This is a genomic window from Rathayibacter sp. AY1C1 (genome assembly GCF_002932105.1).
In the GTDB taxonomy this organism is placed as follows: domain Bacteria; phylum Actinomycetota; class Actinomycetes; order Actinomycetales; family Microbacteriaceae; genus Rathayibacter.
The window spans coordinates 1-40,696 of sequence record NZ_PSWH01000033.1 but is presented as its reverse complement, the minus strand read 5'-3'; the positions used below and the strand labels follow the sequence as shown (position 1 = coordinate 40,696).

Below are 40,696 nucleotides of genomic sequence, written 5' to 3'. Positions count from 1 at the left end.
GCTCGTCTTCGGATAGTCTCAGGTGGTGCGGTCGTCGTCCGTCATCGGGTCTCCTCGTCCTGCGGGCGGGCCGCGCGGGTGTCCTGCGGCCCGCCCGCAGGACGAGGAGACCCGATGACGGACGACGACCGCACCCCCGGCGATTCGGGGACGCCGAGCTCCGGGAACGACTGGGGCAGCCGCGAGCCCGCGGCGGGCTCCGGCACGCCGAGCGGCGGCTCGAGCGGCGGCACCGGCCGCGGCGACGGCTCCACCCGCACCGCTCCCCACCGCTCCCGGAGCGTCGGCATCAGCGGCATCGCGAAGAACCGCCGCGGCCTGCTCATCGGCGGCGCGGTCGCGGTCGGCGCGGTCGGCCTCGCTGTGGCCCTCGCGAACGGCGGCCCCTCGACCGACGGCGTCGTCGCCACGGGAGCCGACGGCCAGGACTACGTCATCCCCGAGAACGCCGAGCGCCCCGTCTACGCGAGCCGTGAGGACTGCCTCGCCGACGTGCGGGAGCAGATCGCCCAGCTCCAGGCGCAGGGCGAGGAGGTCGGCGACGACCCCGAGCAGCTGTGCGAGGCCACCGACGAGTACCGCGGGCACTACGCCGGCGGCTTCTGGCTCGGCCCGCTGATCTTCGCGTCCTCGCGCTGGAACTCGACGCGGGCGACCAGCTGGGCGCCCGTCGCGTCCGGTGGCTTCGCGGCCCGCGGAGCGACCCAGCCCGACGTCGTGCAGCGCGCGCCGGCGGGCTCGACCGTCGGCTCGAAGGCGACCCTCTCGGGCGGCTTCGGCTCCTCCGGCAAGTCCGGCTTCGGCTCCACCGTCGGCGGCTGACCGCAGCGCACCTCCGCCCTCGCGCCCGGGACGCGGGGCGAGACATCCGCCGAGACACCGCTCGCACGCCGGCCGTCTCGACGATCACGGGGACGGCTCGCCGCCGCTCCCTCTCTCAGGAGGAGGGCGTCGCGCTCGGGAAGAAGTGCCGCTCGACGGGATCGCCGTCGGCGTGGGTCAGCGCCGCCGCGCGGATCTCGCGGTCGCGGCCGGTGAGCCGCTGGGTCTCCTGCCGCCGGAACTCGCCCCACGAGGGCACCATGAACGTCTCCAGCTGCACGTCGGCCTCCTCCCCGCTCCGGTAGAGCGCCCAGCGCGAGGCGCCGGTCCGGCGGCGGGAGCTCTCCAGCAGCCGCATGGCCGATCGGAAGTCCGCGAGGGAGTCGGGGCGGACCGTCCACGAGATCTGCACCATCACCGGCCCGTCCGTCGGCTCCGGCTCGAACACCAGCGTGGGCGTGGGCCACGACATCGAGATGCTGCGGTCGACGGTGCCCGTCCCCGGCAGCAGGGGCAGCACCCGCACGCTGGCCGCCACGAGGAGGAGCAGAGCGGCCGCCGCGGCGTACGCGGGCGCGGTGCCGAGCACCTGCGCGGCCAGGCCCCAGCCGATCGAGCCGACCGCCATGGTCCCCATGAAGACCAGGATGTAGATCGAGGCTCCGCGGGACCGCACCCACTGCGGCAGCGTGAGCTGCAGCGCCGCGTTCAGCACGGTGAGGGTGCCGATCCACGCCAGCCCCGCGAGGACCAGCAGCAGCAGGGCCGGAACGAGGGGCAGGAAGGCCGCCGCGAGAGTCCCCGCCGCGAACAGCACGGCGCTCGCCCCGATGACGACGTCGTCCGAGAGCTTCCGGCGGGCGAGCGGCAGGGCGAAGACGCCGAGCACGGCACCGGCACCGAGGGCCCCGAGGAGGAAGCCGTAGCCGCTGGAGTCGAGCTGGAGGCGCTTCGCGGTGAGCGGCAGCAGCGCCCAGAGCGCACTGGCCGGCAGGGCGAAGAGCGCGGAGCGGAGGAGGATCCGGCGGACGAGGTGCGCGGAGGCGACGTACCGGATCCCTCCCTTCAGCGCGGCGCCGAACTGCTCGCGGTCGTCGAGGCCGGTCTGCGTCGGCCGCTTCCACCAGAGCAGAGCGAGCACGGCGCCGATGAAGCTCAGGGCGTTGATGCCGAAGACCACCGGAGCGCCGAACGCCGAGAGGACGACTCCCGCCAGGGCCGGGCCGACCGCGCGGGCGCCGTTCACCGTCACGCCGCCGAGGGCCGACGACGCCGCGATCAGGTTCCGGGGCACGAGCTCCGGCTGGATCGCCTGCCAGGCGGGCGAGGTCAGGGTGGAGGTGATGCCGAGGAGGAAGGTGAAGGCCAGGATCGTCCACGGCGTCAGCGCGCCGACCGCCGCCACGACCGTCAGAGCGGCCGCCAGCAGCGCGCTGGCCGACGACCCCCAGATGAGCAGCCGCCGCCGGTCGAGCGAGTCGGCCAGCACGCCCGCGGGGAGGGCGACGAGGATCGAGGGCGCCAGGCTCGCCGTCTGCACCAGCGCGACGACCGCCGCGCCCGCGGCCGCCTCGACCAGGTACCACTGGGCTCCGACGGTCTGCATCCAGGTGCCGATGTTGCTGCCCAGCTGGGCGAACCACAGCACCCGGAAGGCGGTGATCGCCATGGGCGCCCAGGCCGACGGCTGCGCCGGCGCGGACGTCTGCGCCGGGGCGGCGGGAGCCGGAGCGACGTCCTCAGTCACGGGGCACGGCCTGCCGCACCGAGAAGAGGTTGCCGAACGGGTCCAGCAGCTGGCACAGCCGCTCCCCCGTGAACACCGTCTTCGGACCGCGGTGGGCGACGGCGCCGTTCGCCGTCCAGTCGGCGACGACGGCGTCGACGTCGGGGACCGTCCAGTACGGGCTCGTGCCGTCGGGTCCGGGCCGGTTCAGCTCGTCCCGCTCGTGCAGCGTCAGACGGGTGCCGTCCAGGTCGTAGGCCACGAGCGCCCCACCGCGGACGACGGGCTCGCGCCCGAGCCGCGCCGAGTACCAGGCGACAGCGGCGTCGAGGTCGTCGACGAAGTAGAAGACGTTTCCGACTCCGGCGAACTCCGTCGTCGTCATGCTCGGGCCGGCGGGAGGGCGTCGCGGAGGAAGGCGAGCGAGGGGCCGATGGCCGCCTCCGTGTACCCCTCGGCGTGACGGGTGCCCGGGATCAGCTGCAGCGTGCTGGCGACTCCGACCGCGGAGAGCGCCGCCTGCATGGCCTGCGCGTCGCTCACGGGGACGAACTCGCCGAGCGAGTTGGCCAGGAACACCGGCCCGCCGTCCGGGGAGGCGTGGCGCGTCGTGGAGGCGGCGGTGAGCAGCCCGCGGTCGCCCCCGACCTCGTTGAGGATCGTCCAGCGCAGGAAGGCGTCGTTCCGGCCGGTCTGGTTGATGTCGGCGCTCTTCATGGCGTCGAGGTCCTGCGTCGTCGGCGTGGCCGGGAGGTCGTCGGTCGCCTCGACGATGCCGAGGAGGTCGAACATCCCCGACCAGCTGACGGCGGGCCGGCCGGTCGCGATCGCGGCCTCCACGACCAGGTTCCCGCCCGCCGATCCGCCGAAGAACGCCAGCCTGCTCCGGTCGAACGCCCACTCGGACGCGACCGCCCACCGCTCCGCGGCGAGCACGTCGTCCCTGCTGGCCGGGAAGACCGAGTCCGGAGCCTCGCGGTAGTCCGCCGCGAACACGAGGTAGCCGGCGTCGACCAGCATCGTCGCGAGCGCCCGCTCCTTGCTCTTGTCCCCCCGGAACCACCCGCCGCCGTGGATCAGCACGACGGCCGGCCGAGCGGCGTCCTCGGCCGGGGACACCGACCTGCTGTACACGTCCAGCACCTGTGGCGACGACCCCCCTTCGACGTACGGAACCCCGATGCTCACTGACGGCTCGTCCGACACGGTGACCCCCTCCGGTCCAGATTCTCGACTGCAGTCAGACCGTAGGAGCCGGGGGCGGCGCGAGCCAGGCCCTGCCGGGGTCACCCAGGAGGGCGCCCGCAGGCCCGCCTCCCGCGGCTGGGCGGATCGCGACTAGCCTCGGAGGGTGTTCCTGACCGAGCCGTACGGCTTCCGCGACCGCTCCGCCCTCGACGAGCGCCGGGCCCTGCTCGAGGACGAGCCCTCGGTGCAGCCCCTCCGGGTGTTCCGCGAGGAGCTCCTCGCCCGGCGCACGCGCAGGCATCCCGGTGCCGTGGTGCCCGACTTCGACCCGGCCGAGGCCGGCGTCGAGGCGCGTGCGCTCATCGTGCTGGAGGCCCCGGGACCGATGTCGACCGGCCCCGACGGCTCCGGCTTCGTCTCGGTCGACAACGACGACGCGACGGCCGCTTCGACCTGGACCCTCCGCGACGAGGTCGGACTGCACGCCCGCACCCTGATCTGGAACATCGTGCCGTGGCAGCTCGACGGCGCCCCCGACGCGGACGAGGTGCGGCAGGGCGCGATGGAGCTGCGCCGGCTCCTGCCGCTGCTCCCCGACCTGCGGGTCGTCGTCAACGCCGGGACCGCGCCGACCAGCGGCTGGAAGAAGAACATCGAGCCCTACCTGGTCGACGGCCCGACGGTCATCGACTCGTGGAGCCCCGGCCAGCGGGCGATGAGCCAGCCCCGCAAGCGCGACGAGCTGAAGCGCGCCTTCGAGCGCGCGACGCACCTGGTCGGCTGAGCCCCCGGGGCTCCGAGGCGTCACGAACGGTCGTCATCGGAGCCGGGAGGCGGCCCTTCGCGACGCCTCGACCGCCGGCGGGCGGTCCGCTCAGGCCGAGCGGGCGTCCCGCAGCGCGTCGGCCGACTGCTGCGCGGCGCGGCGGACGTCGCGGTCCGGGTCGCGGAGCATGCCCGTCAGGACGGCCTCGACGCTCGCCGCGAACTCGCCCTTCGCGTCGCGACCGGAGGAGATCCCCGCCAGAGCGGCCGCCACGAGAGCGCGCGCTCCTGCCGCGCGGACCCGGGGGTGCTCGTCGGTGGTCAGGCGGGACAGCTTCTTCTGCCCGCCCAGCACGCGCTCGGCGCAGACGCGGGCGCACATCTCGCGGACGCGCCAGGAGGGGTTCGCGAGTCCGGCGGTCACCGCGTCGGCGGCGTCGTCGTCCCAGACGTAGAGGAGCGCGCGGGCACCCCAGAGCTCGGGCCAGTAGAGGGAGGGCGCTCCCTTGAGGATCCCGTCGGCGTGCTCGCCGCCCACGGTGAGGAGGAAGGACTCGCCCTCGTACCCGCCGGTGAGCAGGGCCGCGGATCGCAGAGCGACGTTGCGCTCCCCCTCGCGGGCGACCTGCGCGCGCAGGCGCTCCTCGAGCGGATCGGTGAGGGTGACGGTCGGTTCGTTGTCGCGTGCCATGAGGCTCCCGAGAGTACTCGCCCGCCCCGCGCCTTCGAAGACCCGCAGCGTTCGGCGCCGCAGCGGTCGGCCCTCTCCGTCCTGCGGCGATGGTCCGATCAGCACTCGTGCCACCTGCTGGTCGAGTGGCGCCGCAGGGACCACGGCTGAGGGACGCCTGGTAGATTCGATCCGATCGACCCCCTCCCAAGCCTCTCCGCGATGCTCACATGGGAGGGGCCTTTTTCTTCGGCACCGAGGTACTGCGATGGCACGGAAACCGAGCCTGTCGTGGAAGCAGCAGGTCCAGCTCCTCCGTGACCGCGGGCTCGGCATCGCCGACGGGGAGGCCTGCACGAGCTACCTGGCCGCGCAGAACCACTACCGCTTCTCCGGGTACGCCCGCTACTTCCAGCGGGCTCCGCACGACGGGGACGACTCGTTCGCGGACGGAGTCTCGTTCGAGGACGTCCGAGCGGTCTGCGACGCAGATGAAGCGCTGCGGCAGAGCCTGCGTGCTCGACTGGCTCATGCCGAGATCCTTCTCCGCAGCCGTACGGCTCATGTCATCGCTCGTGAGCACGGCCCGTACGAGTGCTATCTCGAGAAGAGCTTCTACTCCGAGTCTCCGAACGCGGAGTCGACAGTCGATTCGTGCCTCCGCGACATCGAGCGCAGCAGGGAACGGCATGTCCTCCGCTTCACGGAGCTCCCCGGCGGCAGGGGCGCGGCCGCCTTCGGCGAGCTACCGGTGTGGTCGGCCGTCGAGGCCTGGTCCTTCGGAACTCTGTCGAGATGCATCGAGCGAGGGGCACGAGGATCGCTTGCGGGGGACGTCGCGTCCGGTCTGGGAGTCGCCCGAGCCGGTTTCGCCTACCGGGTCCGCGCACTCGTATACCTGCGCAACCGGTGCGCTCACCACAGCCGGCTCTGGAACCACTCCGTGATCGATGCGGGCCCCACGCCCAACAACGTCCGTGCGAAGGCGAAACGTCTCGCCGGGCAGTTCACTCCGCGCTCGGTCGTGGACGTCATCGCTTCGTTGGACGACATCCTCCTACGAGGAGCGGACGCGGCCCCGATCCTTCCGGAGCTCGTCGCCGAGCATTCCCTGCACGACGTGTTCTGGCGAGGGCTCACGACGCCCCGGAGCCCCCTCGATCATCGAGGACCGCAGTGAGAGCGACGCGACCGGGACGGTCCCGCCCGCCCCGCGCCACGGCGGATGCCGCAGCGGATCGGACGATGCCCGCCGCTCAGGAGGCGCCCACCGGGAGGTCGGCCCCGCCTGACTATGCTGGTGCCACCCCCGGCAGCCGAGCCCTCTGAGCCTCGTCCGCGCCGGGGTGGCGCGGCTCACCCGCCCGGGGAGCGGAGGAGGTCCTCTCATGGCCGATCGGCCGAACCTCCGCCATGTCGCGGCGGTCGCGGGCGTCTCGCACATGACCGTGTCGCGCGTGCTCAGCGGGCACCCCAACATCAAGGAATCGACCCGCCAGAAGGTCCTCGAGGCGGTCGACGAGCTCAACTACCGGCCGAACATCGCCGCCCGCTCCCTCGTCACGCAGCGCACCGACCGCATCGGCGTGATGATCGAGAGCGGCGCCGAGTACGGGCCGTCGAGCACCCTCCGCGCGATCGAGCGCGCCGCCCGCGAGAAGGGGTACTCGATCACCTCCGTCGCGCTGCGGCCGGACCTCGAGATGACCCCCACCGACGCGATCGCCCACCTGATGGGCCTCGGGATCGACGCGCTCTGCGTGATCGCGCCGCGCTCCTCCTCCGTGGCGACCCTCCGCACCGTCGAGATCGGCGTGCCGACGCTCGTGGTGAAGAGCGACAAGGATCCGAGCTTCCTCACCGTCTCGGTCGACCAGCAGGCCGGCATGTTCCAGGCCGTCGACCACCTGGGCAACCTCGGCCACCGCGACGTGCTGCACCTCTCCGGCCCCCTCGACTGGCTCGACGCGCGCGCCCGCGAGCGCGCCTTCCACAGCCGCGCGAAGTCGTGGGGGATGCACGAGCGCCCCATCGTCATCGGCGACTGGACCCCGGACTCCGGGTACGACTTCGCCGCGAGCCTGCAGTCGGTGCCCGACTTCACCGCGATGGTCGTCGCGAACGACGAGATGGCGCTCGGAGTGATCCACGGCCTCGTCGAGCGCGGGATCCGCGTGCCCGAGGACATGAGCATCGTCGGCTTCGACGACCTGCCCACCGCCCGCCACTTCCTCCCGCCGCTGACGACGGTCCGCCAGGACTTCGACAAGCTCGGGACGACGGTCGCCGAGGTGATCCACGCGAGGATCCGCGGCCAGGAGATCCCGCAGCGCACCCGGATCCCCACGGAGCTGGTGATCCGCTCCTCCACGGCCGCTCCCCGATCGTGACCCTCCTGTTCCCGTCCCGCCGCATGCGCTCGCGTATCATCGGCGGCAGCCCCTGGCACGCCGGACCCTGACGGCGCGCCGCACACGAACCGAGGACGGCACGTGGCGATCTCATCGAGGACGACCCGGAGCTCCGCGGCACCCGTCGTCGAGATGACCGGCATCCGCGTCTCCTTCGCCTCCGGACCCGCTCTGAAGGACGGGAACCTGCGGCTGGTGCCGGGCGAGATCCACGGACTGATGGGCGAGAACGGCGCGGGCAAGTCCACGCTGATCAAGACGCTCACCGGCATCCACCAGCCCGACGCGGGCGAGATCCTCGTCGACGGCGTCGCCCGGCGCTTCAGCGGCCCGGCGGAGGCGAAGGCAGCGGGCATCACGGCCGTGTTCCAGGACGAGCGCCTCACCGACAACCTCAGCATCGGCGAGAACGTGATGCTCGGACACGAGGTCCGCGGCCGCTTCGGCATCTCCTGGTCGCGCACCCACCACCGCGCGGCCGAGATGCTCGCCGAGCTGGGCCTGGAGGACCTCGACCCGCACCTGCCGCTGCGCTCGCTCTCGCCGGCGATCCGCCAGCTGGTCGCGATCAGCCGCGCGATGGTCGACCGTCCGCGCGTGCTCGTGCTCGACGAGCCCACCTCCAGCCTCGACCTCAGCGACGTGGCCCGCCTCTTCACGGTGCTGCGGAGGCTGCGCGACCAGGGCGTCGCGATCCTGTTCGTCTCGCACTTCCTCGAGCAGGTCCTCACCCTCAGCGACCGGCTGACGGTGCTCCGCGACGGCGGCACCGTCGGCGAGTACCCGGCGCACACCATGGACCGCGCCGAGCTGATCGCGAAGATGATCGGCAAGGACATCGACGCGCTGCGGCAGATCGGCTCCGACCGCCGCGAGCACCGCCGCCAGCCGGTCGGCCCGGCGATCTACCGCGCGCACGGGATCGGCCGCCGCGGCGCCGTGGGCCCGACCGATCTGGAGCTGCACCGCGGCGAGATCGTGGGCTTCGCGGGCCTGCGCGGCTCGGGGCGCACCGAGCTGGCGTCGCTGGTGAGCGGGGTCGAGAAGCCGGACACCGGCGAGGTGCTGATCGACGGCGAGCCCGCCCGCATCTCCGACCCGGTGTCGGGCCTGCGCCACCGCATCGCCCACTCGAGCGAGAACCGCCGCGAGGACGGGATCATCGGCGACCTCTCCCTCCGCGAGAACCTCGTGCTGGGCCTGCAGGCTCTGCGCGGCTGGGCGCACCCGCTGTCGGCCGCCGAGACCGACACCCTGGTGCGCACCTACGTCGAGGCGCTGAACATCTCGCCGGCCGACCCGGACATCCCGGTGAAGTACCTCTCCGGAGGCAACCAGCAGAAGGTGGTCCTCGCGCGGTGGCTCGCGACCCGTCCGCGGCTGCTCGTGCTCGACGAGCCGGCGCGCGGGATCGACGTGGCGTCGAAGGTCGAGATCCAGGCGCACATCGCGCAGCTCGCGAAGGAGGGGGTGACCGTCGTCTACATCTCGTCCGAGCTGGAGGAGGTGGTGCGCCTCAGCGACCGCATCGTCGTCTTCAAGGACCGCGAGAAGATCGGCGAGGTCAGCAACGGCCCCTGGCTCACCGTCGACACGATCGTCGAGATGATCGCCGCCGACCGCGACGACGACCTCGACGACGACGACGACTGACCTCCCCCGCCGGCCGAGCGGCCGCACCGTCCACCGGGTCTCGATGAGCCGTCCGGGCTGCTCGACCGCCAGGACCTCGACGCGCCGGCGGGTCCCGCTCGGGCGCCGGGCCTGCGAGGATCCGGGGGTGGACGATCAGCGACCGGACGAGCTCGCGGAGCTGCAGCGGCGCGCCTACGGCCGAGGCTCCGACATCGAGCGGGACCCCGGCGCGCTCGCCCGGCTCTCCGCGCTCGAGGCCCGCGTCCGCCCCGCCCTCGGCACCGCACTGCCGGACGCGGTGGTTCCCGCGGTCTCCGGGGACGCGGCGCCGGAGGACGCGGCACCTTCCGCGGACGCCTCCGCCGACGAGGAGTCCGACCCCCTCGGCCACGTCCCGCCCCGCCGCTCCCGTCGGCGCGGCCTCCTCCTCCTCGCCGCGCTGGCCGCGACGGCCGCCGTCGCCGCGGGGGCCACCCTCCTCGCCACCGCCGAGGACGGACAGCCCGGCCGCGAGGTCGCCGTGCTGCCGCTGTCGAACGGCACCGACCTCCCCGGCTGGGAGGGACTGGGGTTCGACGGATCGGTCACCACCGAGGACTTCGGCGGGCTCACCGTCGTGCGGCAGAGCCTGCCCGCCGACACGGGGCTCACCGTCGTCCGGCAGCGCCGCTCCTCGAGCGCCGGCTCGTGCCTCTCCATCGTGCGGACCGCCGAGCCGCAGGACGGCCTGTTCTTCCAGGGCTGCACGGCCGGAGCGTTCCCCGCGGTCGCGCAGTTCACCGTGACGTCGGCGGCGCCGGAGGCCCTGCGCGAGCGGTTCCCGATCGGCACGTCCCTGCGGTTCGCCCTCGAGGGCGACGAGATCCGCGTCCGATCCGACGCCCCCTGACCGCTCAGATCCCCGTCCGCCCGTGCGGGTCGCCCACCTTCTTCGACTCGCTCGACCCGCGCTCGCGCAGGAACACGGCGAGCGCCGCCATGCTGCCCACCGCGAGGAACTCCGACTGCCAGTTCTGGAGCGTCCGGTTCCAGAAGTCGGCAAAGGAGACGTAGCCGAGCCAGTCGACGGGCGCTTCCAGGCTCGTCAGCTGCTCCTCGTTGTAGGCCACGACGCCCGTCACCGACTGCGCCGCCCAGGACAGCAGGAACACCGCCCCCATCACCAGCAGCAGCGAGTGCGAGAACAGCGCCTGCCGCAGGCGGCCGGCGGAGGCCGAGGGCGGCGAGTCGTCCTCCGCGGATGCCCCCGCCTTCTGCTGCTCGTCGGTCTCGAGGCCCTCCTCGCCCACCCGCTTCGACTCGGGCGAGCCGCGCTGCACGAGCCAGACGGTCGCGCCGATGTAGAGGAAGAACTGGAGGTACTCCGACTGCCAGTTCTCGGCGACGTCGATCGCGAAGTCGGAGGAGGTGACGAAGCGCCAGTAGCCGACCTCCCGCAGCCCCTCCGCGACCTGGGTGTCGTTGTAGGCGGCGAGCCCGGCGAACGACTGCCCGGCGAGAGCGAGCAGGAAGATCGCGAGGAAGAACAGCGAGAGTCCGTTCTCGCGCAGGAAGCGGCGCATCCGGCTCACCTCCCGAGGATCCCGACGGCGAAGAACCCGATCAGGCCGAGCACGATCACGGCGTAGTACAGGGCGGAAGCGGTGCGCACGTCAGCTCCCGTCCAGGACGCAGTCGAAGGGCGCATCCGCCACCGGCGTGCACCCCGCCGCGCGCACCAGCCAGCCGTCGTCGCCCGGAGTGAGGAACACCGCGGTGCCGCCGGAGCGCACGATCGCCGCCCGGCCGTAGACCTCGGCGTCCCCTGCTCCGTCTTCCGCGATCCCGAGCTCCAGCACGCCGCCGGGGCAGTCGCCCTCCCGGTCCTCCACGGCCTCGCGGGCGGAGCCGGTGAGCAGCGCGCACGCCGCGGCGCCGTCGCCGTCGGCGAGCGCGGAGAGGAAGGCGTCGGCCGCGCGGCGGGCCGCCGTGCCGTCCGCGGAGCATCCGCAGAGCGCGAGCACGAGGGCCGCCGCAGCGGCCGACGCGGGGACGGAGCGCGATCGAGGGAGCTTCATGGCCAGGGAAGCTACTCCCGGCCCTGAGCCCCGGGGAGAGGGTTGCCATCGGGCCCTGCGGGCCCCGCGACCGGATCGTTACCGAAGCGCACCGCCGTGCTGTTGCGTCACAAGAATTGTTCACGGTAACATTTCGACGCGGCGCTGCTTCGGCCGGCGCCCACTGCACATCCTGCACTCACCGCACCTCGGGCCGCTAGGCCCGCATTCGAGGCCCTTCGGGGTCCACCATCTCGGGCACTCTCTTCGTGCCCGCGATCTCAAGGAGGAGATCTATGTCCAAGACGAGGCGTATCGGCCAGTTCCTGGGTTTCGCAGCAGTCGGCGCACTCGCGTTCGGACTCGCGGGCTGCTCGGGCGGTTCCGGCACCGATTCGGGCTCCGGCTCGAGCGGTGACCTCACCACCGTCGGCTTCGTGGCCGTCGGCCCCGAGGGCGCGTGGCGCCAGGCGAACGAGACCAACATCGAGGACACGTTCACCAAGGACGCCGGCTTCGACCTGAAGTACGCACCCGCCACCAACGGAGACCAGAAGTCGCAGATCGACTCCTTCACCTCCTTCGTGGACGAGGGCGTCGACATCATCCTGCTCTCCGCCACGGAGGGCTCCGGCTGGGAGGACTCGCTCGAGCGCGCCCAGGAGGCCGAGATCCCGGTCATCCTGATCGACCGCGGCATCGAGCCGGACAACACCGACCTCTACGTGACCCGCATCGCGCCGGACAACATCGCGGTCAGCACCTCGGTCGCCGACTGGGCCAAGACCACCTTCCCGAGCGGCGCGAAGTACTTCACGCTCGAGGGCCCCGCGGGCGTCTCGGTCGTCAACGAGCGCAACGAGGGCTGGGACGAGGTCATCGGCGCCGACTCGAAGTTCACCAAGATCGGCGCGCAGACCGCGAACTGGTCCACCGAAGAGGCCAAGAGCGTCTTCGAGACCGTCCTGAAGTCGAACAACAACGACGTCCAGCTGGTCTTCGCACAGAACGACGAGATGGGCCTCGGCGCCGTCCAGGCCGTCCAGGAGGCCGGCCTCACCCCCGGCACCGACGTCAAGATCGCCACGATCGACGGCACCAAGAACGCCCTGCAGGCGCTGGCCGACGGCGAGCTGAGCTTCGTCGCCGAGTACAACCCGCTGTTCGGCGAGACCGCCCTCGACGCGGTCGAGAAGACCCTGGCCGGCGAGACGGTCGAGTCCTCGATCGTCGTCCCGAGCGAGACCTTCGACTCGCCCGAGGCCGCCACCACCGCGCTGCCCGACCGCAAGTTCTAGTCGCTCAGCACCACCGGTCGCCCGGCGTCGTCCTCGACGCGGCACCACTCCCCCGGAGCGACCGGGGCCGGCTCTCCGCCGGCCCCGGTCGCTCCGACCCTTCGGCGCACCTGTTCGGCTGCGCCCCGCTCGAGAACGGAACGACGCGACATGACAGGTTCGCCTCCGATCGTCGAGATGAAGAACATCTCGATCAGCTTCCCCGGCGTGAAAGCCCTCGACGGCGTCGACTTCCGCCTGTTCCCGGGCGAGGTCCACACCCTCATGGGTGAGAACGGCGCCGGCAAGTCCACGCTCATCAAGGCCCTCACCGGCGTCTACCGCATCGACAGCGGAGACATCGTGATCGACGGGGAGACCCGTCGCCTGACCGGCACCGCCGACTCGCAGGCCGCGGGCATCTCCACCGTGTACCAGGAGGTCAACCTGGTCACGAACCTCTCCATCGGAGAGAACGTGATGCTCGGCTACGAGGTCCGCGGACCCTTCGGCATCAACTGGAAGGCCACGCACCAGGCCGCGAAGGTCGCGCTCGAGAAGCTCGGCCTCGGCCACCTCAACACTCGCCAGTCGCTCGCCTCGCTCTCGATCGCGATGCAGCAGCTGGTCGCGATCAGCCGCTCGACGGTGAGCGACTCCAAGGTGCTCATCCTCGACGAGCCGACCTCGAGCCTGGACGCGAACGAGGTCGAGAACCTCTTCGTCGTCATCCGCCGCCTCCGTGCGGAGGGCGTCGCGATCCTCTTCGTCTCGCACTTCCTCGACCAGGTCTACGCGATCAGCGACCGCCTGACGGTGCTGCGCAACGGCACCTTCGTCGGCGAGTACCTGACCCACGAGCTCGACCGCACCTCGCTGATCTCGAAGATGATCGGCAAGGACATCGCGGCGCTGCGCTCCCTCGACTCCGAGCGCGAGAGCCAGGACCACCTCTACCGCGACGCCCCGCTCTACACCGCGAAGGGCATCGGCAAGAAGGGCTCCATCGAGAGCACCGACCTGACGCTGCACCGCGGCGAGGTCGTCGGCTTCGCCGGGCTCCTCGGCTCCGGCCGCACCGAGCTCGCGCGCCTGATCTACGGCGTCGACAAGCCCGACACCGGCGAGATCACGATGCACGGCAAGAAGATCGACGTCCCGACGCCGACCGCCGGTCTCGCCCACAAGATCGCGTTCTCGAGCGAGAACCGCCGCGACGAGGGCATCATCCGCGACCTCTCGGTCCGCGAGAACCTCATCCTCGGCGTGCAGGCCAAGCGCGGCTGGGCCCGCCCCCTCTCCAAGAAGGAGAAGGACGAGATCGTCGGCAAGTACCTCGTCGAGCTCAACGTGCGCCCGGCCGACCCCGACCGCCCGATCAGCAAGCTCTCCGGCGGCAACCAGCAGAAGGTCCTCCTCGGCCGCTGGCTCGCCACCGCCCCCGAGATCCTCATCCTCGACGAGCCGACCCGCGGCATCGACGTCGGGGCGAAGGCCGAGATCCAGGAGAAGGTCGTCGCCCTCGCAGGCGAGGGCGTCGCCGTGGTCTTCATCTCGTCCGAGCTCGACGAGGTCGTCCGCCTCAGCGACCGCATCATCGTCCTGAAGGACCACCGCGTGATCGCGGAGATCCTCAACGGTCCCGCTGTCACTGCGGAGTCGATCGTCACTACCATCGCCGCAGAGGGAGTCGTCGACGAGGACGTCGTCGTCCTCGAGAGCGCCACGCAGGAGGCCGCATCATGAGCAGCGACACCCGACCCGCCCGGGGATCCGTCCTCGGCGGGATCATCCGCCGCCAGTACTTCTGGGGAGTCGTGGCGATCGCCCTGCTCCTCCTCGTCAACGTCGTCAAGGACCCGGGCTACCTGGCCGTCTCGGTCAGCCCCACCACCGGCTACCTCGTCGGCAACGTCATCGACATCGCCCGCGCCGCCGCTCCGATCCTGATGATCGCCGTCGGCATGTGCCTGGTCGTCGCGACCGGGGGCATCGACCTCTCGGTCGGCTCGATCATGGTCGTCGCCGGCGCCGTCTCGATGGAGTTCCTCAACTCCGCGGGAGCGCCCGACTCGCTCGGCGCGGCAGCGGGAGCCTTCGCGGTCGCCCTCCTCGTGGCCGCCGTGCTCGGAGCCGTGAACGGCGTCCTGGTCTCGGTGGTGGGCCTCCAGCCCTTCATCAGCACGCTGGTCGTGATGCTCGCGGGCCGCGGCCTGGCGAAGGTCATCACCGGCGGCCAGAACACCGCCGCCACCAACGAGCCCTTCCGCTGGCTCGCGAACGGGTACGTCTTCGGGCTCCCGGTCGTGTTCCTCCTCGCCATCGCCATCGTCGTGGTCGTCGGAGTCCTGGTGCGCCGCAGCGCCCTCGGCCTGATGATCGAGGCCATCGGCATGGACCCGAAGGCGGCCCGCCTCGCGGGCATCAACCGCCGGGGCCTGCTGATGACCGCCTACATCGGCAGCGGCATCCTCGCCGGAGTCGCGGGCGTGTTCGCCACGGCGAGCGTGATGACGGTCGACGTCTCGCGCACCGGCTACCAGCTCGAGCTCGACGCGATCCTCGCGGTCGTCATCGGCGGCACCTCGCTCGCCGGCGGCAAGTTCAACATCACCGGTGCCGCCGTGGGCGCGATCCTGATCGCCACCCTCGACAAGACCGTCGTGTTCCTCGGAGTCTCGTCCTCCGCGACGCCCGCCTTCAAGGCGATCGTCATCGTCGCGCTCTGCCTCCTGCAGTCCGAGCGCGTCCGCTCCGCCTTCAAGTCCCGTCGCGAGGCGCGCCGCAGCGTCCCGCAGAAAGAGGCGATCCCCGCATGAGTGCCGTGATGACCCGCTCCGCCCCTCCGGCGAGCACCAAGCGCACCTCCGGGGCGCGCGGCTGGCTGAGCCAGCACCTGGACAAGCTGCCCACCCTGGCCGCGCTGATCATCTTCTTCGGGATGATCGTCTACGGCGAGGCCGCCTACGGCCGGATCCTGCAGGCGAGCACGATCTCGAACCTGCTGGTCAACAACGCGCACCTGATCATCCTCGCCGTGGGCCTCACCTTCGTGATCCTCACCGGCGGCATCGACCTCTCGGTCGGCGCGGTGATCGCGTTCAGCAGCGTGAGCGGCGTGCTCCTGATCAACGCCGGCTGGAACCCCTGGCTCGTGATGGTCCTGATGGTCGTGATCGGCGCCCTGTTCGGCGTGATCTCCGGCATCCTGATCCAGTACTTCAACGTGCAGCCGTTCATCGCGACGCTCGCGATGATGTTCCTGGCCCGCGGTCTCGCCTCCATGCTGAGCACCGTCCCGGAGCGCCTCCCCGAGGACTCGGCCGTGCTGAGCCTGGCCACGCCGATCAAGCTGATCGACGGCCCCAAGGTCAACGACTTCGTCATCAGCCCCGGCGTGATCATCGCGATCCTCGTCGTGGCCGGCGCGTTCTTCGTGCTCCACCGCACCCGCCTCGGCCGCACGGTCTACGCGATGGGCGGCTCCGAGCAGTCGGCGGCCCTGATGGGCCTCCCGGTCGTGCGGACCAAGCTGTTCATCTACATCATCAGCGGCACGCTCGCCGGTCTCGCCGGTGTGGTCTACACCGCCCGCCTCGGCAGCGCGCAGAACATCACGGGCACCGGCTGGGAGCTCGACGCCATCGCGGCGACCGTCATCGGCGGCACGCTGCTCACCGGCGGCGTCGGCTTCGTGCTCGGCTCGGTGGTCGGCGCCTTGGTGCTCGGACTGATGAACGTCCTGATCACCCGCGACGGCGGCATCCCGCCGGAGGCGACCACGATCATCACCGGAGGCATCCTCCTGGTCTTCGTCCTCCTCCAGCGCGCCGTCATGGCCCGCAGCAAGACCTGACCGGGCTCCCGCCCGATCTCCCCCGGCGCCCCCTCGTCCCTCCGCGGACGAGGGGGCGCCGTCGTGTCCGGGGCGCTCCGCCGGCCTCAGGAGGCGGAGCGGCTGAGCGTCAGCGCGGCCTGCTCGCGGGTGGCGTAGCCGCACTCCTCGGCGAGGCGGGCGAAGTCGGCAGGGCCCCGCCGCCGCAGGCCGATCCGGCGCCGGAGGGTGCCCGCCCGGCGCGTCTCGATCTCCTCCGCCGGCGTGCGGCCGAGGAACGCGAAAGCCTGCGCGAGCATGCGGGGGCAGACGAGCAGCTCCCGGGCGAGCACCGCAGCGGAGAACGCCGGGTCGCGGTGGCGCGCCTCGATCACCGGGATCGCCTCCGCGTAGACCTGGTCGGCGCTCCGGGTCCGGACCCGCGGAGCGCTGTGCTCGACGATCCCCTCCAGCAGCAGTTCGCTCGCCCGCCTCACGCCGGCGGCCCCGAGCACGGCCGGATCGCCCTCGATCAGACTGTTGGCGAGGGCACGGGCAGGCGTCCAGACCGACTCGCGCACCGGCACGACCTCGTTGATCCGCTCGCGGACCCACCGGTGCTCGAGCACGGCGGCGTCGAAGCTCCAGGTGTACGAGAGGGTGGGCCGCCGGTAGTCGATGCGCACCGGGACCCTGGCGTCGAGGAGCAGGACGCTGTTCGGCGTCGCCTCGAGCACGCCCTCGTCGAGGACGACCTCGCCCCCGCCCTCGACGATCAGGGAGATGTGAACGCCCACCGGCCTGTCCGCCCTGTCGACCGACGGCGAGAGGGCGACCCTGAGCCCGTTCGGCCCCCACACCCGCGTCAGCGCGAGTCCCGGTCCATCCGCTGCGTCCATCCGCAGACCGGGAGCGCCCGTCCCGCGCTCGTCCCCTGCGCGAGCGAACGCCTGCATCCGCTCCTCTGCGGCCCCCATCTCCCGCCCCCTCCGCGTCGAACGAACAGAATCCCTCATCTGTCGATCACCGCCGGACGTTCGCACGGATCTCCCAGGCCTCCGCGCCTCGCGCTCGGAATCCGGCCGCACGCCGTCGCCGGACCGGGAGGACGGCCACGGGGACCGTCGCGGTCAGCGGCGCTGGGAGAGCCGCCACAGCGCGCGGCGAGCGCTCCCCTCGGAGGCGAAGCCCGCCTCCTCGGCCGAGCGCGCGAAGTCGGCCGTCGCCAGGGACCGCCCGCCGATCAGGAGCAGGAGGGTGCCCGCCCGGCGCCGCTCGAGCTCGTCGTCGGCCGTCCGCCCGAGGAAGGAGAACGCGCGAGCCAGCGTCAGCTCCGACACCAGGAGCTCGCGGGCGAGCCGGGCGGCGGTGAAGGCGGGATCGCGGTGGCGCTCCTCGATCAGGGCCATGGCCTCCCCGTAGACGTCCTCGGCGCGGGGACGCCTGCGCGGTGCGGAGCCCTCGACCAGCTCCTTCAGGAAGGCCTCGCCCGCCCGGGCGACGGCGGGCTGCTCCGCCAGAGCGGGGTCGCCGTCGAGGAGACCGTTCATCAGCGCCCGCGCCGGGGCCAGGAAGCAGCCGGCGACGGGCAGGACCTCGCCGAAGCGCTCCGTGATCCAGCGCTGCTCCAGCGCCCGCTCGCCGAGCACCCAGGCGTAGATCACGGTCGAGCGGGGGAAGCGCGCCCCGGTCCACGGCTCCGCGTCGATGACCACCAGATCACCACTGCCGCACTCGAGCATCCGTCCGTCCTGTCGGATGCGTCCTCCGCCCTCGACGACCAGCAGCAGATGCGCGCCCGGCGGGCAGCGCGACTGCGGCTTCTGCTCGAGAACGCAGCCACCGGGAATCCACAGTCTGGCGATCTCGAAGCCGAGCGAGCCCGTCGCCTCGACCCGCAGTCCAGAACGGGCCTCCACGCCGTTCCAGTGCTCGGCCATCCGCCGGTACATCTCGGCCGATCTCGACCTCATCGGGCGCCCCCTCCTCGCGGGCACGCTGACGCCTCACCACAGGAGTGATTCGCAGCCCGCGCTTGCTCCGTTTGTCACCGGACCGGTCACAGCGGACGGCGACGCTCCCGCTCACCGCGCCGGCGGCGCCCCGGCGGCAGCGTGCGACCGACGGGATCACCGGGTCAGGAGGGCGATCGCGACTCGGGACGGCGCCGGAGCCCACCACTCCCTCCTCACGGCGGCGCCACTTCCTCCTCACCTGCCCCCGAGCGCTTGGGCCGACCGCCCGCCCGCGGGAAGACTCCCCAGCGGTACGGCGCCCGTCGTACCCGCCGAAGCGCCCGAGCGGACGACGACCGTCCTCCGAGCAGGCCGCCGGCGAGAAGACAGACCGAGGAGCTTCACTGTGACTTCAGACAACTCTCCCGCTGAGCAGGGTCCGCTGAGGCGACGCACCGTCGTCGCCGGCGCCACCTGGTCCCTGCCCGTGATCGCCGCAGCGACGGCCACCCCGGCCGCCGCCGCCTCTGCCACGCAGACCCTCGTGTTCAGCTCCATCCCGACCATGATCGCGTGCATGCCCAACACGGCGCCGATCACGCTGACCCTCACCGGCGGCACCGTCGCGAACGTCCCTGTGCGGGTGAACACCCCGCCCGGCTTCCGCTTCGGAGGGAGCGGGACCGACACCTTCGTGACCGACGCGAACGGAGTCGCCACCATCCCCGCCGGCAGCGTCATCGCCGGCCCCTCGACCGGCTCGGCCCTCGCCTTCGGCGGCTCGGCGAAGACGAACGCCCCGTTCCCGGTCCGCCAGACCGGCGACCTGCAGTACAGCACGGGCCTCGCCACTGTTCCCGAGAACTCCGGATTCATCCACACCTCCTCGCAGGGTGTGAACGGCAACGTCTCCGTCAAGGCGAACGGCGACATCTGGCAGTACCGGCGGTCGGACGGCTGGCAGAAGCTCGGCACGGGCGCCTCCACGGAGCCCAGCACGTCCGGGCTCACGCAGCAGCCGGACGGAACCTACAACGCGCACTGGATCAAGGACGGAGTCCTCCAGTACGGCAAGGCGCTCGCGACCGTTCCGAACAACTCCGGATTCGTCCGCACCTACGGTCAGGGCGCGGACGGGAACGTCTCCATCAAGGCGAACGGCGACGTCTGGCGGTACAACCGCCAGGCCGACGAGTGGACCCTTCTGGGCACCGGCGCCAGCACCGAGCCGAGCGCGGCCGGCATCTCCGCGAACCCGGCCGGGACCCTGAACGTCCACTGGATCAAGAACGGAGTCCTGCAGTACGGCACCGCAGCGGCCACGGTGCCGACCAACTCCGGATTCGTCCGCGTCTACGGCCTCGGCACCCGCGGCACGATCGCCGTGAAGTCGAACGGCGACATCTGGCGGTACACCCCGCAGGGCAACGTCTGGGACCTCGTCGGCACCGGAGCCAGCACCGAGCCGAGCGCCGCCGGACTGACCCAGCGGCCGGGCGGGACGTTCGAGATCCACTGGATCAAGGACGGGGTCCTGCAGTACGGCACCCGGCTCGCGACCGTTCCGGAGAACTCCGGGTTCGTCCGCACCTACGGTCAGGGAGCGGATGGGAACGTCTCCGTGAAGGCGAACGGCGACATCTGGTACTACAGCACGGCGCAGAACACGTGGACCAAGATCGGCTCCGGTGCCAGCACCGGCCCCGATGCGGCCGGGATCACCGCCCAGGGAGACGGCGCGCTGAACCCCCACTGGATCAAGGCGAGAACCGACTGCCGCCGATCCGCGCCCGGCGGCCCTCTCCGCCCGCGTCCTGCCGGACCGCGGGCGAGGAGGGCCGCCTCCGCCCTCCCGCCGAGGACGGGCGCCTCGTCCGAGGAGGAACGCGCCACCCCGTCTCGGCGCCCCTCCCCCGGCCTAACGTGGTCACCGCCCGCGCACCCCGTCCCCGCTGCGAAGGAGCCCGGTGACCGCTTCCGAGCAGCCGGCCGCCCCGCGCGGTCTCGTCGAGACGCTGCAGCTGAGCGGTCCCCGCGTGGAGGCGTGGCTGAGGAGCCTCGGCTGGGCGAGCGACGGAGCTCCGCCCCTGCACCTCGCCGGGGACGTGCTCGCCGTCGACGGCTTCCGGCTGAGCCGCCTCTGGCACACACCCGGCACGCTCCGGACCGACCCGCCCCTCCCCGCCCCCGACCGGGCCGAGGTCGACCTCATCGTCCCGGTCGCCGGCGAGATCGTCGTCGACGGCCCTCTCGAGGCCGCTCGTCTGCGGCCCGGCGGGCTCGCCCTCCTCCGACGTGACGACTCCGCTCGGTTCCGGGCGGAGGAGGACTCCGCCTGGCTGGCGCTGAGGACGTCCTGGGGCAGGCTCGGCCTCACGAGCGCACAGTCCGACGGGCCGTCCTGCACCCTGCTCGCCGCCGACAGCTACAGCGGCGCCTTCGTCTCCCTCGTTAACGCGACCCTCAACGCGGACCTCGCGGCGGGCGATCCCGGCTTCAGCGAGCTGCGCCGGGCGCTCGAGGCGACCGCGTCGGCCCTGATCAAGCAGAGCCTGCCGCCCGCCCGTCCGGAGGACGGACTCGAGGGCGTCCTCCTCCGCGCGATCGCCGTCATCGATGCGGAGGCGGGTGACGCGGACTTCACCGCCGGCGTTCTCGCGATGCGGCTCCGCGTCTCGCGGGCGACGCTGGACCGCGCCTTCCACCGCCGGGGCACGACCGTGGCCGCGACCCTCCGCGAGCGGCGCGTGCACCTCGCCGCGTCGCTGCTCGCCGCGAGCCCGTCGCTCTCGCCCTCGGCTCGCGCGGCCGTGGCCGAGCGGGCCGGCTTCCGGACGCTGAGGGCGATGGACCGCGCGCTGAGCCGTTCGCGCGACGTCGACCGCGGCTGATCCGACCGGACATCGGCGTACGCGTCGCTCCAGGATGCACTCGGGATTCGTCGAACCGGTTCGCCTCTCCTCTGGAGTGTCGGGAAATGATCCGGTTAGGCTCTTCACGTTGTCGTCAACATAGTGTTACCGTGAACATTGCCGCGTACGAAGCCGGCACACTCCCTCCCCTCAGCAATGGTGCCGACCCTGGAGCAAAGCGCGATGAAGCCTTTCCTGCGACCACTCGTCCTCGTGACGGCCGTGGCCCTCACCGTCCCCCTTCTGACGGCCCAGTCGGCGAGCGCAGCTCCCTCCGACAGTCTCGTCCTGCGCTACGCGCTCGACGAGACGAGCGGCACGACCGTCGCCGACAGCTCGGGCAAGGGCCGCACCGGCACGCTCGTCAACGGAGCCGCTCCTCGCGGAGCCGCGGGCGTCGCCCTCGACGGGACCGACGACTACGTCAAGCTGCCCGACGACCTGCTCGCGGGCCTGAACTCGATCACGGTCAGCACCGAGGTCCTGGTGAACGCGAACCAGGGCACGCCCTACTTCATCTGGGGCCTCGGCAACACGACGAACGGCGCCGGGAACGGCTACCTCTACACGACGGGCAACGGCTACAAGGCCTCGATCGCCACCGGCAACTGGACCACCGAGCAGACCGTCAACTCCAACGCGAACCTCGCGCGCAGCGTCTGGAAGACCCTCACCTACACGCTCGACGACGCGAGCGACACCGCACGCCTCTACCTCGACGGCACCCAGGTCGCGCAGCAGACAGGAGTGACCATCACTCCCGCCGCGATCGGCAACGGCACCACCACCGCGAACGCGATCGGCCGCTCCGTCTACACGGCGGACAAGACCCTCGCCGGCTCGGTCCGCGACTTCCGCGTCTACAGCACGGCGCTCAGCGCGGCCGACGTCGCGACCCTCCAGGCCCCGGACAGCACGCGCGTCTCCCGCGACTCCGCCGCCCTGGACCTCGGGAGCCTCTCCTCGGTCTCCGCGAACCTCACCCTCCCGACGACCGGCCCCAACGGCTCCGCCATCGCCTGGGCCTCGAGCAACTCCGCGGTCGTCTCGACCAGCGGAGTCGTCACGCCGCCCGCGACCGGGGTCGCCTCGGTCGAGCTGACCGCCACGACCACCCGCGGCTCGGCCACGGCCACCCGCACCTTCACCGCCACCGTGCCCGCCAAGGACGTGAACGCCGACGCCCAGAAGGCGCTCGACGCCCTCTCGATCGTCAACTCCGGCGACGTCCGCGGCAACGTGACGCTGCCCGCGAAGGCCGGCTCCTACGACGTCGCCTGGTCCTCCTCGAACACGGCCGTGCTCAGCACGACCGGAGTCGTGAAGCGCCGGTCCGCCGCCACGCCCGTCACACTCACCGCGACGATCGCCGGCACGACCGCGACCCGGCAGCTGCCCGTCACGGTGACCGCGGCTCCCGCGGACCTCGACACCGAGTACGACGCGGGCTACCTCTGGACCCACTTCGCCTCGACCGACTACGAGAAGATCTACTTCGGCTCCAGCACCGACGGTCTGCACTGGTCGAAGCTCAACAACGACAAGGCCGTGCTCGCCAACCTCGGCGGCACCCTCGGCGTCCGCGATCCGCACCTCGTGCGCTCCCCCACCGGCGACGAGTACTGGATCATCGGCACCGACCTGCACGCCGAGGGCACCGCTCCCGGCGGCACCTGGGACCAGACCAACGCGAGCAAGAACCTCGTCGTCTGGCGCTCGACGGACCTCGTGAACTGGAGCGATCAGAGCATCGTCTTCGCCGGCTTCCCCGACGCGGGCAACGTCTGGGCTCCTGAGGCGATCTGGGACGACGCGACCGGCCAGTACTACGTCTACTGGGCCGCCCGCGACAAGACGCTGACCGGCGGGGCCTCCGCCCAGCGCGTCTACGTCTCGACCACGCGCGACTTCGTCGGCTTCTCCACCCCGAAGGTCTGGCTGGACGAGAACCCCGCCGCCGGCGGCGGGAGCCGCGGCAGCATCATCGACACGACCATCGCGAAGGAGGGGGACACGTACTACCGCTTCTCCACCGCCGACTGGCGCACGGTCGTCGACAAGGCCCCGAGTCTCGCCGGCCCCTGGACCCGCGTGATCGGCTTCGGCGAGGAGAAGTCCCGCGGCCTCTCCGACCACCTCGAGGGCCTCACCGTCTACCAGCTGCCCGACGGCCGCTGGGTCGTCATGGGCGACTCGTTCGGCTACTCCGCCTACGTCACCGACACCCTCGCGGACATGCGGTTCACGGCGCTTCCTGTCGGCACCACCGGCGCGAACACGTACTCGTTCTCGAAGCCCTTCCGCCACGGCTCGGTGCTCCGCCTCTCGAGCGCTGAGGAGGCGCGCCTGACGGCCGCCTACGGCACCAGCAGCACCGGCCCCGCCGCGAAGCCGGTCAACGCGGCCGGCGAGATCCTCCGCTACACCTTCGACGGCGGCTCGGGCACCACGGTGCGCGACAGCTCGGGCAACAACCAGAACGGCACGCTGCCCTCGGGTGGCACCTGGAAGGACGGCGCCCTGCAGCTCGACGGCACCGACGACTACGTCAAGCTGCCGAACGACCTGCTCGCCGGAGTGACGGACCTCACCATCCAGTCCGACGTCTGGATCGACCCCGCGCAGGGCGGCGCCTACTTCCTCTACGGCCTGGGCAACACCACGAACGGCGCCGGCGACGGCTACCTCTTCACCTCGGGCAACAACTACCGCACCAGCATCGCGACCGGGAACTACACCACCGAGCAGACCGTCGCCGGCGGCTCGGCCCTCCCCCGCGGCACCTGGGCGCACCTGACGTACACGATCTCCGGCACCACCGGCACGATCTACCTCGACGGAGTGAAGGTCGCCAGCGGCACCGTCACGACCGACCCGAAGGACATCGGCGGCGGCTCCACCTCGGCGAACTACATCGGGCGCTCGAACTACGACGCCGACAACCGCTTCCGCGGCCAGATCCGCGAGTTCTCGGTCTACAACCGGGCCCTCAGCGCCTCCGAGGTGCTCGCCGCCTCCGGCAACACGTCGGCCCTGGTCGACCTGTCGCTCAGCGGCGACGTCCTGAAGACGGCCCCGATCGTCGACTCGGCGAGCAGGACGGTCACCTTCCCGGTGAAGCCGGGGACCGACCTGACGAAGCTCACCCCGACCTTCTCCACCGCGGCCGGCGTCACGGCGAGCCCCGCCTCCGGCACCGTCCGCGACCTCTCCACCCCGCAGACGGTCGTGCTCACGCCCGCCGCCGGCGGCACCGCGACCACCTGGACCCTGAAGGCCGTCGTCATGAAGTCCCCCGTCCTCGCAGGCCTGAACGCCGACCCGAACATCGCGGTCTTCGGCGACACCTACTACCTGTACGCGACCTCGGACGGCTTCGCCGGCTGGGGCGGCAAGACCTTCTACGCCTGGTCCTCGAAGAACCTCATCGACTGGACCCGCTCGGAGCAGCCCTTCCTGACGCTCGACGGCGCGAACGGCAACGTGCCGTGGGCGACCGGCAACGCCTGGGCGCCGACGATCATCGAGAAGAACGGGAAGTACTACTTCTACTTCTCCGGCGAGAACTCCTCGCTGAACCGCAAGACGATCGGAGTCGCCGTCTCGGACAGCCCGATGGGCCCGTTCACGGCGCAGCCGACCGCGATGATCACCAACGGCGAGTCCGTGCGGTCCGGCCAGGCGATCGACCCCGCCGCGTTCACCGACCCGAAGACCGGCAAGAGCTACCTCTTCTGGGGCAACGGCGACCCGCTCTACGGGGAGCTGTCCGACGACATGCTCTCGATCAAGACCGGCACGATCAAGAAGATCAGCGGTCTGACCGACTTCCGCGAGGGTGCGTTCCTGAACTACCGCGACGGTCTGTACCACCTCACCTACTCGATCGACGACACCGGCTCGGAGAACTACAAGGTCGGCTACGCCACCTCGACGAGCGTCGACGGACCGTGGACCTACCGCGGCGTGGTCCTCGAGAAGGACACCTCGCAGGGCATCCTCGCCACGGGCCACAACTCGATCGTCAACGTGCCCGGCACGGACGACTGGTACATCGCCTACCACCGCTTCGCCATCCCCGGCGGAGACGGCCAGCACCGCGAGACGACGATCGACCGGGTGACCTTCGACAAGACGACCGGTCTCATGCAGAAGGTCGTCCCGACCCTCACGAGCGTCGCGGCGCAGACGATCGTCGACACCGCGCCGCTCGCGGCCTCGATCACGGGGAAGGCGACGGTGGGCAGCACGCTGACCGCCTCCGCCTCCTCCCCGTGGACGGCGACCGGCTTCCAGTGGAAGCGCGGCGGGACCGCGATCAGCGGGGCGACGGCGTCGAGCTACACGCTCACCGCCGCCGACCGCGGAGCGACGATCTCGGTGGCCGTGACCGCCGCGAAGCCGCAGTGGACGCCGGCGACGGCCTCCGCCTCCGTCGGTCCCGTGACCGACTCGGCACCCGCGATCGCCGTGACCACGACCTCCACGACGCGCTGCGCCGCCGGGAAGATCGTCGTCACCGCGACCGCCACGAACCCGAACGCCTTCGCCGCGAAGATCGTGATCGGCACGACGTGGGGCTCCAAGAGCTTCGCCGACGTCGCTCCCGGCGCCACCGTCTCGGCCGCCTTCACCACCCGGGCGACGAGCGTGACCGACGGATCCGCGACCGCCACGGCGACCGCGTTCATCAGCGGGAAGCCGGCCACGGCCTCCGCGACCGCCCCCTACTCCGCGGCCAGCTGCAGCTGATCCGCGGGCACGACCCACACCCATTGAGATCGAGCCGGCGACGACGCCGGCCGGAGAACGGAGAACACCCGACATGAACACCCGATCCCTTCTGATCCGCGGAGCCGCTGGACTGGCCGGAGGCGTCCTCCTGCTCGGAGTCGCCGGAACGGCGTTCGCCGCCGAGGTCAACTACGGCAACGACGACGTCGACATCAACGTCGAGATCGCCGACCTCCCCGGGACCGGCGCCCTCTCGATGACCGTCGCCGCGGACTCGACGACGCTGACCGAGACCGGCTCGGACAACGTCCGCCGCCAGTTCACCGGCACCCTGCCCACCGTCACGGTCACCGACACCCGTGACGCCGCGGACGTCTCCCCCGACTCCGCGTGGTACGTCATCGGCACGGCGAGCGACTTCACGTCGGCCGACGGCTCGACCATCGGCGCCGAGAACCTCGGCTGGACCCCGGACCTGGTCGACGGTGGAGACCTCGGCGAGGTCGCCGCGGGCGATGAGGTCGGCACCGCCATCGACGGCGGCGTCAACGGCGTCGGCCTGAAGGGCAAGGAGCTGCTCGCGATCGTCGCCAGCAACTCCCAGCAGGTCAACCCCGAGGGCTCCTGGAGCGCCGACGCCGACCTCTTCCTCCGCACCCCCGTGAACGTGGACGCCGGCGCGTACTCGTCCACCATCACCCTGTCGCTCTTCGAGTGACCCGTCGCGGCCGGGGGACGCACTCCCTCGGCCGCGATCCCACCACGGCCGACGCGGCCGGGCCCGCCCGCCCGGCCGCGTCGTGCTTCCCCCGTGCGACCATGAGGTTCTGATGACTGCTCCGCGCCGCTCCGCCGCTCCCCGCCGCCCGTTCCTCCCCGCGCTGCTCGCGCTGATCGTCGCCCTCCTCGGCGTGGGGGTCGCTCCGGCGGCCGTCGCGGCCGACGGAGCTATCACCTGGGCTGTCAGCCCCTCCACCGACGGCGTCCCCGACAAGCGCGCGTGGGTCGAGCTCGAGCTCGCCCCCGGCGCGAGCGCCTCGGACGAGGCGGTCGTGCGGAACCTCAGCGACCAGCCCGTGACCTTCAGCATCACCAGCGCCGACGGCTACTTCACCGACACCGGCCGCTTCAACATGCTCAACTCGGACCAGGAGTCGGTCGACGCCGGGCTGTGGATCTCCGCCCCCGAGACCGTGACCGTCGATCCGGGCAGCAGCGGCGTGGTGCCGTTCACCGTGACGGTCCCCGACAACGCCACCCCCGGCGACCACGCCGCCGGCATCGCCGCCTCCGTGCTCTCGCAGGGCACCGAGGCGGGAGGTGCGAACGTCGGAGTGGAGAGCCGCATCGGCTTCCGCGTGATGACCCGCGTGACCGGCGAGGTGACCCCCTCCTTCTCCGTCGAGGATCTGGCCAGCGACTACCGCCTCTCCTGGAACCCGTTCCAGCCCGGCTCCCTCTCGCTCGTCGCCGACGTGGTGAACACTGGCAACGTGCGCCTGCTGCTCGACGGCACGGCGAGCGCCCAGGGCGCCACCGCCCCCGTCGTCGCGGCCGACGCGCCCCAGCAGGAGCTGCTGCCCGGCGACCGGCGCAGCGTCTCGGTGCAGCTCGACGGCATCTGGCCCCTCTTCGGGGTCGGCGCCGACCTGACCATCGCACCGACCGTCGCCGCCGCCGATCAGGAGCCGGTCGCCACCGCTCCCGTGACGAAGTCGATCACGGTCGCCGCCGTGCCGGTCCCGCAGCTGCTCGTGATCCTCGGGGTCGGCCTCATCCTCGCGGCGCTGCTCGCCGGGCGCTCGCGCTCGCGCCGCCGCATCGCCGCCCTGGTGCAGCAGGCCAAGGAGGAGGGCCTGCGCGAGGGCGCGCGCGTCTCCTCCTGAGCACCCCCTCCGCACGCTCCCTCCCCCCTCCCTGCCGCCGAGGGGCCCCGGGCCGTCGAGGGGACCCGCTACACCGGGTTCCCCCGACGGTCCAGGGTTCGCTCACCGCGCGGCCATGCGTCAGAGTGAGCGGATGACCACCACCTCCCTGGAGGCGCCGACTCGGCGTCTCGGCCTCATCGCGCTCATCGCGACCCTCGGCGGCCTCCTCTTCGGCTACGACACCGGCGTCATCAACGGCGCCCTCGAGCCGATGTCGGCCGAGCTGGGCCTCACCGCGCTGACCGAGGGGGTCGTCACCAGCTCGCTCCTCTTCGCCGCCGCGATCGGCGCGATCTCGGGCGGACGCCTCGCCGACGCCCTCGGGAGGCGGACCACGATCCGCCTCCTCGCCGTGCTCTTCCTCGTCGGCGCCCTGGTCTGCGTGGTGGCGCCGGGCTTCGGCGTGATGGTCCTCGGGCGGGCGGTCCTCGGACTGGCCGTCGGCGGCGCCTCGGTGGTCGTGCCGATCTACCTCTCCGAGATCTCCCCCTCCGAGATCCGCGGCTCGCTCGCCGGCCGCAACGAGCTGATGATCGTGATCGGCCAGCTCGCCGCCTTCGTGGCCAACGCCGTCATCGGCACCGTCTGGGGCGAGCTGCCCGGCGTCTGGCGGATCATGCTCGCCGTCGCCGCGCTCCCCGCCGCCGCGCTCCTGCTCGGCATGACCCGGGTCCCGGAGTCGCCGCGCTGGCTGATCGCGCACGGCCGCCGCGACGAGGCGCTCGACGTGCTCACGACCATCCGGACGCCCGACCGGGCCCATGCGGAGGCGGAGACCATCGCCCGCTCGATCGGCGCGAAGGACGGCCCGAGGATCCCCCTGCTGCAGGCGCTGCGCGAGCGCTGGGCGGTGCGCATCCTGCTGGTCGGCATCGGGATCGGAGTCGCCCAGCAGCTCACCGGCATCAACTCGATCATGTACTACGGCCAGTCGGTGCTGAAGGAGGCGGGCTTCGACCACGACGGCGCGCTCGTCGCCAACATCGCACCCGGGGCGATCGCCGTGATCGGCGGCCTGATCGGGCTGCGGCTCATGCAGACGATGAACCGCCGCACAACCCTCCTGCTCGGCTACTCCCTGACCACCGCGATGCACTTCCTGATCGGCATCGCCTCCGTCGCGCTCCCCGTGGGGAACCCGGCGCGGCCGTACGTGATCCTGGTGCTGGTCGTCGCGTTCGTGGGGAGCATGCAGACGTTCCTCAACATCGTCACCTGGGTGATGCTGTCCGAGATCTTCCCGCTGCGGATCCGCGGCGTCGGCGTCGGCATCGCGATCTTCTGCCACTGGATCACGAACGCGGTGCTCGGCCTGTTCTTCCCCACCCTCGTCTCCGGCGTCGGCATCACCGGAACGTTCTTCCTGTTCGGCGCCGTCGGCCTGCTCGCGCTCGTCTTCATCTGGAAGCGCGTGCCCGAGACCCGCGGCCGCGCCCTCGAGGAGGTCGAGGCGGGCGTCGTCTCCGGCGAGCTCCTGCGCCGCTGACGCCCGCCCTCGGTCTCCGCCTACTGGTAGGTGACGAGGTCGGGGAGGGGGCGGACCTCGGCCATGGTCTCGGCGGGGGTGAGCATGGGCGCGTCCTCGTCGTAGAAGTTCTTCCAGCCCCAGCCGATGCCCTCGGGGGCGCCCTCGTGCAGCGCGTCCCAGGTCGCCTGCTTGTCGGGCTGCGAGCCCTGGCCGTCGACGTGGATGAGGAACTCCAGCTCGGGCCGGTCGCGGCGGATGCTGTCGCGGTCCTGCAGCATCGACAGCCGGAACTGGTGCAGCACGAACATCTTCGGCGGCAGCCCCTCGCTCTGCACCAGGTCGGCCAGCCACTCCGACACGCTGTCGACCTCGGCGGCCGAGACGCGCCCGATCTGCTGCAGCGGCTTCTGGCCGGGCAGCAGGCGCCACTCCGGGTCGAGCGCGAGGCCGACGTTGGGCAGCGACAGGAGGTCCGCGTACTGCTTCGCCTGGGTGAGGAAGTCGGTCAGCCCCGACTGCAGGTCGAGCACCACGTACATCCCCGCCGCCTGCGCCGCGTCGATGTAGGGGCGGATGTCGGCGGCGTCGAGCTCGTTGGAGTAGTCGCCGTCCTTGCCGGGGTCGCCCGCCGCGACCGTGGTGATGATCTCGAGGCTCGGCACGACCTGCTTGTCGGTGAGCGCCCGGTACGGCTCGGCCACCGCCTCCGCCCGCGCGATCGTGGGCTCGAGGCCCTGCTCCCCCAGCACGCCGAGGACGGGAGCGCCCGGAGTGCCGTAGATCGCGACGAAGAGGTGCCCGCCGAACATCCGCTGGCCGCCGCCCGGCAGCTGCCAGCCGCTCGCGGCCGCGCGCACGGCCCACTCGGGCTCGGGCTGGGCGGCGAGCACGGGGCCGAGCAGCAGCGTGCAGGAGGCGTCGGCCTCGGCGATCGCGGTCACGGCTCCGCCCGAGGCGAGCAGGTCGTCGCCGTCGACCACGGTGACGGGCACGCCGGCCGCGCGGGCGGTCGCCAGCGCGGCGATGTCGGCGTCCTGCGCGCGGGCGAGGGCGTGCAGGCCGGTCAGGGCGTCGGCCCGGGCCGGGAGGGCGCCGAACGGAGCGTCGGAGGCGTTGGATGGCGCGGCGGCGGCGAGGTCGGCGAGCGCCAGGTCGGTCACGGTCACGCCGGACGCGGTGCTGAGGGCGGCCGCGTCGGAGGCGGAGGCGACGACGTCGACGCCCTCGGGCGCGGTGACGTCGCCGATCGCGAGCGCGCGGGTCACGCCGAGGCGGGCGAACTCGGCGGCGAGGGCGTCGGAGGTCGGAGCGGTGGAGGACGGTGTGGCGGACGGGGTGGCGGATCCGGTCGCGGAGTCGGACGGGCCCCCCGGATCGGACGGCGTCTCGGAAGCCGTGGATCCCGCGGCCGCGGCGCCCGCGGTCGGGGCGGCCGTCGCTCCGGATCCCGCCGAGCCGACCAGCAGCGGCACGCCCCAGGCGATGCTCACCTGGGCGGCGCGCAGGCGGGACTCCGCGACGTCCTCGACCAGGACGACCAGCGGAGCCGCGGCGAACAGGGTCGCGCTCGCGGCGAGCGCGTCCGGGGCGAGCGCCACCGGCCCGCTCGGAGCCGCGGTGCGGGTGCGGGGCGCCTCCTGCTGGGCGTCGTCCGGAGCGGAGGAGTCGGGCGTGCAGGCGCTGAGCAGCGGGAGCACCGCGAGACCGCCGATCACGACGCTGCGGCGCGAGAGCCCGGAGCGGGAGGGGACGGAACGGGGTGTCGAGGGCATGGCAGGCCTCTCCTCTCGGAGCCCGATCGGGGCTCTCTGGTGCGTGGCTGGTCCTCTCGACTATCGCAGGCCCGGCGGCGGCGAGCGCCGAGGGAGCCGTCCCGGGCGCGCCTCCGGAGGCCGTCCGGACATGCAGAAGGGGAGCGGCGCCGCAGCACCGCTCCCCTCCGAGAGACTGGATCAGACCGTGCGGGGGGCCTTCGCGAGGTTGGCCTCGAGCTCCTCGCGGTTCTGCCGCACCACGTAGGCGGGGCGGTCGCGCTCGACGCGCCACGACTCGCTCAGCGGCGTGATCGCGACGGTGTCGAAGCCGATCCGGTCGTAGAGGTCGGTCACGAAGTGGATCGCCTCGGGGTAGTCGCTCGACGTCGCGAGAGCGCGGCGGTCGGGCGTGCCGGCCGGGGTGCCGTCGGTGGTGATGTCGGCGGCCATGATGTGGTTGAACGCCTTGACGACCTTCGACTCCGGGAGGTGCTGCTGGAGCATCTCGCTGGTCGTGGTCTCGCCCTTGTCGAGCGCCTCGATGCGGCCGTCGCGCTCGAAGTAGTAGTTGTTCGTGTCGAGGACGATCTTGCCGGCGAGCGGGGCGACCGGCACCTCCTCGAGGTTCTTCAGCGGCACCGTCACCACGGCGATCTCGGCGGCCTCGGCCGCCTCCTGAGCCGTGGCGGCGCGGGCCTTCGGGCCGAGCTCCGCGATGAGGTCGGCGAGGGTCTCGGGGCCGCGCGAGTTCGCGATGACCACCTCGTCCCCGAGGGCGATGACCGCCCGTGCGACCTGGCTGCCGATGTTGCCTGCTCCGATGATTCCGTACGTCGTCATGCTGAGGAGAACGCGGAGGGTGCCCCGGCATTCCGCTCCGCGGCGTTCTCCCACGCCGCACCCAGGTGGGCCCGTGCCTCCAGTAGCCTCGATCCTCGGGCGCCGCTGCCCGAGAAGGAGTCCGTGATGCCGCAGTACGACCTCCCGCTCGACCTCCTCGAGCAGTACGCCCCCGAGATCGCCGAGCCCGCCGGGTTCGCCGAGTTCTGGCGCGACACGATCGCCGAGGCGAGGGCCGTCACGACCGAGCCGCGCCTCGAGCGGGTCGACGCCGGCTTCGGACTGCTCGACACCTTCGACGTCACCTACTCCGGCTTCGGCGGCCACCCGATCCGCGCGTGGCTGATCCTCCCCCGCGGCGTCGAGGGCCCCCTCCCCGGGCTCGTGACCTACATCGGCTACGGAGGCGGCCGCGGGCAGCTCGCGGAGTGGACCGCGATGTCGGCCGCCGGCTACGCGCACCTGGTCATGGACACCCGCGGCCAGGGGTCCGGGCACCGCTCCGGAGCCACGCCCGACCCAGTGGGCAGCGGGCCGCACGTCTCCGGCTTCATGACGCAGGGCATCGAGTCGCCCGCGGAGCACTTCTACCGGCGCGTCTTCACCGACGCCGTCCGCGCGCTCGACGTGCTGCGCGCGCACCCCGCGGTCGACGCCTCCCGCGTGGCCGTCTCGGGCGGCAGCCAGGGAGGCGGGATCGCTCTCGCCGTCACCGGGATCCTGGGCCTGCTCGGCGAGTCGGAGGCGGCGCGCGCCGCGATCGTCGACGTGCCGTTCCTCTCCCACATCCCGCACGCCGTGCGGCTGGTCGACACGATGCCGTACGGCGAGATCGTGCAGTACCTGCACACCCACCGCGGCGCCGAGGCGCGCGTGTTCGACACCCTCTCGTACTTCGACGGCACCTCCTTCGCCCCCTACGCGCAGTCCCCCGCGCTGTTCTCAGTCGCGCTCCGCGACGACATCTGCCCGCCGTCCACCGTCTACGCCTCCTACAACCGCTACGCCGGACCCCGCGAGATCCGGGTCTACCCCTTCAACGGCCACGAGGGCGGCGAGGCGTTCCAGATCGGCGAGCACGTGCGCTTCCTGGGGCGCGAGCTGGCCTGACGCCGCCCCGGATCTCGTGAGATCTCGCGAGACGTGCCGCTACGGACGAGATCGCGCCGCACGGCACGGCACCTCGTCCGCAGGGGACCACCTCGAGAGGCTCCCCGCTCTCGACGGGCGTCGCTTTGTGACGCCGTGCGTCGCGCTCGGTACCCGTTCGCTGCTCTTCTGGGCACTATCGACTCCATGACCCGCCAGATCCGCTTCAACGCCTTCGACATGAACTGCGTCGCCCATCAGTCCTCGGGCATGTGGCGCCACCCCCAGGACCAGTCCTGGCGCTACAAGGACCTCTCGTACTGGACCGACCTGGCGAAGCTGCTCGAGCGCGGCACGTTCGACGGCATCTTCATCGCCGACGTGCTCGGCACCTACGACGTCTACGGCGGCTCGAACGAGGCGGCGATCCGCCACGGCGCGCAGGTCCCCGTCAACGACCCGATCCTCCTCGTCTCGGCGATGGCCGCCGCGACCGAGCACCTCGGCTTCGGCATCACCGCGGGCACCGCCTACGAGCACCCGTACCCGTTCGCGCGGCGCATGTCGACGCTCGACCACCTGACGAAAGGCCGCGTGGGCTGGAACGTCGTCACCGGCTACCTCCCCAGCGCCGCCCGCAACATGGGCCACGAGGACCAGCTCGAGCACGACGACCGCTACGACGTCGCCGACGAGTACCTCGAGGTGCTCTACAAGCTGTGGGAGGGGTCGTGGGAGGACGACGCGGTCGTCCGCGACCGCGAGTCCGGCGTGTTCACCGACCCGGCGAAGGTGCACGAGATCGGGCACCGCGGCAAGAACTTCACCGTCCCCGGCATCCACCTCTCGGAGCCGTCGGTGCAGCGGACCCCCGTCATCTACCAGGCGGGAGCGTCGCCGCGCGGCATCCGCTTCGCGGCGGGCAACGCGGAGGCGATCTTCGTCGCGTCCTCGACGAAGGCCGGCCTGAAGGCGACCGTCTCGCGCATCCGCGACGCCCTCGAGGCGGCCGGCCGCGACCGCTACTCCGCGAAGATCTACACGCTGCTGACGATCATCACCGCCGAGACCAGCGAGGCCGCGCACGAGAAGCACCGCGACTACCTCTCCTACGGGAGCGAGGAGGGGGCGCTGGTCTTCATGTCGGGCTGGATGGGCATCGACCTGTCGCAGTACGACCTCGACGAGCCGATCGGCAACGTGAAGAGCAACGCGATCCAGTCGGCCGTCGCCAACTTCCAGGAGGCGAACGAGGACGGCTCGGAGTGGAAGGTCCGCGACATCGCCAAGCTCAGCGTGATCGGCGGGCTCGGCCCGTTCGTCGTCGGCTCGCCCGCGGAGGTCGCCGACCACCTCCAGGAGTGGGTCGAGGAGACCGACGTGGACGGGTTCAACCTCGCCTACGCGATCACGCCCGGCACCTTCGAGGACGTGGTGGAGTTCATCGTGCCGGAGCTGCGCCGCCGCGGTGCGTACCCGGAGGAGTACGTCGAGGGGAGCCTCCGCCAGAAGCTGCACGGCCGCGGCGACCGGCTGCCGGAGGAGCACCTCGGCGCCGGCTTCCGCTACGCGCCGGCGGCGGTCTGACGACAGGGGGCGCCTGGCGGCCGGTGGGGGGCAGGGGTCTCGATACGCCGCTCCGCGGCCGCGCCGGACGCACGAGCACCCCGCCGCGATGCGCGACGGGGTGCTCGTGACGTGCGGAGGGGCTCAGCCCTCGAAGGTGGCGTCGAGCGTGATGTCGACTCCGGTGAGCGCCTTGCTGACGGGGCAGGTCTCCTTGGCCTCGTCGGCGGCCTTGAGGAAGGCGGCCTCGTCGATGCCGGAGACCTCGCCGCTCACGATGAGCTTGATGCCGGTGAGCTTGAATCCGCCGGCCGAGTCCGGGCCGAGCGAGACGTCGGCGCGGACGTCGAGCGCCTCGACGGTGCCGCCGGCCTGGCCGAGGACGGCCGAGAACTGCATCGCGTAGCAGGCGGAGTGGGCGGCCGCGAGGAGCTCCTCGGGGCTGGTCGAGCCGTTGGCGTCGTCGGCGGCGCGCTTGGGGAACGAGACGTCGTAGGTGCCGATCTTCGAGCTCGAGAGCTCGACCTGGCCCTCGCCGGTCTCGAGCGAGCCGTTCCAGGCGGTGCGTGCGGTACGAGTGGGCATGAGTCCTCCTTGGGGGGCGGGGAGAACCGTAGAACGATCGTTCTCCCCTGATGCGCCGAGCCTAGGTGGAACGCGCGGCGTCCTGCAACCACCGGCCTCGGACCCTCGGCGAGATGCCAGTCCGGCGCGCCTCCGTCGGCGTGTCGCGTACGGGAGCGGCCTGTCGCGGAGGAGAGGACGGCTGCCAGGTCAGTGCACGAGCTTCAGGCCGACGACGCAGCCGACGATCCCGAGGACCAGCAGCGTGCGCACGAGCGAGAAGCCCTCGCCGCCGAAGAACATGCCGTAGAGGACGGTCAGCGAAGCGCCGATCCCGACCCAGACCGCGTACGCGGTGCCGGTGGGCAGCTCGCGCATCGCGTAGGCGAGGCCGGCCATGCTCGCGACGACGCCGACGCCGAAGACGACCGACGGGCCGAGCCGGGTGAATCCCTCCGACTTGCCGAGGGCGGTGGCCCACACGGCCTCGAGGACACCGGAGAGGATGAGGACGATCCAGGACATGACAGCTCCTACGAGTCAGTCTTGTCGCGTTCCGGGTACTGCTCCCTCGTCCGGTCGCCGTCGTCGGCTCCGGACAGTCTGCCCGTGCGCGCTGAGCAGGCCCTGGGCAGCGCGCGGCGGGAGCGGAGCCGCCGCGACCGCGACTCCGCCCGCCGCCGTCAGCGCGGCTGAGCCGGGTTCGTCGGCACTCCGTGCGAGGGCGGGTTGACCGGCGGACCGGACGTCGCCGGCGAGACCGGCGAGCCGGACGAGCGGGACACCTCGGGCAGCGACTCCGGCACGCTGCCTGCCGGCTCCGCTCCCCCGCGCAGCTGCTCGAGGCGCGAGTGCAGGATCGTCGTCACCGGCAGGCGGTGCCCGTGCGCCTCCTCGTAGGCGAGCAGCACGACGAGGCCGGCCTCGTCGAGCGGGCGGATGCGCTCCGCGAGCGTGCCGAGCGGGATGTCGTTCCAGTCGGGGAGCGGCAGCTCCTCGCGGGAGGGTGTGTCGGTCATTCGTGCTCCTTCCGTTCCCCCCATCCCACGCCCCGGACGGCCGTCCGCCCAGGGGCTTGACCGGTCGCGGGGAGAGCGGGGCTCGGCCGGGGGAGGACGGTCGGATGGTGCAGCCGGCCCGTCCCCCGCCGGATCAGGCGGTGCGGCGGGAGGAGCGGCGGGTCGCCAGGTGCACGAGGACTCCGACCACGAGGAGGATCCCGGCGTAGAGCCAGACGATCGGGGCCTGCTGGCTGAGGAGCAGCACGCACGAGGCGATGCCGAGCACGGGGATCGCCGTCCACACGCGGAAGTGGTCGTGCTCGACCTTGTCGCGCCGCAGCACGAGCACCGAGACGTTCGTGCTGATGAACACCAGCAGGAGGAGCAGCACCACGGTCTCGGCGAGGGTCGCCAGATCGCCGACCAGGGTCAGGAGGCATGCGGCCAGCGTGGTCACCGCGATGGCCACCCACGGCGTGCGGCGCTTCGGCAGCACCCGGCCGAGCACGTCCGGGAGGAGGCCGTCCTCCGCCATGCCGTAGGTGACGCGGCTCGCCATGATCATGGTCAGCAGCGCTCCGTTGGCGACCGCGACGAGCGCGATCAGGCTGAACAGCCACGCCGGCACCCCGGCTCCGCTCGCCGTCACGACGTCGAGCAGCGGGGCGGAGGATCCGGACAGCTCGTCGGCGGGCAGCGCGATCGAGCTCGCGAGGCCGACCAGGACGTACACCGCGCCGGCCGTCAGCAGCGAGCCGAACAGCGCGCGCGGGTAGACGCGGCTGGGGTCGCGGATCTCCTCGGCGATGTTGGCCGAGGTCTCGAAGCCGACGAAGGAGTAGTACGCGATGATCGCCGCGCCGAGCACCGCCAGCGCCGGCGCCTGCTCGGAGCTGAGCTCGACCGTGCGGGCGAGGTCGCCGCCTCCGCCCGCCACGAGCAGCGCGACGCATCCGATCACGATCAGCAGGCCGCCGACCTCGATCACGGTCATCACCGTGTTGCTGAGCAGCGACTCGGCTACGCCCCGCGCGTTGAGGCACGCGACGAGGATCAGGAAGACGATGGCCGTCGGCACGGTCGGCACGTCGAGGAAGGTGCCGAGGTAGTCGCCGGCGAACGCGAGCGACAGGCCGGCCGCGCTGGTCACTCCGGCCGCGAGCATGGCGAAGCCGACCAGGAACGAGACGATCGGGCGCTTGAAGGCCCGCTGCGCGAACACCGCCGCGCCTCCCGCCTTCGGGTACTTGGTCACCAGCTCGGCATAGGAGCCGGCGGTCAGCAGCGCGAGGCCGAGCGCGAGCAGGAGGGGCATCCAGACGGCGCCGCCGACCTCCGCCGAGAGCGTGCCCATGAGGGCGTAGATGCCCGCGCCGAGGACGTCGCCGAGGATGAAGAAGTAGAGCAGCGGGCCGGTGATGCGGCGGCGCAGGGAGGTGCCGCCGGCCTCTCCGGTCGCGGGGGCGTCGCTCGTGGTGGCCATATCGTCCTCTCGTCGCGCGCTCGGGAGCGAGCACGACGGGCCACGCTAGAGAGGAGGGGGCCGGGACGTCGAGAAGGTTGACCGGGCGGGGTCGAGGGCGCTAGACGCGGGGGGCGTCTGCGGAGCGGGCGCCTGCTGTTCGGGCGCGACTTGCGGGCCCGGCGCCTTCCGCGGGCCGGGCGCGTTCCCCGATCGGGCACGGCATGCCGCGCCCCGCGCCGGCCGTCAGCCGAGGACGACGTGCTCCCCGCCGCGCTGCTCGGCGATCTCCTCGCCGACCTCCTCCGCCTCCTGGCGCGACTCGTGGTGGCTCAGCGGGACCCGGGCGTGGGCGATGCGGTTGTGCCAGCCCTGCTCGTCGGAGTAGGTCTCGATGGGGAGGACGGTCGGGGTGCTCATGGTGCTCCTTCGTGGTGGTCCCTCCATGGCACCTCGCGCCCCCCGCCGCTCGGGAGAGGGTTGACGCGAGCCCGTGTCTCGAGCAGGACCAAGGCGTCTCGGCGGTCCAGCAGCGAGCGGCGGCGGCGCAGCGGGTCAGGGCGAGACCATGCCGCCGTTCACGTTGAGGGTCTCGCCGGCGACGAAGCTCGACTCGGCGGACGCCAGGAACACGTAGGCCGGGGCCTGCTCGGCGGGCTGCGCGGCACGGCCCATCGGCGACTCGCTGGAGCCGAAGTCGGGCAGGCTCTCGGGGTCGACGCCGCCGCTCACCTGCAGGGCGGTCCACGTCGGGCCGGGCGCCACGACGTTCACGCGGATGCCCTTCGCGGCGAGCTGCTGCGCGAGGCCCTTCGAGAGGTTGTTGATCGCGCCCTTCGTCATCGCGTAGTCGAGTCGGTCGGGGGCGGGCTTGTGCGCCTCCGCCGACGCCGTGTTGATGATGGTGGCGCCCGCGGGCAGGTGCGGGAGGGCCGCGCGGATGATCCGGAACGGAGCGAAGACGTTGACCGCGAAGGTCGCCTCGAACTGCTCGTCGGTGATGTCGAGCAGGTCCTCCTTCCAGATCTGCTTCCCGGCCACGTTGACCACCGCGTCGAGCCCGCCGAGGCCCTCGACCGCCTCCGCCACGAGCCGCGTGCAGTACTCGGCACTCGTGAGATCGCCGGGGATCGGCACGGCGGTGCGCCCCTCCGCGCGGATCAGCCCGATCACGTGCTGCGCGTCCTCCTCCTCGCTCGGGAGGTAGGCGAGGGCGATGTCGGCTCCCTCGCGGGCGAAGGCGATGGCCACGGCGGCGCCGATCCCGGAGTCGGCTCCCGTGATGAGCGCGCGGCGGCCCGCGAGCCGGCCGGTGCCGCGGTAGCTCTCCTCGCCGAGGTCCGGCACCGGGGTCATCCGCGACTGCAGCCCGGGCTCGGGCTGCTGCTGGACCGGCGGAGTCACGTCCGGGTACTGGGTGGCGGGGTTCGTGAACGTGTACTGGTCGGGCATGGCTCCTCCGTCCGCGGCACCCGGATCGGGCCGCTCCCATCCATCCCAGGCGAGCCGCGCCTCCGGGGCCACCCCGTGCACGGGCGGGCGGCGCTGTGGTAGCCGGCGCCGCGGACCAGGAGCCGCCTCCGGTGAGGCCGCCCGTGCCGTGCCGTGCCGACCGCTGACGGTGCGTCTGGGCCTCGAGTGGCGGGACGTCAGCCGCACCAGGCAGGAGCAGGAGGTCGTCCGCCTCAGCAGCGGACCGGTGTCCTGTTGCGGACATGTCCACCCTCGGACACGGCCTGAGACCTACCTTTCGTTCATGATCGAATCCTCGAAGAAGTCCCGCCGGCGTGGACTGAAGAACGCCGGAATCGCCGTCGCCGTCGCCTTGGCGGTCGTCGCCGGCGGGAGCGCCGCGGCATCCGCTGCGACGACGACGTCGCCCGCCTACTACGGATGCCTGCAGCAGGGCCTCCTCTTCAAGGTCGGCACGACCTCGCCGACGTGCCCGAAGGGCGCCACCACGGCCAGCTGGAACCTGCAGGGACCGGTCGGCAAGACGGGGCCGGCGGGCGTTCCCGGAGCAGTGGGACAGGTCGGCAGGACCGGCGCCACGGGCGCGGTGGGCTCTACGGGTCCTGCCGGAGCAGTGGGGCCGATCGGTTCTCCGGGAGCGGACGGGGCGGACGGGGCGCCTGGTCCCGCCGGAGCGGACGGAGAGATCGGCGCGACGGGAGCGGACGGAGCCCCCGGCCTCCCCGGAGCAGACGGAGCCCCCGGCCTCCCCGGAGCAGACGGAGCCCCCGGGCTCCCAGGAGCAGACGGAGCCCCCGGGCCGATCGGAGAGATCGGAGCCACCGGAATGGACGGAGAGACCGGGCCCGCAGGGCCTCCCGGAGCGGATGGAGCGGCCGGACCCGCCGGACCCGCGGGCGGAGGCGCCACATACGCCACAGTCACCGCGACCAGGACTGGAATCTACGCGAACAACGTGCAGACACTCTCCGCCACCTGCACCGGCGCGACGCCGAATGTCATCGGAGGCGGTTTCTCCTGGACCGAGGTCGACGGCAGCAGCCCCTACAAGTCGGAGGTCTCCACGAGCGCTCCGGTCGGATCCGGTACATGGACCGTCACCGGGTCCGCCTACGCCGTCAACGGCACGCTGACCCTCAGCGTCTACGCACTCTGCGCGTCGTGACCACGGTCTGAGGCGCGGACTCCGGGGCCGTCGAGAGGGGGCGGCCCGACCCTCGGTCGCGGCCGCCCCTCGCGATGCGCCCGGCCGACGCCGCCGTGCGCTCGCCTGGGCTCGGACGGAGACGACCGCGGCCGGGCGGTCGGGCCTCGCTGAGGTGACGGCGAGGCGGGCGGAGTGCGGCTCGCCCGTGCGGAGCAGGAGGAGCGAGGAACCCGGCTCGCCCGTGCGGGGCGGGTGGAGCACGGAGCCGTAGGAGTGTGCAGCGGCAGAGTGGACGGACCAGCCGCTGACCCGGACGGAGGAGCCTTCGACAGGGCGGTCGAGCCGGTCCGGACCCGAGGAGAGCGCCGACGACGACGACCCCGCGCGCCGACGCCGCGCGGGGTCGTCGTCGTCGGCTGCCTCCTATGGTCCTGACAGGCTAGACCTCCCGGTCCACGG

Annotated in this window: 34 protein-coding genes and 1 riboswitch; of the genes, 18 read left to right on the top strand and 16 right to left on the bottom strand. The window is 72.2% G+C overall.

The window, feature by feature from the left end:
- Positions 1–114: 114 nt before the first annotated feature.
- Positions 115–822, top strand: coding sequence for a hypothetical protein (locus C5C71_RS14175; protein WP_104222404.1), 708 nt, complete (start codon positions 115–117; stop codon positions 820–822).
- 115 nt (positions 823–937) lie between these two features.
- On the opposite strand, the gene C5C71_RS14170 is transcribed toward C5C71_RS14175, so the two are convergent.
- The 3 genes from C5C71_RS14170 to C5C71_RS14160 are packed head-to-tail and all read right to left on the bottom strand — an operon-like array spanning position 938 to position 3,682.
- Positions 938–2,569, bottom strand: coding sequence for an MFS transporter (locus tag C5C71_RS14170; RefSeq protein WP_258062150.1), 1,632 nt, complete (start codon positions 2,567–2,569; stop codon positions 938–940).
- Positions 2,562–2,933 (bottom strand): VOC family protein, encoded by a 372-nt coding sequence (locus C5C71_RS14165; RefSeq protein ID WP_104234343.1) that lies wholly within the window; start codon positions 2,931–2,933, stop codon positions 2,562–2,564. The genes C5C71_RS14170 and C5C71_RS14165 overlap by 8 nt, the downstream gene beginning before the upstream one ends.
- Positions 2,930–3,682, bottom strand: coding sequence for an alpha/beta hydrolase (locus tag C5C71_RS14160; protein WP_181065720.1), 753 nt, complete (start codon positions 3,680–3,682; stop codon positions 2,930–2,932). Before C5C71_RS14160 ends, C5C71_RS14165 begins: the two co-directional genes overlap by 4 nt.
- A 217-nt stretch (positions 3,683–3,899) precedes the next feature.
- Here C5C71_RS14160 and C5C71_RS14155 point away from each other — a divergent pair, with 217 nt between their 5' ends.
- On the top strand, positions 3,900–4,520 hold the full coding sequence (locus tag C5C71_RS14155; protein ID WP_104288159.1) for a hypothetical protein: 621 nt from the start codon (positions 3,900–3,902) through the stop codon (positions 4,518–4,520).
- 90 nt (positions 4,521–4,610) lie between these two features.
- On the opposite strand, the gene C5C71_RS14150 is transcribed toward C5C71_RS14155, so the two are convergent.
- Complete coding sequence (locus C5C71_RS14150) at positions 4,611–5,192, bottom strand: HEAT repeat domain-containing protein (protein ID WP_244230570.1); 582 nt, start codon at positions 5,190–5,192, stop codon at positions 4,611–4,613.
- Positions 5,193–5,439: 247 nt separating this feature from the next.
- On the opposite strand from C5C71_RS14150, the gene C5C71_RS14145 reads away from it, so the two are divergent.
- The 4 genes from C5C71_RS14145 to C5C71_RS14130 all read left to right on the top strand — a co-directional run bounded on the left by C5C71_RS14145 (position 5,440) and on the right by C5C71_RS14130 (position 10,106).
- A complete protein-coding gene (locus C5C71_RS14145; RefSeq protein WP_104315462.1) occupies positions 5,440–6,351 on the top strand; it encodes an Abi family protein in 912 nt (303 codons plus the stop codon).
- 208 nt (positions 6,352–6,559) lie between these two features.
- Complete coding sequence (locus tag C5C71_RS14140; RefSeq protein ID WP_104222399.1) at positions 6,560–7,561, top strand: LacI family DNA-binding transcriptional regulator; 1,002 nt, start codon at positions 6,560–6,562, stop codon at positions 7,559–7,561.
- Positions 7,562–7,714: 153 nt separating this feature from the next.
- Positions 7,715–9,235: a sugar ABC transporter ATP-binding protein gene (locus C5C71_RS14135; protein WP_104255631.1), complete on the top strand. Its 1,521-nt coding sequence runs from the start codon at positions 7,715–7,717 to the stop codon at positions 9,233–9,235.
- Positions 9,236–9,362: 127 nt separating this feature from the next.
- Positions 9,363–10,106, top strand: coding sequence for a hypothetical protein (locus tag C5C71_RS14130; protein WP_104337916.1), 744 nt, complete (start codon positions 9,363–9,365; stop codon positions 10,104–10,106).
- 4 nt (positions 10,107–10,110) lie between these two features.
- On the opposite strand, the gene C5C71_RS14125 is transcribed toward C5C71_RS14130, so the two are convergent.
- Entirely contained in the window at positions 10,111–10,779 is a 669-nt protein-coding gene (locus C5C71_RS14125; RefSeq protein WP_104337915.1) for a DUF6766 family protein, read from the bottom strand.
- Between the two features lie 90 nt (positions 10,780–10,869).
- Positions 10,870–11,274, bottom strand: a complete 405-nt coding sequence (locus tag C5C71_RS14120; RefSeq protein WP_104337914.1) for a hypothetical protein — start codon at positions 11,272–11,274, stop codon at positions 10,870–10,872.
- A gap of 275 nt (positions 11,275–11,549) precedes the next feature.
- Between C5C71_RS14120 and C5C71_RS14115 the strand changes: the two genes are divergently transcribed.
- From C5C71_RS14115 to C5C71_RS14100, 4 genes are all read left to right on the top strand, one after another.
- Positions 11,550–12,551, top strand: coding sequence for an ABC transporter substrate-binding protein (locus C5C71_RS14115; RefSeq protein ID WP_104222394.1), 1,002 nt, complete (start codon positions 11,550–11,552; stop codon positions 12,549–12,551).
- 150 nt (positions 12,552–12,701) lie between these two features.
- Positions 12,702–14,276, top strand: a complete 1,575-nt coding sequence (locus C5C71_RS14110; RefSeq protein ID WP_104222393.1) for a sugar ABC transporter ATP-binding protein — start codon at positions 12,702–12,704, stop codon at positions 14,274–14,276.
- Positions 14,273–15,349 (top strand): ABC transporter permease, encoded by a 1,077-nt coding sequence (locus tag C5C71_RS14105; RefSeq protein ID WP_104238658.1) that lies wholly within the window; start codon positions 14,273–14,275, stop codon positions 15,347–15,349. Before C5C71_RS14110 ends, C5C71_RS14105 begins: the two co-directional genes overlap by 4 nt.
- Positions 15,346–16,386, top strand: a complete 1,041-nt coding sequence (locus C5C71_RS14100) for a sugar ABC transporter permease (protein ID WP_104337913.1) — start codon at positions 15,346–15,348, stop codon at positions 16,384–16,386. The genes C5C71_RS14105 and C5C71_RS14100 overlap by 4 nt, the downstream gene beginning before the upstream one ends.
- Before the next feature lie 86 nt (positions 16,387–16,472).
- Here the strand turns inward: C5C71_RS14100 and C5C71_RS14095 are convergent, their stop codons facing one another.
- Together C5C71_RS14095 and C5C71_RS14090 are read right to left on the bottom strand one after the other, a co-directional pair.
- Positions 16,473–17,141, bottom strand: coding sequence for a hypothetical protein (locus tag C5C71_RS14095; protein ID WP_146084475.1), 669 nt, complete (start codon positions 17,139–17,141; stop codon positions 16,473–16,475).
- 333 nt (positions 17,142–17,474) lie between these two features.
- The gene (locus C5C71_RS14090; protein WP_146084474.1) at positions 17,475–18,317 is read right to left on the bottom strand and encodes a hypothetical protein; all 843 of its coding nucleotides are present in this window, start codon (positions 18,315–18,317) and stop codon (positions 17,475–17,477) included.
- 388 nt (positions 18,318–18,705) lie between these two features.
- Between C5C71_RS14090 and C5C71_RS14085 the strand changes: the two genes are divergently transcribed.
- The 5 genes from C5C71_RS14085 to C5C71_RS14065 all read left to right on the top strand — a co-directional run bounded on the left by C5C71_RS14085 (position 18,706) and on the right by C5C71_RS14065 (position 29,359).
- Positions 18,706–20,598, top strand: coding sequence for a hypothetical protein (locus tag C5C71_RS14085; protein ID WP_104337910.1), 1,893 nt, complete (start codon positions 18,706–18,708; stop codon positions 20,596–20,598).
- A 796-nt stretch (positions 20,599–21,394) separates the two neighbouring features.
- Positions 21,395–25,963 carry a family 43 glycosylhydrolase gene (locus C5C71_RS14080; protein WP_181065719.1) on the top strand — a complete coding sequence of 1,523 codons (4,569 nt, stop codon included), beginning with the start codon at positions 21,395–21,397 and terminating at the stop codon, positions 25,961–25,963.
- Between the two features lie 73 nt (positions 25,964–26,036).
- Positions 26,037–26,663 (top strand): hypothetical protein, encoded by a 627-nt coding sequence (locus tag C5C71_RS14075; protein ID WP_104337908.1) that lies wholly within the window; start codon positions 26,037–26,039, stop codon positions 26,661–26,663.
- A 112-nt stretch (positions 26,664–26,775) separates the two neighbouring features.
- Positions 26,776–27,831: a WxL protein peptidoglycan domain-containing protein gene (locus tag C5C71_RS14070; protein WP_104337907.1), complete on the top strand. Its 1,056-nt coding sequence runs from the start codon at positions 26,776–26,778 to the stop codon at positions 27,829–27,831.
- A 133-nt stretch (positions 27,832–27,964) separates the two neighbouring features.
- Entirely contained in the window at positions 27,965–29,359 is a 1,395-nt protein-coding gene (locus tag C5C71_RS14065; RefSeq protein ID WP_258060020.1) for a sugar porter family MFS transporter, read from the top strand.
- A gap of 20 nt (positions 29,360–29,379) precedes the next feature.
- On the opposite strand, the gene C5C71_RS14060 is transcribed toward C5C71_RS14065, so the two are convergent.
- Together C5C71_RS14060 and C5C71_RS14055 are read right to left on the bottom strand one after the other, a co-directional pair.
- Positions 29,380–31,113, bottom strand: a complete 1,734-nt coding sequence (locus C5C71_RS14060) for a hypothetical protein (RefSeq protein WP_104337906.1) — start codon at positions 31,111–31,113, stop codon at positions 29,380–29,382.
- Between the two features lie 180 nt (positions 31,114–31,293).
- Entirely contained in the window at positions 31,294–31,935 is a 642-nt protein-coding gene (locus C5C71_RS14055) for an NADPH-dependent F420 reductase (protein WP_104227021.1), read from the bottom strand.
- A 126-nt stretch (positions 31,936–32,061) separates the two neighbouring features.
- Here C5C71_RS14055 and C5C71_RS14050 point away from each other — a divergent pair, with 126 nt between their 5' ends.
- A complete protein-coding gene (locus C5C71_RS14050) occupies positions 32,062–33,045 on the top strand; it encodes an acetylxylan esterase (RefSeq protein ID WP_104337905.1) in 984 nt (327 codons plus the stop codon).
- A gap of 186 nt (positions 33,046–33,231) precedes the next feature.
- Positions 33,232–34,611: an LLM class flavin-dependent oxidoreductase gene (locus tag C5C71_RS14045; protein WP_104247810.1), complete on the top strand. Its 1,380-nt coding sequence runs from the start codon at positions 33,232–33,234 to the stop codon at positions 34,609–34,611.
- Between the two features lie 123 nt (positions 34,612–34,734).
- On the opposite strand, the gene C5C71_RS14040 is transcribed toward C5C71_RS14045, so the two are convergent.
- The 6 genes from C5C71_RS14040 to C5C71_RS14015 form a co-directional block, all read right to left on the bottom strand.
- Positions 34,735–35,175 carry an OsmC family peroxiredoxin gene (locus C5C71_RS14040; protein WP_104222378.1) on the bottom strand — a complete coding sequence of 147 codons (441 nt, stop codon included), beginning with the start codon at positions 35,173–35,175 and terminating at the stop codon, positions 34,735–34,737.
- A gap of 189 nt (positions 35,176–35,364) precedes the next feature.
- A complete protein-coding gene (locus tag C5C71_RS14035) occupies positions 35,365–35,679 on the bottom strand; it encodes a multidrug efflux SMR transporter (RefSeq protein WP_104222377.1) in 315 nt (104 codons plus the stop codon).
- 9 nt (positions 35,680–35,688) lie between these two features.
- Positions 35,689–35,752, bottom strand: a riboswitch (guanidine-III (ykkC-III) riboswitch).
- Between the two features lie 85 nt (positions 35,753–35,837).
- Complete coding sequence (locus C5C71_RS14030) at positions 35,838–36,173, bottom strand: hypothetical protein (protein WP_104250040.1); 336 nt, start codon at positions 36,171–36,173, stop codon at positions 35,838–35,840.
- A 133-nt stretch (positions 36,174–36,306) separates the two neighbouring features.
- Positions 36,307–37,638, bottom strand: coding sequence for an APC family permease (locus C5C71_RS14025; RefSeq protein WP_104337904.1), 1,332 nt, complete (start codon positions 37,636–37,638; stop codon positions 36,307–36,309).
- 225 nt (positions 37,639–37,863) lie between these two features.
- A complete protein-coding gene (locus C5C71_RS14020) occupies positions 37,864–38,037 on the bottom strand; it encodes a DUF2188 domain-containing protein (protein WP_181065718.1) in 174 nt (57 codons plus the stop codon).
- Positions 38,038–38,172: 135 nt separating this feature from the next.
- Positions 38,173–39,069 carry an SDR family oxidoreductase gene (locus C5C71_RS14015; protein WP_104320015.1) on the bottom strand — a complete coding sequence of 299 codons (897 nt, stop codon included), beginning with the start codon at positions 39,067–39,069 and terminating at the stop codon, positions 38,173–38,175.
- Positions 39,070–40,045: 976 nt separating this feature from the next.
- Between C5C71_RS14015 and C5C71_RS17805 the strand changes: the two genes are divergently transcribed.
- Positions 40,046–40,255 carry a hypothetical protein gene (locus tag C5C71_RS17805; protein WP_146086531.1) on the top strand — a complete coding sequence of 70 codons (210 nt, stop codon included), beginning with the start codon at positions 40,046–40,048 and terminating at the stop codon, positions 40,253–40,255.
- The last annotated feature ends 441 nt before the right edge of the window (positions 40,256–40,696 follow it).

Bases quoted from the DNA above. Each gene is read 5' to 3' on its own strand.
- C5C71_RS14175 (WP_104222404.1), top strand. From the start codon at position 115: ATGACGGACGACGACCGCACCCCCGGCGATTCGGGGACGCCGAGCTCC.
- C5C71_RS14165 (WP_104234343.1), bottom strand. From the start codon at position 2,933: ATGACGACGACGGAGTTCGCCGGAGTCGGAAACGTCTTCTACTTCGTC.
- C5C71_RS14150 (WP_244230570.1), bottom strand. From the start codon at position 5,192: ATGGCACGCGACAACGAACCGACCGTCACCCTCACCGATCCGCTCGAG.
- C5C71_RS14145 (WP_104315462.1), top strand. From the start codon at position 5,440: ATGGCACGGAAACCGAGCCTGTCGTGGAAGCAGCAGGTCCAGCTCCTC.
- C5C71_RS14140 (WP_104222399.1), top strand. From the start codon at position 6,560: ATGGCCGATCGGCCGAACCTCCGCCATGTCGCGGCGGTCGCGGGCGTC.
- C5C71_RS14135 (WP_104255631.1), top strand. From the start codon at position 7,715: ATGACCGGCATCCGCGTCTCCTTCGCCTCCGGACCCGCTCTGAAGGAC.
- C5C71_RS14125 (WP_104337915.1), bottom strand. From the start codon at position 10,779: ATGCGCCGCTTCCTGCGCGAGAACGGACTCTCGCTGTTCTTCCTCGCG.
- C5C71_RS14120 (WP_104337914.1), bottom strand. From the start codon at position 11,274: ATGAAGCTCCCTCGATCGCGCTCCGTCCCCGCGTCGGCCGCTGCGGCG.
- C5C71_RS14115 (WP_104222394.1), top strand. From the start codon at position 11,550: ATGTCCAAGACGAGGCGTATCGGCCAGTTCCTGGGTTTCGCAGCAGTC.
- C5C71_RS14110 (WP_104222393.1), top strand. From the start codon at position 12,702: ATGACAGGTTCGCCTCCGATCGTCGAGATGAAGAACATCTCGATCAGC.
- C5C71_RS14105 (WP_104238658.1), top strand. From the start codon at position 14,273: ATGAGCAGCGACACCCGACCCGCCCGGGGATCCGTCCTCGGCGGGATC.
- C5C71_RS14100 (WP_104337913.1), top strand. From the start codon at position 15,346: ATGAGTGCCGTGATGACCCGCTCCGCCCCTCCGGCGAGCACCAAGCGC.
- C5C71_RS14090 (WP_146084474.1), bottom strand. From the start codon at position 18,317: ATGAGGTCGAGATCGGCCGAGATGTACCGGCGGATGGCCGAGCACTGG.
- C5C71_RS14080 (WP_181065719.1), top strand. From the start codon at position 21,395: ATGAAGCCTTTCCTGCGACCACTCGTCCTCGTGACGGCCGTGGCCCTC.
- C5C71_RS14075 (WP_104337908.1), top strand. From the start codon at position 26,037: ATGAACACCCGATCCCTTCTGATCCGCGGAGCCGCTGGACTGGCCGGA.
- C5C71_RS14070 (WP_104337907.1), top strand. From the start codon at position 26,776: ATGACTGCTCCGCGCCGCTCCGCCGCTCCCCGCCGCCCGTTCCTCCCC.
- C5C71_RS14065 (WP_258060020.1), top strand. From the start codon at position 27,965: ATGACCACCACCTCCCTGGAGGCGCCGACTCGGCGTCTCGGCCTCATC.
- C5C71_RS14060 (WP_104337906.1), bottom strand. From the start codon at position 31,113: ATGCCCTCGACACCCCGTTCCGTCCCCTCCCGCTCCGGGCTCTCGCGC.
- C5C71_RS14055 (WP_104227021.1), bottom strand. From the start codon at position 31,935: ATGACGACGTACGGAATCATCGGAGCAGGCAACATCGGCAGCCAGGTC.
- C5C71_RS14050 (WP_104337905.1), top strand. From the start codon at position 32,062: ATGCCGCAGTACGACCTCCCGCTCGACCTCCTCGAGCAGTACGCCCCC.
- C5C71_RS14045 (WP_104247810.1), top strand. From the start codon at position 33,232: ATGACCCGCCAGATCCGCTTCAACGCCTTCGACATGAACTGCGTCGCC.
- C5C71_RS14040 (WP_104222378.1), bottom strand. From the start codon at position 35,175: ATGCCCACTCGTACCGCACGCACCGCCTGGAACGGCTCGCTCGAGACC.
- C5C71_RS14035 (WP_104222377.1), bottom strand. From the start codon at position 35,679: ATGTCCTGGATCGTCCTCATCCTCTCCGGTGTCCTCGAGGCCGTGTGG.
- C5C71_RS14030 (WP_104250040.1), bottom strand. From the start codon at position 36,173: ATGACCGACACACCCTCCCGCGAGGAGCTGCCGCTCCCCGACTGGAAC.
- C5C71_RS14025 (WP_104337904.1), bottom strand. From the start codon at position 37,638: ATGGCCACCACGAGCGACGCCCCCGCGACCGGAGAGGCCGGCGGCACC.
- C5C71_RS14020 (WP_181065718.1), bottom strand. From the start codon at position 38,037: ATGAGCACCCCGACCGTCCTCCCCATCGAGACCTACTCCGACGAGCAG.
- C5C71_RS14015 (WP_104320015.1), bottom strand. From the start codon at position 39,069: ATGCCCGACCAGTACACGTTCACGAACCCCGCCACCCAGTACCCGGAC.